56 protein-coding genes, 1 tRNA gene and 1 riboswitch (2 of these 58 only partly in view) are annotated in these 56,897 nt (G+C 58.2%); of the genes, 23 read left to right on the top strand and 34 right to left on the bottom strand.

Annotation, left to right across the window (positions count from 1 at the left end; genetic code table 11):
* Together AC2TDJ_RS02160 and AC2TDJ_RS02155 are read left to right on the top strand one after the other, a co-directional pair.
* Window positions 1–696: the 3' portion of a biotin carboxylase gene (locus tag AC2TDJ_RS02160; RefSeq protein ID WP_480838784.1), read on the top strand. The gene continues 756 nt to the left of window position 1, outside the view; 696 of the gene's 1,452 nt are visible here — the last part of the coding sequence; the start codon falls outside the window, past its left edge; its stop codon occupies window positions 694–696.
* Between the two features lie 5 nt (window positions 697–701).
* Window positions 702–1,670: a C45 family autoproteolytic acyltransferase/hydrolase gene (locus AC2TDJ_RS02155; RefSeq protein ID WP_480838782.1), complete on the top strand. Its 969-nt coding sequence runs from the start codon at window positions 702–704 to the stop codon at window positions 1,668–1,670.
* 621 nt (window positions 1,671–2,291) lie between these two features.
* Here the strand turns inward: AC2TDJ_RS02155 and AC2TDJ_RS02150 are convergent.
* A tRNA-Arg gene (locus tag AC2TDJ_RS02150) sits at window positions 2,292–2,368 on the bottom strand.
* Window positions 2,369–2,483: 115 nt separating this feature from the next.
* Here AC2TDJ_RS02150 and AC2TDJ_RS02145 point away from each other — a divergent pair.
* Complete coding sequence (locus tag AC2TDJ_RS02145; protein ID WP_480838780.1) at window positions 2,484–3,509, top strand: LacI family DNA-binding transcriptional regulator; 1,026 nt, start codon at window positions 2,484–2,486, stop codon at window positions 3,507–3,509.
* Window positions 3,510–3,513: 4 nt separating this feature from the next.
* A complete protein-coding gene (locus AC2TDJ_RS02140; RefSeq protein WP_480838778.1) occupies window positions 3,514–4,728 on the top strand; it encodes a winged helix-turn-helix domain-containing protein in 1,215 nt (404 codons plus the stop codon).
* Between the two features lie 3 nt (window positions 4,729–4,731).
* Here AC2TDJ_RS02140 and AC2TDJ_RS02135 read toward each other — a convergent pair whose 3' ends face one another.
* The 3 genes from AC2TDJ_RS02135 to AC2TDJ_RS02125 all read right to left on the bottom strand — a co-directional run bounded on the left by AC2TDJ_RS02135 (window position 4,732) and on the right by AC2TDJ_RS02125 (window position 7,414).
* Window positions 4,732–5,655, bottom strand: a complete 924-nt coding sequence (locus AC2TDJ_RS02135; protein WP_480838776.1) for a helix-turn-helix transcriptional regulator — start codon at window positions 5,653–5,655, stop codon at window positions 4,732–4,734.
* 105 nt (window positions 5,656–5,760) lie between these two features.
* Window positions 5,761–6,195, bottom strand: a complete 435-nt coding sequence (gene hpaR / locus AC2TDJ_RS02130; RefSeq protein WP_480838774.1) for a homoprotocatechuate degradation operon regulator HpaR — start codon at window positions 6,193–6,195, stop codon at window positions 5,761–5,763.
* 58 nt (window positions 6,196–6,253) lie between these two features.
* Window positions 6,254–7,414 (bottom strand): DUF3095 domain-containing protein, encoded by a 1,161-nt coding sequence (locus AC2TDJ_RS02125; RefSeq protein ID WP_480838772.1) that lies wholly within the window; start codon window positions 7,412–7,414, stop codon window positions 6,254–6,256.
* Between the two features lie 132 nt (window positions 7,415–7,546).
* Here AC2TDJ_RS02125 and AC2TDJ_RS02120 point away from each other — a divergent pair, with 132 nt between their 5' ends.
* From AC2TDJ_RS02120 to AC2TDJ_RS02105, 4 genes are all read left to right on the top strand, one after another.
* A complete protein-coding gene (locus tag AC2TDJ_RS02120) occupies window positions 7,547–8,719 on the top strand; it encodes an MFS transporter (RefSeq protein WP_480838770.1) in 1,173 nt (390 codons plus the stop codon).
* A gap of 32 nt (window positions 8,720–8,751) precedes the next feature.
* A complete protein-coding gene (locus AC2TDJ_RS02115; protein ID WP_480838768.1) occupies window positions 8,752–9,789 on the top strand; it encodes a glycosyltransferase family 4 protein in 1,038 nt (345 codons plus the stop codon).
* Between the two features lie 112 nt (window positions 9,790–9,901).
* The gene (locus AC2TDJ_RS02110) at window positions 9,902–10,924 is read left to right on the top strand and encodes an aspartate-semialdehyde dehydrogenase (protein ID WP_480838766.1); all 1,023 of its coding nucleotides are present in this window, start codon (window positions 9,902–9,904) and stop codon (window positions 10,922–10,924) included.
* Window positions 10,925–11,335: 411 nt separating this feature from the next.
* Entirely contained in the window at window positions 11,336–12,253 is a 918-nt protein-coding gene (locus tag AC2TDJ_RS02105) for an endonuclease/exonuclease/phosphatase family protein (RefSeq protein ID WP_480838764.1), read from the top strand.
* Between the two features lie 30 nt (window positions 12,254–12,283).
* Here AC2TDJ_RS02105 and AC2TDJ_RS02100 read toward each other — a convergent pair whose 3' ends face one another.
* Window positions 12,284–12,820 carry an SRPBCC family protein gene (locus tag AC2TDJ_RS02100; protein ID WP_480838762.1) on the bottom strand — a complete coding sequence of 179 codons (537 nt, stop codon included), beginning with the start codon at window positions 12,818–12,820 and terminating at the stop codon, window positions 12,284–12,286.
* An 81-nt stretch (window positions 12,821–12,901) separates the two neighbouring features.
* Window positions 12,902–13,552, bottom strand: a complete 651-nt coding sequence (locus AC2TDJ_RS02095) for a carbonic anhydrase (protein WP_480838760.1) — start codon at window positions 13,550–13,552, stop codon at window positions 12,902–12,904.
* Window positions 13,553–13,696: 144 nt separating this feature from the next.
* Here AC2TDJ_RS02095 and AC2TDJ_RS02090 point away from each other — a divergent pair, with 144 nt between their 5' ends.
* The 3 genes from AC2TDJ_RS02090 to AC2TDJ_RS02080 all read left to right on the top strand — a co-directional run bounded on the left by AC2TDJ_RS02090 (window position 13,697) and on the right by AC2TDJ_RS02080 (window position 16,265).
* Complete coding sequence (locus AC2TDJ_RS02090; protein ID WP_480838758.1) at window positions 13,697–14,086, top strand: hypothetical protein; 390 nt, start codon at window positions 13,697–13,699, stop codon at window positions 14,084–14,086.
* A 62-nt stretch (window positions 14,087–14,148) separates the two neighbouring features.
* Window positions 14,149–15,531 (top strand): leucyl aminopeptidase family protein, encoded by a 1,383-nt coding sequence (locus AC2TDJ_RS02085; RefSeq protein WP_480838756.1) that lies wholly within the window; start codon window positions 14,149–14,151, stop codon window positions 15,529–15,531.
* On the top strand, window positions 15,528–16,265 hold the full coding sequence (locus AC2TDJ_RS02080) for a C40 family peptidase (protein ID WP_480838754.1): 738 nt from the start codon (window positions 15,528–15,530) through the stop codon (window positions 16,263–16,265). Before AC2TDJ_RS02085 ends, AC2TDJ_RS02080 begins: the two co-directional genes overlap by 4 nt.
* Here AC2TDJ_RS02080 and AC2TDJ_RS02075 read toward each other — a convergent pair.
* The 3 genes from AC2TDJ_RS02075 to AC2TDJ_RS02065 form a co-directional block, all read right to left on the bottom strand.
* On the bottom strand, window positions 16,262–16,612 hold the full coding sequence (locus tag AC2TDJ_RS02075) for a DUF2794 domain-containing protein (RefSeq protein ID WP_480838752.1): 351 nt from the start codon (window positions 16,610–16,612) through the stop codon (window positions 16,262–16,264). The genes AC2TDJ_RS02080 and AC2TDJ_RS02075 overlap by 4 nt on opposite strands.
* A gap of 72 nt (window positions 16,613–16,684) precedes the next feature.
* Complete coding sequence (locus AC2TDJ_RS02070) at window positions 16,685–18,349, bottom strand: ABC transporter permease (protein ID WP_480838750.1); 1,665 nt, start codon at window positions 18,347–18,349, stop codon at window positions 16,685–16,687.
* 116 nt (window positions 18,350–18,465) lie between these two features.
* Complete coding sequence (locus AC2TDJ_RS02065; RefSeq protein WP_480838749.1) at window positions 18,466–19,686, bottom strand: phenylacetate--CoA ligase family protein; 1,221 nt, start codon at window positions 19,684–19,686, stop codon at window positions 18,466–18,468.
* A gap of 110 nt (window positions 19,687–19,796) precedes the next feature.
* On the opposite strand from AC2TDJ_RS02065, the gene AC2TDJ_RS02060 reads away from it, so the two are divergent.
* Window positions 19,797–20,645: a hypothetical protein gene (locus AC2TDJ_RS02060; RefSeq protein ID WP_480838747.1), complete on the top strand. Its 849-nt coding sequence runs from the start codon at window positions 19,797–19,799 to the stop codon at window positions 20,643–20,645.
* A gap of 4 nt (window positions 20,646–20,649) precedes the next feature.
* Here the strand turns inward: AC2TDJ_RS02060 and AC2TDJ_RS02055 are convergent, their stop codons facing one another.
* The 7 genes from AC2TDJ_RS02055 to AC2TDJ_RS02025 all read right to left on the bottom strand — a co-directional run bounded on the left by AC2TDJ_RS02055 (window position 20,650) and on the right by AC2TDJ_RS02025 (window position 28,160).
* Complete coding sequence (locus AC2TDJ_RS02055) at window positions 20,650–21,483, bottom strand: ABC transporter ATP-binding protein (protein ID WP_480838745.1); 834 nt, start codon at window positions 21,481–21,483, stop codon at window positions 20,650–20,652.
* A gap of 71 nt (window positions 21,484–21,554) precedes the next feature.
* Window positions 21,555–22,838, bottom strand: a complete 1,284-nt coding sequence (locus AC2TDJ_RS02050; RefSeq protein ID WP_480838743.1) for an ABC transporter substrate-binding protein — start codon at window positions 22,836–22,838, stop codon at window positions 21,555–21,557.
* Between the two features lie 74 nt (window positions 22,839–22,912).
* Window positions 22,913–23,989 carry a branched-chain amino acid ABC transporter permease gene (locus AC2TDJ_RS02045; protein ID WP_480838741.1) on the bottom strand — a complete coding sequence of 359 codons (1,077 nt, stop codon included), beginning with the start codon at window positions 23,987–23,989 and terminating at the stop codon, window positions 22,913–22,915.
* A gap of 4 nt (window positions 23,990–23,993) precedes the next feature.
* A complete protein-coding gene (locus AC2TDJ_RS02040) occupies window positions 23,994–24,251 on the bottom strand; it encodes a hypothetical protein (RefSeq protein ID WP_480838739.1) in 258 nt (85 codons plus the stop codon).
* Between the two features lie 4 nt (window positions 24,252–24,255).
* Window positions 24,256–25,242 carry a branched-chain amino acid ABC transporter permease gene (locus tag AC2TDJ_RS02035; RefSeq protein ID WP_480838737.1) on the bottom strand — a complete coding sequence of 329 codons (987 nt, stop codon included), beginning with the start codon at window positions 25,240–25,242 and terminating at the stop codon, window positions 24,256–24,258.
* 29 nt (window positions 25,243–25,271) lie between these two features.
* Complete coding sequence (locus tag AC2TDJ_RS02030) at window positions 25,272–26,090, bottom strand: ABC transporter ATP-binding protein (protein ID WP_480838735.1); 819 nt, start codon at window positions 26,088–26,090, stop codon at window positions 25,272–25,274.
* A gap of 78 nt (window positions 26,091–26,168) precedes the next feature.
* Window positions 26,169–28,160 (bottom strand): AMP-binding protein, encoded by a 1,992-nt coding sequence (locus tag AC2TDJ_RS02025; RefSeq protein ID WP_480838733.1) that lies wholly within the window; start codon window positions 28,158–28,160, stop codon window positions 26,169–26,171.
* 482 nt (window positions 28,161–28,642) lie between these two features.
* On the opposite strand from AC2TDJ_RS02025, the gene AC2TDJ_RS02020 reads away from it, so the two are divergent.
* The gene (locus AC2TDJ_RS02020) at window positions 28,643–29,425 is read left to right on the top strand and encodes an FkbM family methyltransferase (protein WP_480838731.1); all 783 of its coding nucleotides are present in this window, start codon (window positions 28,643–28,645) and stop codon (window positions 29,423–29,425) included.
* A gap of 208 nt (window positions 29,426–29,633) precedes the next feature.
* Here the strand turns inward: AC2TDJ_RS02020 and mutT are convergent, their stop codons facing one another.
* Genes mutT through AC2TDJ_RS02005 form a run of 3 tightly spaced genes read right to left on the bottom strand, consistent with a single transcriptional unit; the run spans window position 29,634 to window position 32,110 of the window.
* Window positions 29,634–30,032, bottom strand: a complete 399-nt coding sequence (gene mutT / locus AC2TDJ_RS02015; protein ID WP_480838729.1) for an 8-oxo-dGTP diphosphatase MutT — start codon at window positions 30,030–30,032, stop codon at window positions 29,634–29,636.
* Entirely contained in the window at window positions 30,029–31,255 is a 1,227-nt protein-coding gene (argJ, locus tag AC2TDJ_RS02010) for a bifunctional glutamate N-acetyltransferase/amino-acid acetyltransferase ArgJ (protein ID WP_480838727.1), read from the bottom strand. The genes mutT and argJ overlap by 4 nt, the downstream gene beginning before the upstream one ends.
* Before the next feature lie 6 nt (window positions 31,256–31,261).
* Window positions 31,262–32,110, bottom strand: a complete 849-nt coding sequence (locus AC2TDJ_RS02005) for a peptidylprolyl isomerase (RefSeq protein WP_480838725.1) — start codon at window positions 32,108–32,110, stop codon at window positions 31,262–31,264.
* 176 nt (window positions 32,111–32,286) lie between these two features.
* On the opposite strand from AC2TDJ_RS02005, the gene secA reads away from it, so the two are divergent.
* From secA to AC2TDJ_RS01990, 3 genes are all read left to right on the top strand, one after another.
* The gene (gene secA / locus AC2TDJ_RS02000) at window positions 32,287–35,004 is read left to right on the top strand and encodes a preprotein translocase subunit SecA (protein WP_480838723.1); all 2,718 of its coding nucleotides are present in this window, start codon (window positions 32,287–32,289) and stop codon (window positions 35,002–35,004) included.
* 100 nt (window positions 35,005–35,104) lie between these two features.
* Window positions 35,105–36,028, top strand: a complete 924-nt coding sequence (locus tag AC2TDJ_RS01995) for a hypothetical protein (protein WP_480838721.1) — start codon at window positions 35,105–35,107, stop codon at window positions 36,026–36,028.
* A 24-nt stretch (window positions 36,029–36,052) separates the two neighbouring features.
* Window positions 36,053–37,609, top strand: coding sequence for a substrate-binding domain-containing protein (locus AC2TDJ_RS01990; RefSeq protein WP_480838719.1), 1,557 nt, complete (start codon window positions 36,053–36,055; stop codon window positions 37,607–37,609).
* 3 nt (window positions 37,610–37,612) lie between these two features.
* On the opposite strand, the gene radC is transcribed toward AC2TDJ_RS01990, so the two are convergent.
* The 14 genes from radC to dnaK form a co-directional block, all read right to left on the bottom strand.
* Window positions 37,613–38,368 carry a RadC family protein gene (radC, locus tag AC2TDJ_RS01985; RefSeq protein ID WP_480838717.1) on the bottom strand — a complete coding sequence of 252 codons (756 nt, stop codon included), beginning with the start codon at window positions 38,366–38,368 and terminating at the stop codon, window positions 37,613–37,615.
* A gap of 35 nt (window positions 38,369–38,403) precedes the next feature.
* On the bottom strand, window positions 38,404–39,138 hold the full coding sequence (locus AC2TDJ_RS01980) for an ABC transporter permease (protein ID WP_480838715.1): 735 nt from the start codon (window positions 39,136–39,138) through the stop codon (window positions 38,404–38,406).
* Complete coding sequence (locus tag AC2TDJ_RS01975) at window positions 39,135–39,863, bottom strand: ABC transporter ATP-binding protein (protein WP_480838713.1); 729 nt, start codon at window positions 39,861–39,863, stop codon at window positions 39,135–39,137. Before AC2TDJ_RS01975 ends, AC2TDJ_RS01980 begins: the two co-directional genes overlap by 4 nt.
* The gene (gene tenA / locus AC2TDJ_RS01970) at window positions 39,860–40,534 is read right to left on the bottom strand and encodes a thiaminase II (RefSeq protein WP_480838711.1); all 675 of its coding nucleotides are present in this window, start codon (window positions 40,532–40,534) and stop codon (window positions 39,860–39,862) included. The genes AC2TDJ_RS01975 and tenA overlap by 4 nt, the downstream gene beginning before the upstream one ends.
* Entirely contained in the window at window positions 40,531–41,466 is a 936-nt protein-coding gene (locus tag AC2TDJ_RS01965; RefSeq protein WP_480838709.1) for an ABC transporter substrate-binding protein, read from the bottom strand. The genes tenA and AC2TDJ_RS01965 overlap by 4 nt, the downstream gene beginning before the upstream one ends.
* Before the next feature lie 19 nt (window positions 41,467–41,485).
* Window positions 41,486–42,451 (bottom strand): ThiF family adenylyltransferase, encoded by a 966-nt coding sequence (locus tag AC2TDJ_RS01960; RefSeq protein ID WP_480838707.1) that lies wholly within the window; start codon window positions 42,449–42,451, stop codon window positions 41,486–41,488.
* Window positions 42,448–43,044 carry a thiamine phosphate synthase gene (locus AC2TDJ_RS01955; protein WP_480838705.1) on the bottom strand — a complete coding sequence of 199 codons (597 nt, stop codon included), beginning with the start codon at window positions 43,042–43,044 and terminating at the stop codon, window positions 42,448–42,450. Before AC2TDJ_RS01955 ends, AC2TDJ_RS01960 begins: the two co-directional genes overlap by 4 nt.
* A complete protein-coding gene (locus tag AC2TDJ_RS01950; RefSeq protein WP_480838703.1) occupies window positions 43,041–43,805 on the bottom strand; it encodes a thiazole synthase in 765 nt (254 codons plus the stop codon). The genes AC2TDJ_RS01955 and AC2TDJ_RS01950 overlap by 4 nt, the downstream gene beginning before the upstream one ends.
* A gap of 2 nt (window positions 43,806–43,807) precedes the next feature.
* Complete coding sequence (gene thiS / locus AC2TDJ_RS01945) at window positions 43,808–44,002, bottom strand: sulfur carrier protein ThiS (RefSeq protein ID WP_480838701.1); 195 nt, start codon at window positions 44,000–44,002, stop codon at window positions 43,808–43,810.
* Window positions 43,986–44,963: an FAD-dependent oxidoreductase gene (locus AC2TDJ_RS01940; RefSeq protein WP_480840193.1), complete on the bottom strand. Its 978-nt coding sequence runs from the start codon at window positions 44,961–44,963 to the stop codon at window positions 43,986–43,988. Before AC2TDJ_RS01940 ends, thiS begins: the two co-directional genes overlap by 17 nt.
* Window positions 44,960–45,763, bottom strand: coding sequence for a bifunctional hydroxymethylpyrimidine kinase/phosphomethylpyrimidine kinase (gene thiD / locus AC2TDJ_RS01935; RefSeq protein WP_480838699.1), 804 nt, complete (start codon window positions 45,761–45,763; stop codon window positions 44,960–44,962). Before thiD ends, AC2TDJ_RS01940 begins: the two co-directional genes overlap by 4 nt.
* Before the next feature lie 56 nt (window positions 45,764–45,819).
* A riboswitch (TPP riboswitch) is annotated at window positions 45,820–45,925 on the bottom strand.
* A 127-nt stretch (window positions 45,926–46,052) separates the two neighbouring features.
* Complete coding sequence (gene dnaJ / locus AC2TDJ_RS01930) at window positions 46,053–47,201, bottom strand: molecular chaperone DnaJ (RefSeq protein ID WP_480838697.1); 1,149 nt, start codon at window positions 47,199–47,201, stop codon at window positions 46,053–46,055.
* A gap of 3 nt (window positions 47,202–47,204) precedes the next feature.
* Entirely contained in the window at window positions 47,205–47,930 is a 726-nt protein-coding gene (locus tag AC2TDJ_RS01925; RefSeq protein ID WP_480838695.1) for an FkbM family methyltransferase, read from the bottom strand.
* 180 nt (window positions 47,931–48,110) lie between these two features.
* A complete protein-coding gene (gene dnaK, locus AC2TDJ_RS01920) occupies window positions 48,111–50,018 on the bottom strand; it encodes a molecular chaperone DnaK (protein ID WP_480838694.1) in 1,908 nt (635 codons plus the stop codon).
* Between the two features lie 213 nt (window positions 50,019–50,231).
* On the opposite strand from dnaK, the gene AC2TDJ_RS01915 reads away from it, so the two are divergent.
* Window positions 50,232–50,834 carry an alpha-ketoglutarate-dependent dioxygenase AlkB family protein gene (locus AC2TDJ_RS01915; protein ID WP_480838692.1) on the top strand — a complete coding sequence of 201 codons (603 nt, stop codon included), beginning with the start codon at window positions 50,232–50,234 and terminating at the stop codon, window positions 50,832–50,834.
* Here the strand turns inward: AC2TDJ_RS01915 and AC2TDJ_RS01910 are convergent.
* Window positions 50,831–51,652 carry an ABC transporter permease gene (locus AC2TDJ_RS01910; protein WP_480838690.1) on the bottom strand — a complete coding sequence of 274 codons (822 nt, stop codon included), beginning with the start codon at window positions 51,650–51,652 and terminating at the stop codon, window positions 50,831–50,833. The two genes, AC2TDJ_RS01915 and AC2TDJ_RS01910, sit on opposite strands and share 4 nt — an antisense overlap.
* 121 nt (window positions 51,653–51,773) lie before the next feature.
* On the opposite strand from AC2TDJ_RS01910, the gene cysQ reads away from it, so the two are divergent.
* The 6 genes from cysQ to AC2TDJ_RS01880 all read left to right on the top strand — a co-directional run.
* A complete protein-coding gene (gene cysQ / locus AC2TDJ_RS01905; RefSeq protein ID WP_480840191.1) occupies window positions 51,774–52,571 on the top strand; it encodes a 3'(2'),5'-bisphosphate nucleotidase CysQ in 798 nt (265 codons plus the stop codon).
* Window positions 52,571–53,371 (top strand): 3-deoxy-manno-octulosonate cytidylyltransferase, encoded by an 801-nt coding sequence (locus tag AC2TDJ_RS01900; protein WP_480838688.1) that lies wholly within the window; start codon window positions 52,571–52,573, stop codon window positions 53,369–53,371. Before cysQ ends, AC2TDJ_RS01900 begins: the two co-directional genes overlap by 1 nt.
* Window positions 53,368–54,351 carry a UDP-glucose 4-epimerase GalE gene (gene galE, locus AC2TDJ_RS01895; protein WP_480838686.1) on the top strand — a complete coding sequence of 328 codons (984 nt, stop codon included), beginning with the start codon at window positions 53,368–53,370 and terminating at the stop codon, window positions 54,349–54,351. Before AC2TDJ_RS01900 ends, galE begins: the two co-directional genes overlap by 4 nt.
* A gap of 7 nt (window positions 54,352–54,358) precedes the next feature.
* Window positions 54,359–55,441, top strand: a complete 1,083-nt coding sequence (locus tag AC2TDJ_RS01890; protein WP_480838684.1) for a glycosyltransferase family 2 protein — start codon at window positions 54,359–54,361, stop codon at window positions 55,439–55,441.
* A gap of 144 nt (window positions 55,442–55,585) precedes the next feature.
* Entirely contained in the window at window positions 55,586–56,572 is a 987-nt protein-coding gene (locus tag AC2TDJ_RS01885) for a glycosyltransferase family 2 protein (RefSeq protein ID WP_480840189.1), read from the top strand.
* Window positions 56,569–56,897: the 5' end (the start) of a DUF5927 domain-containing protein gene (locus AC2TDJ_RS01880; RefSeq protein WP_480838682.1), read on the top strand. 1,372 nt of this gene lie beyond the right edge of the window; 329 of the gene's 1,701 nt are visible here — the first part of the coding sequence; it begins with the start codon at window positions 56,569–56,571; the stop codon falls past the right edge of the window. Before AC2TDJ_RS01885 ends, AC2TDJ_RS01880 begins: the two co-directional genes overlap by 4 nt.

The raw sequence follows: 56,897 nt of genomic DNA, 5'->3' as shown, positions 1-56,897 counted from the left end.
TGGTGCGGAAACGAGATATTCTCAACCGCCTTCCCGCCCAAGACCCGTGAAAAGGCCCGCGAACTGACCTTCAAATTCGGCGAGCAACTGCGCAAGGAAGGCTATCGCGGTTATTTCGAGTTGGATTTCCTGATCGACAAAAAGACCGGCGACATCTGGTTGGGTGAGCTCAACCCCCGGATCACCGGAGCGTCCTCGATGACCAACCACGCAGCCTTTGCCCACGCAGATGCGCCGCTGTTCCTGTTCCATCTGCTTGAGTTTTCGAAGAAGCCGTTCAATCTGGACGTCGAAGAGCTGAACGCCCGCTGGGCCGACCCGGACATGATCGACTCCTGGTCGCAGATGGTGATCAAGCACACTGAAGACAGCGTCGACATCATCACCAACGCTCCGGAATCCGGTATTTACCGGATGCTGCCGGATGGTCAGGTCGTCTTTGACCGGTTCGATTACCACCGTCGCGCGGTCGAAAGCGAAGACGAGGCCTTTTTCCTGCGCATCTCGAATGTCGGCGATTACCGTTATGAAGGCGCCGATCTGGGCATACTGGTGACGCGAGGACGGTCGATGACCAAGGGGTTTCAGTTGACAGCCAAGTCAAAGAACTGGATCGCAGGCATCAAGAGCGCCTTTTCTTCGCGCCCGCTGCCATCCGCCCAGGCATTTGAGGATCCTGCGTTTAAGATTATGTAGGGTGCATGAAACTTACCTTTCGCGCCGTCGAAGAAAAGAAACCCGGGCAGAAGCTGGCCGCGATTTTCTCCGAATACAGGAATGCCTACCTGAAGTGGTGGGCAAGCGAGGGGTTGTCATCGCGTCCGACATATTCCGAGTGCCGCCACGCGTTGAAAACGCATATGCCGGAAATGCTCGAGCCGTATGACATGTTGTGCGCTGCCTTTGGTGCAGGTGATCTGGAGGCCCGGTTTCTGAGTTTCTATTGCCCGCCGCGGTATCTGGCCGGGTGCAGCCAGGCGATTTGGCAGGGACCGGAACCACTGATGGTGCGGAATTACGACTATGACCCGTCGGCCTTTGACGGGGTATTCCTGAAGACTGAATGGAATGGGCGCCAGGTGATGGGCACGTCAGATGGCTTGTTTGGATTGCTGGACGGTATGAATGATGCAGGGCTGACGGTTTCCCTGACATTCGGCGGTCGCCGTGCGGTTGGCGAAGGCTTTGGGATTCCCCTGATCCTTAGATACCTGTTGCAGACCTGTTCGACGATCGAAGAGGCGAAGCAAGTTCTTTTGAGAGTCCCTTGTCACATGAGCTATAACGTTACGGTCCTGGACCGTGACCGGCAGTTCTTCACGGCATTTCTTGCACCGGACCGACCAACGCTCATAACCCGCGCTGCTGTTTCGACCAATCATCAGGAGCGTGTCGAATGGAGCAGCCACGCACGCCTTACCGCCACGGTCGAGCGTGAACGATTTCTTCTGCATCGCCTGACATTGCACCCCGAGAAGCAGGAGATCTTTGTCGGATCGTTCCTCAAACCCCCGCTTTATTCGCTCGCCTTTGATCGGGGTTTTGGCACTCTGTACACGGCAGCTTATCATCCTCGCGAATTGACAGCGGAACTGCTGTGGCCGGGCCGGAGCTGGCAGAAAAGCATAGATCAATTCAACGCGGATAATTTGCAGGTTGTTTATCCATGAGAGAGTGCTCGAACACACAATGGTCGCGTTCAGTGCAGAGGCCGCACCTTCACCACCCGGAGGTGTATTGGCCGAACTCTAAAATATCGATAAATCCAGTCCAGCCTAACTTGTGACATTGCCTACAACCTGACGTGGATTGAATTATGCGCTAGAGAAATCTGGCAGCCTTCGACAACTCTGAATTCTTGGCGCGAGCCTGTTCTGAACCGCTGCAGGCCCGTCCAGAGGCTAGACGGAGGTTGAATCGAAAGTCCTGCACGAGTTGTTGTCGCTTGAAGATACATTATCAAAAGTCACTCTTTCCGAGTGTTGTCGGTCATCAAAGGAAGGGCCGTGCGACAACAGACTTTCTTGCTATTTGGTTGCAGAAGATCCTGCACATCTTCTCTGATTGCGAACACCACTACTCAACCATAGATCGCAGTAAGAAAGCGGTTGCAACTTCATTGTAGAAAACTGAGTCGTTTCCGATAGTTAAGAAGCGCTAAAACTGGCTGCGACGCTTCGAATTGGAGGCACTAAACCACGCTTCGGCCTCTCACAAAACTCCACACAAAACAAAGAACATAGCTAAACGATTTCTGCACAAGCTGCTGTTTTTTATATATTTATCATGTGTGGCGACCCCGGCAGGATTCGAACCTGCAACCTGCCCCTTAGGAGGGGGCTGCTCTATCCAGTTGAGCCACGGGGCCGCGCGTCGCCTTCTGTAACCGGGTTTTTCAAGGTTGTCATCGCCTTTGCACAACAGTTGTAAAGATTGCCCTGTTCACGCTACCATCGGGCAAAACAACAACGCAGGTATTCCCGGTGACAACAGAAACAAAACGCCCGCTTACCCTTCGTGATGTTTCGGAAGCGTCCGGAGTGTCGGAAATGACCGTCAGCCGGGTCTTGCGAAACCGCGGCGATGTTTCGGACGCCACGCGAACCCGGGTCTTGGCCGCCGCAAAGGAACTTGGCTATGTGCCGAACAAGATCGCTGGCGCTCTGGCCTCAAGCAGAGTGAACCTGGTCGCGGTGATCATCCCTTCATTGTCCAACATGGTGTTTCCAGAGGTTTTGACCGGCGTCAATCAGGTACTGGAAGATACCGAGCTGCAGCCGGTGGTCGGCGTTACGGACTACCTGCCCGAGAAAGAGGAGAAAGTTCTGTACGAGATGCTTTCGTGGCGGCCCTCGGGTGTCATCATTGCCGGGCTTGAACATACCGACGCCGCACGGGCCATGCTGGATTCAGCGGGCATTCCGGTTGTCGAAATCATGGATACCGACGGCAAGCCCGTCGACGCGATGGTTGGTATTTCGCATCGGCGCGCCGGGCGTGAGATGGCGCAGGCTATACTGAAGGCCGGCTACGAACATATTGGTTTCATGGGCACCAAGATGCCCCTGGATCACCGCGCCCGCAAACGGTTCGAAGGCTTCACCGAAGTTCTGGGCAAGCACGGGATCGAGATCGAAGACCGCGAGTTCTATTCCGGCGGTTCGGCGCTGGCAAAGGGGCGCGAGATGACAAAGGCGATGCTGGATCGGTCACCCGATCTGGATTTCCTGTATTATTCCAATGATATGATTGGTGCGGGCGGTCTGCTGTATCTGCTGGACCAGGGCATTGATGTGCCCGGTCAGATCGGTCTAGCTGGTTTCAATAATGTCGAGCTTTTGCAAGGCTTGCCGCGAAAGCTGGCCACGATGGATGCCTGCCGGCTTGAGATCGGTCGCAAAGCCGCTGAGATCATCGCCGCCCAGCTGCAAAACCCGGAAGTCGAGATTGACACCCGTGTCACTCTGACCCCCAAGATCAGTTACGGCGATACACTGAAACGGCGCTGATGCCTTGGCGTTGCAACAGGTAAACAACCGCGCGGCGCGTGCCGTGTTCATGCAGCGTCACGCGTTGTTGGAGCCGCCTGCCGGTAAGGCAAAGGGCGCAGATCTTCTGGATCTGATCCATCGGCTGGGGTTTGTGCAACTGGACAGTATCAACACTGTTGCACGTGCCCATGACATGATCCTGTATTCGCGCAGGCCAACGTATCGCGCGAACAACCTGAAACGGCTTTATGAACGCGACCGCGCTTTGTTCGAACACTGGACGCACGATGCCGCAGTCATTCCAATGGAGTTCTATCCTCACTGGCACTTGCGGTTTCAGCGCGACGCAGACGAACTGAGGGCCAGGTGGAAGAACTGGCGGCGGGACGGTTACGAAAAGCAATTCGAAACGGTTCTGCAACACATTCGTGACCACGGACCGGTCTGTTCGTCCGACGTCGGCAAGGATGAGAAGAAAGGCTCGGGCGGGTGGTGGGACTGGCACCCCTCGAAGACAGCTCTGGAGTATCTTTGGCGTTCAGGTGCCTTGACCGTAATTGGGCGAGAAAGTTTCAAGAAACGCTACGATCTTACGGAACGGGTGATTGAGCATCACCTTTGTCCGGGAAACATGACGTGCGACCCGCAGGAAACGGTGGATTGGCTTTGCAATGCTGCTCTGGACCGTCTCGGGTTTGCCACCTCGGGCGAATTGGCTTCATTTTGGGACACGGTCAGCCCGGCAGAAGCGAAGACCTGGTGCACAAAGGCTCTAACAAGGGGCGAAGTCGAGGAAATCAACATCGAATGCGCCGATGGTCGGCTCCGACGTCTTTTCGCCCGCCCCGGATTGGCGACGGAGGTCGAAGCGCTGCCGCCCGCCCCCGGTCGTATCAGGGTGCTCAGCCCGTTTGATCCGATGCTGCGCGATCGGCAACGGGCCGAGCGGCTGTTTGGTTTTCACTACCGCATCGAGGTTTTTGTGCCCGCCCCAAAACGAACCTACGGGTACTATGTCTTTCCGCTGTTGGAAGGTGACCGCCTGATCGGTCGGATCGACATGAAGGCCCATCGCGATTGTGGGGAATTGCGTGTAAGGGCCCTGTGGCCCGAACGGTCCGTTCGATGGTCCGACGCCCGAACCGGACGATTGGAAGCAGAGTTGGACAGGCTTCGCAGGTTCACCGGGCTTGAACAGGTTGTTTTTGAGAATGACTGGCTGAAACCATCCAAATAGACTCTATTCTTGCGGCACCAGACATAGGTTTCTGATCAATTTGTGTGCTTGCAGCAGAGAAGTCTCGAGGGATTGACCGGAAGTGTCCAGCTGCGCCGTTGCGCGGCTGTACATTGCCTCGCGACTGGACAGAATGGATTTCAGCTGCTCCATTGCCGCCGGATTTCCAGCCATGGGTCGCTCATCTCCCTGCGCCCGGACCCGTTCCATATGCTCGACCGGGGAAGCACGCAGCCAAATTGTGTGAAACTGGCTGAGCAACATGTCAAACGTGGCAGGTTCGGCCACGATCCCCCCCGCAACCGCAAGAATCATCCGGCCATGTGACGCACTGACCCGATCCAGGGCCTGCGATTCCAACCTGCGATATCCTTCCTGCCCATAGAAAGCCATGATCTCTGACAGCGGCATGCCCGCCATGTCTTCGATCACGTCAGTCAATTCCACAAAGGGCAGATCAAGCTTCGCGCTCAGCAGCGCGCCCAGTGTCGATTTCCCGGCCCCGCGCAGACCGATCAAACAGACGCGACCGGCCCGGACGTCATTGACAGGATCCGGTTGCAAGATGTTGCGGACCGCTTGTTTCACATCGTCACTGGCACGGCGGTACAGTTCCACGGTTTGCAGAGTGTCGGAGTCCCAGGGATCGTCCTCACCGATCAGCCATTCAATCCGATGCTCCAATGCCCCAGCCACGCGTTGCAGCAATCCGATTGAGATATTGCCCTCGCCCGCCTCCAACTGCGCCAGATACCGGGGTGAGATTCCGGATTTCTCAGAAAGAATCCTGCGGGACATGCCGTGAAACTGCCGCGCCTTGCGCACGCGCGCGCCCACCCGCTGACTCAGACTCTGTGAAGGGCTTTCCGGGGAATTTGTCCCGTTCTGCTGCTGATCTGATCCGAGAGACCCAATAGGCGCAACCATGACACTCATTCCGGCTGTGTAATATAGTGCACAAATTACGTCACCGTATCGGCCCAGACAACATACATTGTCAGTGGCCTGCGTGACGGCGGATTTTTGAGCGACCTAAATGTCGAGATCATGCAGTTCGCCCAGCAGGTCGAGCAGCATCTCATGTTTCTCCGCCCCCATCTTTGCGCGAATGCGTTCGGCTTGCTGCATGCTGGTCGACAGGTTGGCCTCGATGACCTGAGCGCCCTTGTCGCTGATCTCGACAATCTGCCGCCGGCGATCCTCGGTATCCGGGCGCCGGGCGATCAGGTCTTTGTCCTCAAGCTTTTTCAGGATGCGCGTCAGGCTTGGCAACAAAAGGCAGGCACGCTCGGCAATGCGCGTGGGTTCCTGCGGACCTTCTTCTTTCAACACACGCAGAACGCGCCACTGCTGTTCGGTGACACCCGCATCAGCCAACATGGCCCGAATGGGTCCCATGACCTTCTCCCGAGCGCGTAGAAGAGCAATCGGCAAAGACCGGGACGTTAGGGGAAATTCGTCGGTCATACTGAATTTTCGCCGAAATCTCCGAGCCTTGCAACCAGTCGTTGATTCTGCCCTGTTTTTACGTGTCAGACGCTTTCCGCATTCGCATCGACGCTGCGGCCTGCGCGTAGCCCCCCGAGGCTCCATCAACGAAATGCACATGATCGTCCCGCATGGCCGAGGGAACAAAGCAGGTCATCATCGCCTCTTGCTGAGCATGCAGACCATATCGGATTTTCCCGCCAGCCTGCGCCTCATCCAGCATCCGGGTGATACGGGCAAGTGTCGCCGCATCGCAGTCCAGCGTCATCTTGAGCCCGTCATCGAACTTTCGGAAATCCGCGTTGCGGCTGACCATGTAACGATACCTTGCCGGCTCGAATTCCCCCAACCGGATGCCGGTTTTGAACAACAAAGCGATCATCAGGTTCCCGCCCAGCAAAATCAGTTTTTGCAGGAACAGATTGCTCCCGGCCCGGGAAACATGCGCATCAAGATCGATGCCGGGCGGCGGCCATTTCATCGGCGGGCCCTCAGCCGGAACCGGATGCCCGGCCCTTTCCAGCCCCTCGGACATCGACAGCACAGACCGGGTCAATGCAGCGAAATCGTGCTCGTTAGAGTCTGATGTAGACTGAATTACCAGTGAAACGATCTGACCATTCTGCGCCTGGCTGTTGGACCAGCGGCAGGACAAACCTGTAAGATCCGGCTGCGCTTTCGGATCGGCAGCAGCCACGACATAATTGCCGGCTTTCATCTGCTTTTCTGCCCAGGCAAGGCCGCCGCCGGAAAACATCGCATAGTCGACCCCGGACGATGGCGCATGACGGGCCACACGCAGATCGCGACCCGCTTTTCTGATTTCCGACACGTCAACGATGGCTGCACGCAGAGAGATGGCGAATTCCGTCTCCGCCCAACTGCGCAATCGCGCCAATGTTTCACGCGCGATGTCTTCATCCGCCTGTGGAACCGCAAACGCCGCTCCATCACCGCCAAAGACATAAGGAAAATCCCGACCGCCCAGCCCGTTGATCATTCCCGATATCACGGCCGCACCGACCATGTTCACGGTCTTGTAGCGTCCACGTTCGATTTCCCCCGTTGAATCGACGATATCGGCCACGCCGACGATCCAGTCGTCCGGCAGAGGCGTGAATTCCGCCGGGTCGCTGAGGCGAAGAAAGTTGTCCGAAATTGGAACAGAAGAATAAAAATCAGTGTCGGTGGTCGCCATTACCATCCTCAATACAAATAAACCTTCGGTAGAAATAGCCCATTTGCATTAGGTTTCCGCTGTTTGCAGCAGAGCGCGGGCCCTTGTGCAAGGCATCGGGACATGTCAAGCATCCCGCCGAGGAGGACAGGGATGCAGGCAGGGTTGGTGATTTTATGCCTGGCGTATGTCCTCAGCCAGTTCTTCCGCGCCTTTCTGGCCGTCCTCACGGCCGATCTGGGACGCGACATAGGTGCTACGCCCGAAGATCTGGCATTTGCCTCGGGCCTTTGGTTTCTTGTATTTGCGGCCATGCAGATTCCGGTCGGCTGGGCGCTGGATCAATTCGGACCCCGGCGCAGCTCGGCCGCCCTGCTGCTGATCGGAGGTGCCGGAGGTGCCGGCCTGTTCGCAGTGGCGACCAGCCCCGCCCATGTCAGCGTTGCCATGGCGCTTATCGGAATCGGGTGCTCGCCGGTTTTGATGGCCTCGTATTTTATCTTTGCGCGCGAGTATCCGCCGGCAAAATTCGCAACATTGGCTGCCGTGATGCTGGGCGTCGGCTCGGTCGGCAATCTGGTTGCGTCCTACCCCACCGCGCTAGCGGTTGAGTGGGTTGGCTGGCGGGCGACGTTGCTGGGGTTGGCGGTTACCTCGGCCATCATCGCTATCGGCATCTGGTTCACCGTCCATGACCCCAAGCGGATCGAGACCGAGCACAAAGGTTCTTTGTTCGATCTGCTGAAAGAGCCCGCCATGTGGACGATTCTACCCTTGATGCTGGTCGCGTATGCCCCGTCCGGCGCGCTGCGTGGATTGTGGGCGGGCCCATACCTGCGTGACGTCTTTGAACTTGATACATCGCAGGTCGGACAGGCGACACTTGTGATGGGTGCCGCGATGATTGCGGGAACCTTTGCCTATGGTCCGCTGGACCGCATCCTGAGGACGCGAAAATGGGTCGTCCTTGGTGGAAATGTTCTGAGTTTATTGGCGCTGGTGCTTATGTGTGTGTGGATCAGCAACGCGGCCTGGTTGTCGGTCCTGTTGCTGGCGGTAATCGGATTCACCGGGGCCGCTTTCCCGGTGATCATGGCCCACGGCCGGGCCTTCTTTCCGCCGCATCTGGTCGGGCGCGGCGTGACCCTGTTGAACCTGTTCGGTGTGGGCGGTGTCGGGCTGGCGCAATTCGCAACCGGGCGCATTCACGCGACGGCGATGGACATCAGCCCGACTGCGCCCTACACAGCGATTTTCGGCTTCTTTGCCGTCACCTTGAGTATTGGCTGCATCATCTATCTGTTCAGCCGCGACAGCATGGACTGACTTTGGCCAGGAACATCGGACAGGAGAGCGCAATGCAGGAAATCGAGGTTCTCGCGCCGAACCTGAAACACAGCCTCTCTGGCGTCACCACGACCGTTATCCGACTTCTTCCAATCCAGGCGAAAATGATCGGCATTCGCGCCACCGGTCCCGGCCTTCCGCGCGATATTCCGCATATCCGTTTGTGGAAGACGCTGTTTCTGCCGAACCGTAAGCCCATGGTCTGGCACGCCCGCCGGAACACGGAAATGCTGATGGGGCTTTTTCTGCGGACTGTACTGCGGCGGAACTACAGGCTGCTATTTACCTCGGCCGCCCAGCGCAATCATTCCGGTTTCACAAAAAGCCTTATCGCAAGAATGGACGCGGTGATCGCGACGACACCGCAGGCCGCATCATTCCTCGAACGGCCTTCCACGGTAATCATGCACGGCGTGAACACAGAGATCTTTCACCCAAGCGACGAAAAGGCAGCGCTGCGCGAGAAGCTTGGATTGCCATCGGGCGTTCTGATCGGTTGTTTCGGGCGTATTCGTCCGCAGAAAGGCGTCGACCTGCTGGTGGATGCCGCGATCAAGGTACTTCCTTCGTTTCCGGACGCGAGGATCATATTCACGGGCAACGCAACAAAAGAGTTCGAATCCTTTCAACACGAGCAGGAAGACAAGCTGAAACAGGCCGGGTTGGCCGATCGCGTCAGTTTTCTGGGCGAACGCCCGTGGGAAGAGATCGTCGAAATCTATCGGGCTCTGGACCTGTTCGTTGCGCCCGCGCGTCACGAGGGGTTCGGACTGACACCGCTTGAGGCGATGGCCTCTGGTGTTCCCGCCATTGCCTGCCACGGTGTCGGCGCGTTCAGCGCACAGATTCAGGACGGCGTTACCGGTCGTCTGGTGGAAAAAGACAACGCTGCCGCGCTGGCCGAGGCTCTGACAGAGATGCTGACAGATCCGGCGAACATGGCCACTGCCGGAATTGCCGCCCGTCGCCATGTTGAAGAAAACTTTCGAATCGAGCGCGAGGCCGAAGAGATCGTCAAAGTCTACCGTTCTCTGCTGGACGAAAGCTGAGCGAAGGAAATTGCCTCAATTCGCCGTCATCGCAATGTTATTGCCCAGAATCCCCTTTTTTCTTTGCTGCAACGCGGCTATGAACGCGCGTCCTTAACTTTGGAGACATGAAATGGGCTATCACGTCGTTGTCGCCGGCGCCACGGGTAACGTGGGCCGCGAAATGCTGAACATCCTGGCGGAACGCCAATTCCCTGTCGATGAAATTGCCGCACTGGCAAGCCGTCGTTCGCTGGGAACAGAAGTCAGCTTTGGCGACAAGACACTGACGACCCAGGACATCGACACCTTCGACTTCACCGGCTGGGACATGGCCCTGTTCGCCATCGGCTCGGACGCAACCAAGACCTATGGCCCCAAGGCGGCCGCGGCGGGTTGTGTGGTCATCGATAACTCGTCGCTCTATCGCTATGACCCGGACATTCCGCTGATTGTACCGGAATGCAACCCGCAGGCGATCCACGACTACAAGAACAAGAACATCATCGCCAACCCCAACTGCTCGACCGCGCAGATGGTTGTCGCGCTGAAGCCGCTGCATGACCGCGCCAAAATCAAGCGCGTTGTCGTGTCGACCTATCAGTCGGTCTCGGGCGCAGGCAAAGAAGGGATGGATGAGCTGTGGGATCAGACAAAGGCCATCTACAACCCGACGACCGAAGTTGAGCCGAAGAAGTTCCAGAAACAGATCGCCTTCAACGTCATTCCGCAGATCGACGTCTTCATGGAAGACGGCTCGACCAAGGAAGAGTGGAAGATGGTTGTCGAAACCAAGAAGATCGTCGATCCGTCGATCAAGGTCACAGCCACCTGCGTTCGCGTTCCGGTGTTCGTCGGTCATTCCGAGGCCGTGAATATCGAGTTCGAGGAATTCCTGGACGAAGACGAAGCCCGCGACATCCTGCGCGAGGCTCCGGGCATCATGGTGATCGACAAACGCGAGGCCGGTGGCTACGTCTCGCCTGTAGAATGTGCAGGCGATTTCGCCACCTTCATCAGCCGCATCCGTCAGGATTCGACGGTGGAAAACGGCATCAACCTGTGGTGCGTTTCCGATAACCTGCGCAAGGGTGCCGCCTTGAACGCGGTACAGATTGCCGAGCTGCTGGGCCGCGAGGTTCTGAAAAAGGGTTGAGTTTTTGCACAACGACCGCCCCGGACAACAGGCCCCGCCGTCTCAGGCGGGGTTTTTTGTGACAAACGCATTGTGCGGCAGTCGTTAAATAGCCCGATCGTAGAACCTCGAACCCATTGCGAAGCGACCTTTCGACAATTATCCGCGAGACGTTGCTGATACTGAATCCCATAGCATTGAAAATACAAGGCAGAGTCCGGATAGCCCGCCCTTCGCTCGGGGACGTTGGGCGCGTTGTTCAAGCCTTTGTGTTGCCCAAGCAACTAAACGCCGAAGAGAAACCAGGTCCCTCGGAATGAGGGCGCATGTTGACAAAGCCGGTTGGGCTTGCCACCTGACAAATGACTATTCCCAATGGCGCGACAGCGCTGGCCGCGCTCAGCCTTCCCGGCGCGGCAATCGAGGCAGAGTATGCAGGTTCTGACCAACAAAAGGCTGGGGCGAACCCTGATCCGAGGATGCGCGGCCATCCTGATCGGGCTGGTTGTTTTTGGGTTCACCGGACATTATTTTGCCGCCGGGGACTCGATTGCACTGTTGCGGCCGCAGGCCGGTGTCCTGCTTCTGGTCTTTGCGCTCATTCTCTTGCTCATGCGGTCCAAGTATCTTGCCCTGACTGCCCTGGCCTCTGCCACCATTGCCATCGGCTCAATCGCGGTGGGGTTTTCAGCGCCTGCGGACGATTGCAACGGAGCCTGCCTGACGCTGTATCAGAAGAACCTCATGAGCCGAGCCTGGCCCCGCAAGACGCTGGCTGACGACATCATCACATCAGATGCGGAAATCGTGACCTTGCAGGAAGTGTCCGCTCATAACCGCAAATTCATGAGCAACATGTACGACCACTATCCAACCAAGGTGTTCTGTACCTTTCGCCCGTATCAGGACGTGGCGGTCCTGACGCGATTGCCAATTGTCGAAGGGTCTGAATTCTGCATGCCCGGTTATGGGGTCACCGGTGTTCAGGTTGTCACGCCGGATGGTAACCCGGTCTGGGCCGTTTCGGTTCATTTGAATTGGCCATTCCCGTTCGATCAATCCGAACAAAGCAGCAAAATCGCTGCGCGTATTGCAGAACTCGACGGGCCGGTTCTGATCGGCGGCGATTTCAACATGGTACCGTGGGGTGCCAGCGTCAGCCGGATCGGCGCGGCAGCAGGTAACGAGGTGTTCGGGACCGCCGAGAACACGCATTCGCTGGGCAGCTGGACTTTGCCCTTGTCGATCGACAATCTCCTGTTTCCCAAAGATACGACGGGAACGGTCGAGCTGCGGCCCTATTTAGGGTCTGATCACTTGGGCAAACTCGCCCGTTTCCAACTTCAATAAACGGTTCCGAACCGCAACGTGCAATGACGACTAACTTGCGTTCTCGACCAGAGACTTCAGGTTGTCCAATCCCCGCTCATAGTCTCCGCCGACCCAATCATCCATCATCAACCCCATCCAGCGCGACATGGGGTTCAGGCCCAGATCGGATTCGAACCCCCAGGTGACCTTCGTTTCCGAACCCTCTGGTTGCAGAACAAATGACGCCGTCGCCGTACCCATGGGGCCGAAATCAAGCGCTGTTTTCACGATCTGGTTTTCGACGCTTTCGACGATTTCCTGCGACCCCGAACCAACTTGCGGATGCTCCGAACTCCAGTTCAGCGTGTTCCCGACCCCGGCCTCCGGGCCGCTATAGGCCAGTTTGGTTTCCGGATCGCGTGACAGCCAGGGCGACCACTTCTCGGTTTCCTGCATCGAGTTCACGTATGGGAAAACCGCCTCAGCCGGTGCATTGATCGTGATGCTGCGGGATACTTCTGCCTTGCCCGGCAGCAGGTAGGAAATGCCGACCAGCGCCACGATGACAATCAGTAACGCTACGAATATTCGTTTAATCAATCTCATGATACGCTCCGACTCCCGATTGGATGTCGTCAGCTTATCAAAAAATGGCGCGAAATCAGAGCACTGTTCCGCACCACATCATCAGATCGCGGTGAACACCTTATCCTTGGGGTCATAGCATTCCAGACCGCCTTCGCCGATATCGGTCCACAGGCCGTGCAGGCTTAGCGTACCGTCTTTGACCGCCGTCTCGATGAAAGGGAAAGTCATCAGGTTTTCCAACGAAGCCACAACAGCCTGCCGTTCAAACTGCCTTGCCTGTTCCGCGCTGTCGTCCACATCGGCGACCAGTTCGAATTTCGGCTTGAGGATACCCATCCATCGACCGACAAAGCTGTCCTTGGCTTCAAGCTGCGGCGCGTTGCCCTTGCACATGTCTATGCATCCCTGAACGCCGCCGCATTGGGAATGGCCCAGCACGATCAGATGCGCCACTTTCAATGCGGTGACGGCATATTCGATGGCTGCGCTGGTACCGTGAAGATCACCATCCGGCTGATACGGCGGCACGAGGTTGGCGATATTGCGATGAATAAAAAAATCGCCCTGATCCGCGCCAAACATCGAAGTCACGTGCACCCTGCTGTCGCAGCACGAAATGACCATTGCCCGCGGTCTCTGACCTTCTGTCGCCAGCCGCTTGTACCAAACCTGATTTTCGGCATAGGTTGTCGCTTTCCACCCGTGATACCGTTTGACCAGATAGGTCGGCAGAGGTTTGGCAAAGTCCATTCTTCAAGTCCCTGTCTTGTCGTTTGATGGATGCTGTAACCCGAATTCGCACAAAATTCGAGACATTATCCTGTTTGCGGGCAAGGATTTGCAAAGAGAATTCGCCTCAGTATTGGCCCACGCCGTGGGGGCGTACTGAATGGGGTGAATGTGGTGGATAAAATAATCACACTGGAACAAAAGGAATCCGTGCGCCTGGATCCGGACCGTCTGAGCGGTCTGTGCGGCCAGTTGGGCGATACCAATGCGATTGACGTGTTGTGCCGAACTGTCGAGGAACTGGCATTGCGACTGTCAAACTGCGAACGCTTCTGGCGGCAGCGCGACTGGGCGGGCCTTCGCAAATGTGCCAAATCCCTGGTGGCAATCTCGGATCAGGTCGGAATGACGGGATTGGCCCGCGTGGCCGATGATGTTGCGCAAACGGTCGATGCGGGAGATGCCGTGGCCACCAGTGCCACGCTCAGTCGACTGATCCGCGTCGGAGAACGGTCTTTGACCGCTGTCTGGGATCAGCAGGATCTTTCGGTTTGACGGGGGTTGCGGGCCGGGTGTGGGCGGATAGTCTGGGCGCAACAGAACCAGCCGAGACGTCCATGACCCTGTCCTTTGCTTCCCCCGCCGATCCGGCCCTTGCCCTTCACGTTGTTGCCCAACCGGATTTGGAGGGCTGGCTGCAAGATCAACCCGGGCAGGTACAATCCTGGGTCGTGTCCAACGGGTTTTCCGGTGCTCTGGGACAGGTTTTGCTGGTCCCCGGAGCGGACGGTTCGCCGGACTTCGCGCTGGCAGGATATGGCACCGAAGCGAAACGTGCGCGAAAGCGGTTTCCGCTGGCCGCGGCAGCCGAGGCGTTGCCAAAGGGCACCTTTCGCATTGCTTCAGGACTACCCGCCGCAGTCGCACAAATGGAATGCCTGGGCTGGCTTCTGACAGGCTATGCGTTTGACCGCTATGCCACGCAAAGCGCTGCCAAAGCGAGGCTGATCGCGCCGGATGGGGTCGATGCGGCACGCATCGAGGTCATGGCCAACGCCGAAACTCTGACCCGCGATCTGGTAAATACACCTGCGTCAGATATGGGGCCCGCTCAGCTACAGGCAGCGTCTGAGGCGCTGGCGCGCGCATTTGACGCCTCCTGCGATGTTATCAGCGGCGAGGCACTTTTGCAGAAGAATTTCCCCATGATTCACGCCGTTGGCCGGGCGGCGGAACAAACGCCACGCCTGATCGAAATGAACTGGGGCAGCGCCGGGCCAAAGCTGACTCTTGTCGGGAAAGGAGTTTGCTTCGACACAGGCGGATTGGATCTGAAACCGGCTTCGGCCATGGGGCTGATGAAAAAGGATATGGGCGGGGCTGCCAATGTTCTGGGTCTGGCCCGAATGATCATGGCTTTGCGCTTGCCGCTGCAACTGCGGGTGCTGATCCCGGCAGTCGAGAATTCGGTCGGGGGCAACGCATTCCGCCCGGGTGATATCCTGACCGCGCGCAACGGTCTGACGGTTGAGATCAACAACACCGATGCCGAAGGACGCCTGGTTCTGGCAGATGCGTTGGCCTTGGCGCATGAGGGCGATCCGGATCTGGTGGTCTCGATGGCGACGCTGACGGGTGCGGCGCGCGTTGCAGTGGGGGCCGATCTGGCACCTTACTTTACTGATGACGATCAGGCGGCGGCAGCTCTGGCAAGCGCGGCACGACAGGCTGCCGATCCCGTGTGGCGGATGCCGTTCCACGACCCTTACGAGGCACTGATCGAACCCGGGATCGCTGATCTGGACAATGCGCCTTCGGGCGGTTTTGCCGGATCGATCACCGCCGCGCTGTTCCTGCGTCGCTTTGTTGGCGACAGTCGCTATGTGCATTTCGATATCTATTCCTGGCAACGCAGCAAGGAGCCAGGGCGCAGCAAAGGCGGACTGGGACAAGGCCCACGCGCCCTGCTGACCGCCCTGCCGGAGATTTTGGACCTGTGACCCAGATGCGCGTGATCCAGCCTGTCGTCGACCTGTTACGCCACCCCGACGGCGCGCGGGATCGGCAATTGCTCTACGGAGATACGGTGGCCATTGCCGACACATTCGAAGGATACAGCAGGGTCACGGCAGACAAGGATGGATATACCGGATGGGTGGCCTCGGACCAGCTGGGACAGATTGAGCCGCAGACTCATTGGATCGTGGCCGCCGCAACACATGCCTACGCGCAGGCCGATATGAAAAGTGCGGATCAAACCTCGCTGAGTTTTGGCAGCAAAATACGCGCATTGTCGGAGAAGGACGGATTTCTGGAAACTTCCCTTGGGTTCATACCTGCCGTTCATGCGGTGCCTGCCTATTCCCGCCTGACCGATCCGGTCGCAGCCGCCGAGCTGTTTTTGGGCACGCCTTACCTATGGGGTGGCAACAGCCGGTTCGGGCTGGACTGTTCCGGGTTGGTGCAAACCTGCTTGCTGGCTTGCGGCATTCCCTGCCCGGGCGACAGCGGAGATCAGGAGCGAATGTTAGGCAAGCCGGTTCCAGAAGGGGCCCAAGTAAAACGTGGTGACCTGATATTCTGGAAAGGGCACGTCGCCTGGGTTGCGGCGGATAATCTGCTGTTGCACGCCAATGCCTACCATATGGCCGTGGCGCTGGAGCCAATGGATCAGGCCATCACCCGAATCGCCGATCAGGGCGGTGGACCGGTTACCGCCCGAAAAAGGCTCTAATCCGGGTCAACCGATCGAATAAGCTTGCGTTCCAGCACGCGAAGAACCGCACGCAGATCGTGCCCGCGTTTCAGGATGCGCCCATCCATGCCAACCACCGAATACATGCCCTGCCTCACACGCAGGCGCGGATGCTTTTCCACACGATAGATCGGGTGTTCCGCAGACCTTCGGAAAATTGAAAACACGGCTGTCTCTCGCAGGTTGGAAATACCGTAGTCTCGCCATTCTCCGGCGGCGACCATCCGGCCATAGACGGACAGGATCTGAGACATCTCTCGCCGGTCAAAGGCCACCGGCATCTGCGCCGATTGTGAGGGAAACCGGCTGGGAGGCTGCATGTTCATAAGACCAGCCTTGCCGGAAATCGCATGTGAATCAAGCCCGATGCAAACCGGTGTGGCACTTTTGAAGCACCTTTATCGGCGCCCAACCTGCCGGCAGATCAGAATAACCGGCAGCAAACCCACGGCCAGAATGACCAGCGAGGGGACTGCCGCGCCCTCAAGCCGTTCGTCCGAGGCCAACCGGAACGCCTGCACAGCCAGCGTGTCGAAATTGAAGGGCCGCATGATCAGGGTCGCGGGCAATTCCTTCATGACATCGACAAAAACGATCAGCAGTGCGGTCAGCAGGGATGGCGTCAAAATCGGCAAATGCACCCGGCGCAAAGTTCCCAACGGCGTCTGACCCAGGGACCGGGCTGCGGCATCCATATTGGCATGCACTGTGCTTTGCCCGCCTTCATATGCGCTCAGTGCGGCGGCCAGAAACCGGACCATATAGGCTGCAACCAGCAGCCAGATCGAACCGGTGACCAGCAGGCCGGTCGAGATGTCGAAATTATCCCGCATCCAGGCGTCCAGAGCATTGTCGAAGCCGGCAAACGGCACGATCAACCCCACTGCTATCACGCCGCCCGGTACGGCATATCCCAACCTGGCCAGATAAGCGGCAGTGGCAGAGACGCGCCCGGGTCTGAGGCGCTGATAGAAACCAACGGAAATGGCGGCGCAGACCGTCAACACGGCCGCTGTTCCGGCCAAAGTCAGCGAGTTTTGGATAAAACCGACATAGCGGCGCGACAGCAGGTTTTGCTCTGATTCCAGCCCCATCTGAACAAGGATCACCACTGGCAGCAGAAATCCGAACAGAACCGGAATTGCGCATAGCAGGAACGCGGCAAGGGATTGCCAGCCCTTCAGCTTGGCAGCGGGCATAACGGTATGCCGTTTCCCGGCCTGATAGTATTTTGCCTTACCGCGCTGCGTACGCTCACTCACGGCCATGACAAGGGCAAATGCCAGCAGGCACAGCGCAAGCTGTGCGGCGGCTGCCCTGTCGGCCATGGAAAACCAGCTAGTGTAGATCCCGGTGGCAAACGTCTGCACGCCAAAATAGGCGACGGTGCCAAAATCGGCGATCGTCTCCATCACCGCCAACAGTACACCGCCCGCAATTGCAGGCCGCGCCATTGGCAGCGAGACGCGCCAAAAGGCCGACCAAGGGCCGTTACCCAGCGCGCGCGCGGCCAAAAAGGCCGTAGCGCTTTGTTGCAGGAACGCGGCGCGGGCCAGAAGAAAGACGTAAGGATACAGAACAAGGACAAGCATCAATGCAGCGCCCTCGGTCGAGCGGATCTCGGGGAACCAGTAATCGCGCGGACCCCATCCGGTCACATCCCGCAGCGTTGATTGCACGATACCGGGATGATCCAGAATGAACGTATAGGCATAGGCCAGAACGTAGGCCGGAAAGGCCAGAGGCAGCACAAGAGCGATTTCCAGCACCCGAACACCGGGAAAACGGGTCATCGTGACCAGCCAGGCGGCCCCTACACCGATTGAGAATGTGCCGATCGACACCAGGATGACAAGGATGGCTGTTGTCACCATGTATCCGGGTAGAACAGTCTCTAACAAGTGGGATATTGTATCCGTCCCACCGGTTACCGCCGCCAAGATCACGGCCACCATCGGCAACAGACAAGCCGCCGCGACGGCATAGGCGATCCCGCCGACCAGCCGGGTGCCCAGCACGCCACGATTGCGCGTTCCGTGTTCTGAGTATTCGATTTCGGCCATGGCTTGTGACTGACAATCCCTAAGGTTCTGCCTTTAATCGACCAAATTGCTCGGAAACACCAGTGCGGAGGCTTACAAATCTGCGGCACAAACTGCCGCAGACGCCAATCGGCACGTTATTCGTAGACGCGCTGGTCCTCGATCACCAACCCGTCTTTGGGCAGGGATCCCGGGGCTACCACCTCAATAGCGCCCTTCAGCTTCAGAACTTCGACCACTGATTTAGCATATGCATCGCCGTTGCTGCAGGGGCTTTCGATCTGAACGGTCATTGTATCCATCTCACCCTGTCGTGCGGCGATGACCCGGGCCTTGACGATCTCGTCATGTCTTTCGACCAGCGCGGCCACCTGTTCGGGGCGGACGAACATGCCCTTGATCTTGGTGGTTTGGTCTGCGCGCCCCATCCAGCCCTTGATTCGCATATTGGTACGGCCACAGGGTGATACGCCGGGCATGATCGCAGACAGGTCGCCGGTGGCAAACCGGATCAGCGGATAATCGGGATTGAGGGTGGTTACCACGACCTCGCCCACCTCGCCCGGCGCCACCGGGGTGCCAGTACCGGGTGTGACAATTTCGACGATTACATGCTCGTCGATGATCATCCCCTCCATCGCCGGGCTTTCGTAGGCGATATTGCCCAGATCCGCGGTGGCGTAACATTGCAGACATGCGATTCCACGATCGGCATAGTCCTGACGCAGGCTGGGGAACAACGCCCCGCCGCCGACAACCGCCTTCGAGAAGTTCAGCGCGACGCCCATCTCCTCGGCCTTGTCCAGAATGACCTTCAGATAATCGGGTGTTCCGGCATAGGCCGTGCACCCGACGTCGCGTGCGGCGGTAACCTGCAATTCCGTCTGGCCCGTTCCGGCTGGCAAAACGGCAGCGCCGACAGCACGCGCGCCATTCTCAAAGATCATTCCAGCCGGTGTCAGATGGTAGCCAAAGCAGTTATGGACAATGTCACCGGGTCCGACCCCTGCTGCATGAATGAACCGACCCATGCGCCACCAGTCGTGATCGGTGCCGCCGGGTTCGTATATCGGTCCTGGCGATTGGAACACATGATGGAAATGTCGTGCTGGTTTTACCGTAAAACCGCCGAAAGGTGGTCGTGATGCCTGAGCCCGGGTCAGGTCGGATTTGCGCAGCACGGGCAGCATTGGCAGGTCGGCAATCGAGGTGACCGTATCCGTATCGACGCCAGTCAGATGTGCGACAAACCCGGGGGCGGATTTTGCCCGCTCGATCTGGATACGCAGCGCCTTGGCCTGGTCGGCAGCACGCTGGTCGGCCGAGCGCGTTTCAAGCGCATCAAAATGCTGTGTCATGGAACGGTCCTCCATGCGCCGCGCAAGGCGCGACAGCTTGACTGATTGAGATTGGACTCACAAACGGGCACAAGTCTGCATGCAATTGCATACCGAACGATGCTGCTGTCATGAGAAAGGATGCAACCGTGGCCGAATTCGAAACCGCTGAACTGGATCGCAGGATCACGTTTCACGATGAAATCCAGACGATGGAAGCCGATTTTTCCGGGTTTCATTTCGACGATACCGAAACGGTCAACCGGTTCTACGACAGGCTTGAGGAACGCATCGCGCAAACCGGTGAAGAAAAATGGTTTTTCCTTGTGAACCTGAACGGTACGCGCATCGACCCCGAGGCGTGGGTGGCCTATTCCCGGCGGGGCAAGGCACTGAACCTGTCCCATTCGATGGGATCGGTTCGCTTTGACGCCTCTGACGAGACCAAGGCCCAGATCAAACGCGCGGCCAACACCGAATCGTTCGACCCGAATCTGTTCGCCACCCGCGACGAAGCACTGAAGCGAATCGCCCAGTTGCCCAGCAAACGCCGCAAGCGTGTGCAATACGATCCGAACTATGTTCTGGCCGACTTTGTGCGCCGCATCCGCTTTGACGACGAATCCAAGGTCATGGAGGCGGATTTTTCGCATTTCGTGTTTTATAACTCGCGCGATGTGAATGAGTTTTACGACCATATCGAAGAACGGATCGAGGCGACCGGCCGCAAATGGTACTTTCTGGTCAACCTTAACAGTTGCCAGATTCTGCCAGCTGCGTGGGTGCAATACGCCGCGCGCGGCAAAAGGCTGAACAAGACGCATTCGCTGGGCTCGGTCCGTTACGCCGCCGGGTCCGAAACCGAAGCGGACATCCGCATGCGGGCCGAAACTCAGGGGTTTCGCCCCAATATCCGTAACACACGTGAAGAAGCGCTGGAGCGGATAGCCGAGATGAAAGCGAAAACCGAGCACGTCTGAGACCTCACAGCCACCTCTTGCGGCGGCGATAAGAGCGCACGTCGCGGAAACTCTTGCGGCCTTCTTCCGACATACCAAGGTAGAATTCCTTGACGTCCGGATTCTCGCGCAGGTCGGCGGCGGGGCCGTCCATCACCACCCGGCCCGATTCAAGGATATAGCCGTAATGTGCAAACCTTAGAGCCACATTTGTGTTTTGCTCGGCCAGCAGGAATGACACGCCTTCCTGTTCGTTCAGGTCCTTCACAATGCCGAATATCTCTTCCACCAGTTGCGGTGCCAGACCCATCGAAGGTTCGTCCAGCAAGATCGTTTCGGGCCGCGACATCAATGCGCGCCCCATTGCCACCATCTGCTGTTCACCGCCCGAAGTATAACCGGCCTGAGAACGGCGGCGTTCTTTCAGGCGGGGGAAATAGTTGTAAACCAGTTCAAGATCCTGCTGGATCGCGCCTTTGCCGTCCTTGCGGGTATAAGCGCCGGTCAGAAGGTTTTCCTCGACCGTCAGATGTTCGAAGCAATGGCGGCCTTCCATCACCTGGATGACGCCCTTTTCAACCAGATCGGCCGGATCGCGTTCATGCACGCTTTCGCCCCGGTACTTTATCGAGCCCTTGGTAACCTCTCCGCGTTCCGAATGAAGCAGGTTCGACACCGCCTTGAGCGTGGTCGTCTTGCCAGCGCCATTGCCGCCCAGCAACGCAGTGATCCCGCCTTTGGGCACGGTCAGGCTGACGCCTTTCAGCACGAGGATAACGTGATTGTAAATCACTTCGATATTATTGACCTCAAGCAGGGTTTCCGCCTGAACTTCAGTGGTTTGAGCCGCATCCAGCATCTGCGCGTGTCCTCGTGCGAGTGTGGGGTTCGGGACGGCGTCGGACCGCCGCCCCGGTGTGTCAAAGCGCCTTAGTTACAGCGCGGATCGATATTGTTTTCCGACGCGTAGGCGGTCGAGTCAGCTTCGATCAGCGGTCCGATCACATCGCCATCGGTGGGTTTGAATTCGGAAATCAGGCTCCAGGTCTTGCTTGCCGCATCCCACTGGGTCACACCCACCAGGGCGTCACCGCCATGGTTACCGCAGGAAACCGAGAAGGTCGGACCAAAGTTCGGAAGGCCCAGCGAGGCCATCTTTTCTTCTGTCATTTCAAGTGCTTCCATACCGTCGCGCATCATCGCGGGGGTGATATCGGCTGTGCCGTGGATTTCCTGTGCTGTCTTGATGGCTTCGGCTGCCAGAACCGCCGCATAGAGACCACGGTTGTACAGAACAGTACCAACCTGATCGCCTGCACCGGCGGCCTTACCTGCATCAACAACATACTTCTGAATGTCGTCGAAAACCGGGAAATCCGTGCCCACATTGTGGAAGGTCAGCGCCTTGTAACCGTTGGCAGCTTCGCCGGCGGGCATCACGTCATGCTCAGCGCCGGACCACCAGATCCCAATGAAGTTCTCCATCGGGAAGCGGATGTTGGCGGCCTCTTGCACCGCGACCTGGTTCATCACGCCCCAGCCCCACATCAGGACATAATCCGGGCGATCACGACGGATCTGCAGCCACTGCGACTTCTGCTCCTGTCCCGGGTGATCAACCGGCAGGGCGACCAGTTCGAAGCCGTGTTTCTTGGACAGTTCCTCCAGCGTGCGGATCGGTTCCTTACCATAGGCCGAGTTGTGATAGACCAGCGCGATTTTCTTGCCGCTCAGATCGCCGCCGTTTTCCTCAAGCAGATAGTTGATCGCACCCGAGGCACCATCCCAGTAGTTGGCTGGGTAGTTGAACGTATGGCTGAACACGTTGCCGTTTTTGGCCGAGGTCCGGCCATATCCCATCGTGTGCATGGGAATGTCGTCCGCGGTGGTTTTGGGAATCAGCTGATACGTGATGCCGGTTGACAGTGGCTGATAGACCAATGCGCCTTCGCCCTTGGTCGATTCATAGCATTCAACACCTTTCTCGGTGTTATAGCCGGTTTCGCATTCGACCATCCGGACAGGAACGCCACCGATACCACCGTCGCGCTCGTTCAGCAGTGTGAAATAGTCGTTATAGCCGTCCGAGAACGGGATTCCGCCAGCAGCATATGGCCCGGTACGATAGCTGAGATCGGGGATCACCAGATCCGCCAGTGCCGGTCCTGCGGCCATCAGGGCTCCCAGCGCCAGGGTTGCGATTTTCTTGTTCATCGGGTGTCTCCTCCCTTGATTGATCCGATGGTGAATTCGGGCTTTGCACCCGTCTTTTTGATTGGGCCTGCCCCTTAGTGCGGGAACGGCCAGAGTCTGAGTTTCTCCTTTGCCACGCGCCAAAGCTGCGCAAGGCCATGTGGTTCGAGGATCAGGAACATAATGATCAGCGCGCCCACGATCACCAACTGCAGATGCGCCACGATATCCGTGGGCCAGTCCAGCACATCAACGCCGACGACTTTCAGAACAACGGGCAGTAGGACAAGAAAAGCAGCACCGGCAAAGGAGCCAAAAATCGAGCCTAATCCGCCGATAATGACCATGAACAGCACCAGGAACGATTTTTGGATACCGAACACCTCGCCCACTTCAACCGCGCCCAGATAGACGGCAAAGAACAGCGCGCCGGCGATGCCGACAAAGAACGAGCTGACGGCAAACGCGGTCAGTTTCGCCTTGAGCGGGTTAACTCCTATGATCTCGGCTGCGATATCCATGTCACGGATCGCCATCCATGTTCGTCCGGTAGTGCCGCGCGTCAGGTTGCGCGCGATCAGCGCGCAAACCGTCAGGAAGATCAGGCAGAACAGGTAGGTCGCCCAGGCCGGCGCGTTCGGTCCGGTGATGATGATACCGAACACATCCCGCTCGGGCGCGTTGATCTGGCCCGAGGCCGAGTAGTTGTAGAACCACGGCACCCGGTTGAAGAGCCAGACCAGAAAGAACTGCGCCGCCAGTGTCGCCACCGCCAGATAAAAGCCTTTGATCCGAAGGGACGGCAGGCCGAACAGGACGCCGACAATAGCCGTAATCCCACCGGCCAGGATCACATGGATGAACATGCTGACATCGGGAAAGGCGGTCATCAGCTTGTAGCAGGCGTAGGCCCCTACGGCCATGAAGCCGCCGGTTCCCAAAGATACCTGACCGCAATAGCCGACCAGAATGTTCAGCCCGATTGCAGCAATTGCATAGATCAGGAACGGCAACAGCAGTGCGTTAGCCCAGTAGTCGTTGATGATGAACGGGATGATCCCGAACGCCACCAACAGAACGGCATAGTATCGATACCGGTCGAACTTGATCGGGAAAGTCTGGCTGTCATCCACGTAAGAGACTTTGAAATCTCCGGCCTCACGATAGAACATCGTCTTACCTTCCCCATTCTTCCTGTGCCCGGTTGCGGGTCGCCGCATCCAGTTGTTTCGACGATTTGGCGTAACCGCTTTGCTCGGTTACGCGCACCAGTTTCATGTAGGCCACAACCCCCGTCACCAGCCCGGCAAATGCCAGGATCGCAGCGATCGTCAATTGGCCTTTGGTCAAACCTTCGGCCGTCAGCGCGAGATAGCCAAAAGCCCAGAACCCGGCCCACGCGATCACGTTGATGATGGCGATCAGCTTGGTCATCGGGCTACACCCTCTCGATGATCTTCTCACCGAACAGGCCCTGCGGCCGGAACACGAGGAAGATCAGCGCCAGCACATAGGCGAACCAGTTTTCGGTCGCGCCGCCGACCAGTGGACCGATGGCAAACTCGAACAGTTTCTCACCGACGCCGATGATCAACCCGCCTACGATGGCGCCCGGGATCGAGGTGAACCCTCCCAGCATCAGCACCGGCAGAGCCTTGAGCGCGATCAGCGACAGCGAGAACTGCACACCCGACTTGGTGCCCCACATGATGCCGGCGACCAGCGCCACGAAGCCTGCAACCGACCAGACCATGATCCAGATGAAGTTCAGCGAGATACCAACAGACAGCGCGGCCTGATGGTCATCCGCCACGGCCCGCATGGCGCGACCTTGCTTGGTGTACTGGCTGAACGCGACCAGAGCCGCCACCAACAGCGCCGCGATAATTGTCGCCACGATGTCAAGGTTGTCGATAAAGAAGCCGTAGTCGAAAATCTTGAACGTCGCCTCATCAATCCACAGGTTGATGCCCTGCGGCAGGCCCACGTCCAATGTCTTGATCTCGGACCCCCACATCAGGTCCGCCACGCCTTCAAGGAAATAGGCCAGACCGATGGTGGCCATGAACAGGATGATCGGCTCCTGCCCCACCAGATGCCGCATAACAAAGCGCTGCACCGCCCAGGCCAGCAAGACCATCACACCCATAGTCAGAATGATCGCCAGCAGGGCGGGGACATTCCAACCGAAATAGTGCACATGAGTTCCGAAAGTCGCGTTTATCAGATGTGCAAACGGCACCTGCCCGTTCATGATCCCGACCAGCGTCATCGCCGCGAACAGCGCCATAACCCCTTGTGCGTAGTTGAAAATACCAGACGCCTTGTAGATCAGCACAAAGCCCAGCGCGACAAGTGCATAAAGCACCCCGGCCATCAGACCGTTGAGGATGACCTCCATCGCAAATACGAGTTGTTCCGGCATGTCAGCCCCTCCCCAGTTCGACCAAAGGCTCAGTCATGGCTGACCCCCAGATAGGCGTCGATGACCTCCTGATTGCTGCGCACCTCGTCCGGAGTGCCGTCACCGATCTTCTTGCCGTAATCCATCACGACCACCCGGTCGCTCAGATCCATCACCACGCCCATATCGTGCTCGATCAGCGCGATGGTGGTTCCGAATTCGTCATTCACGTCGAGGATAAAGCGGCTCATGTCCTCTTTCTCTTCGACATTCATGCCCGCCATTGGTTCATCCAGCAGCAGCAGCTTGGGTTCCGCCGCCAGTGCGCGGGCCAATTCGACCCGCTTCTTCAACCCGTAAGGCAGACGAGACACAGGTGTCTTGCGGATGTGCTGAATTTCAAGGAAATCGATGATCTTTTCCACGGCCTCGCGGTTTTCAACCTCTTCAGCTTCGGCCTTGCCCTTCCAAATCGCCTGCTGCAGGATGTTGGTTTTCATGAAACTCAACCGCCCGGTCATGACGTTGTCGAGCACACTCATCCCCTCGAACAGCGCGATATTCTGGAACGTCCGGGCTATTCCCTGCTGCGCCACCTCAAAGGGACGCATCGGCGGGCGCTTGGCGCCATGGAACCAGACCTCGCCCTCCTGCGGGACATAGAAGCCCGAGATCACGTTCAGCATCGAGGATTTGCCTGCCCCGTTCGGGCCAATGATCGCGCGTATCTCACCTTCGCGAATATCGAACGAGATATCCTTGATAGCCACCACACCGCCAAAGCGCAGGGTGATGTTCTTCATCTCCATCACCACGCCGCCGATCTTGCGACCGTCTTCGGTGACATATCCTTCGGAACTATCCAGCATCAGTCACTCCCTGACTTGCGCAAATACGGGACGGCGGGCGGGGCGATGACCGCAGGTCGAGCGGCGCACGACCGGCCCTCATTCCGCTGCCACCTTGTGCTGCGCGACCGGCACAACCGGAGCATCCACAATCTCAAGCGTCGCCGAAATCGAACCCTTGCGACCATCCTCGTAGGTCACTTCGGTCGTGGTCGAAACGGTTTTGGACCCGTCATAAAGCGCTGCGATGATGTCGTGGAACTTCTCCTCGACAAACCCGCGTCGCACCTTGCGTGTCCGGGTCATTTCGCCGTCATCGGCATCCAGTTCCTTATGCAGAACGATAAAACGGTGCACCTGGCAACCTGACAGCATCTCATCTGCGGCCACCGACTTGTTCACCTCTTCCACATGACCACGAATCGTCTCTAACACACGCGGATGACCCGCCAGTTCCTGATAAGACGCATAGGCCACATTGTTGCGTTCCGCCCAATTTCCCACCGCGGTCAGGTCGATATTGATGAAGGCCACGCAGCGGTCCTTGCCGTTGCCGAACAGCACGACCTCAAGAATATCCGGATAGAACTTCAGCTTGTTCTCGACATATTTCGGCGCAAACATCGACCCGTCGGCCATCTTGCCCACATCCTTGGCGCGGTCGATGATCCGCAGATGGCCCGAGCTTTCCTCGATGAATCCGGCATCCCCCGTGGCCACCCAACCCTCGGCGTCCTTGGTCGAGGCGGTCGAGTCAGGGTTGTTGTAATACTCGACGAACACGCCAGGCGAGCGGTAGTGAATCTCGCCTTTGTCGTCAATTTTCAGCTCAACATCCGGGGCAGGCACGCCGACGGTATCGGCGCGCACCTCGCCATCCGGCTGCACGGTGATGAAAACGGTTGCTTCGGTCTGACCATAGAGTTGCTTCAGGTTGATACCCAAAGAGCGATAAAAATCGAAAATTTCCGGTCCGATGGCCTCGCCTGCCGTATAGCCAACGCGGAACCGGCCATAACCCAGCGTGTCCTTTAGCGGCCCGTAGACCAGCAAATTACCCAGCGCGTATTTCAGCCGATCACCCAAACCAACGGGCTTGCCATCCAGCAGCAGGCCGCCGACTTTTTTGGCGTGCGCCATGAAGTGATGGAACATGCGCTGCTTCAGTTTGCCTGCATCCTCCATCCGGATCATCACATTGGTCAGCTGCGTCTCGAACACGCGCGGGGGGGCAAAGAAATAGGTCGGCCCGATCTCGCGCAGGTCGGTCATCATCGTGTCGGCGCTTTCGGGGCAGTTCACGCAGAAGCCGCACCAATAGGCCTGACCGATGGAAAATATGAAATCGCCCACCCAGGCCATCGGCAGATAGGACAGGATGTCCTCATTCCGGGTCAGATGGTCGAACTCTGCCGAGTTCTTGGCGCTTTCGATGACATTCCGGTTCGAAAGCACCACGCCCTTGGGCTTTCCCGTGGTGCCCGATGTGTAGAGCATCACGCAAGTGTCGTCATAAGTGATATCCGCGATACGACGATCCAGCTCGGCATCAAAGCGGGCGTGGCCGGCGCTGCCCTCGGCCATCAGGTCTGCCAACGCGTTCATCTGTGAATGGTCGTATTTCCGCATCCCCCGCTTGTCGGTGTAGAGGATGTGTTTGACCTGATGCAGGTTCTCCTGAATCTCGATGACCTTGTCGACCTGTTCCTGATCGCCGCAGACCACGTATTTCGCGCCGCAGTGCTCCAGAACGTAGGCCATCTCTTCGGCGACCGAATCCTGATAGAGCGGGACAGGAACCGCGCCTACCATCTGCGCCGCCACCATCGACCAGTAATGTGCCGGACGGTTACGCCCGATCACCGCGATGTGATCGCCCTTCTCAACACCAAGCTCCAGAAAACCCAGCGCGATGGCGCGGATTTCCCTGGCCGCCTCGGCCCAGGTCCAGCATTGCCAGATGCCGAATTCCTTTTCCCGATACGCCGGAGCATCCCCGAACTGTGCGACATTGCGGTGTAGCAGCGCCGGAAGGGAATGTAACCCTTCGGCGCCCGACTGCGTCTGAGCCAATCTTTTTCTCCTCCCCATCCGACCCCTCCTTCGGGTCGGAAATGGCGGGTCCGGGATGGTACCCGGACGCCCATGCCCCGATTAGGGGCAGGACAACGATCAGCGTCAACTTTTTCCTGATGTTTTCTAAATTCTTACGAATTGTAACAGGGGTGGAGGAGTGGTCTTGCGACTTGCAAAATATGTTTGTGCCGCGAATTGGGACGGTTCAGTTGTGCATCAGACCGCACTGCCTTTGACTTCACTGATCCATCGCGGAGTTATGGAAATGTAACGACTGGCGATAATACGAAGCCTTGAGGGTGGCAGCATTTGAGCCCCGAACTGACGCTAGGATGTCCTCCTGTAGCCTTGGTACAGGCTTGAGAACGAGCACAACTCGGAGTACGGCTTTGTTCAGTGATTGGTTCGTTCGAAGCTAGCTGCAAAACTGCGTTCTTTTCTATGTCAGCCGATTGAGTGCATGTTTTTGATGCGCTTTTTTGCGAGGAAACTGGAATATGAATGACGACATCGTAGATACGGTGAAACTTGCAAGACCCTGGAAGGCCCAACCTGCACTACGCTCGTTTTTTTTGTCAGCGGTGGATCAATCAGCAGGCGAAACAGTGCGCTTCGCGCAAGTCGGGGCGAATGATGGCAAACTCGCTGATCCAATTCGTCACTTCATCGAACTAGGGCATTGGCAGGGCATAATGGTTGAGCCTCATCCGTCATACTTCGCGGAGCTGGAGGCGCTGCATGGTAGCCGGAACAACATCCGTCTAATCAATTGCGCTGTGGCAGAAAGTCCTGGGGCAATGTTGTTGCATCATCTTGCGGAAGAAGAACGAACAAACTTCCCCCCTTGGGCCAGAGGGTGTGCATCCCTAAAGAAGGAACGTTTGGAACATGTCCTGTCCGGAAGACGTCGCGATAACAAACCGTTCGACTCGCATCGAGACATATCCTCGGTCTCGGTGGAAGTGAGACGCCTTGATGGTATTCTCGAGGAAGAAGGTTTTGGCTCACTGGACATTCTGGTGGCCGACGTGGAGGGTTTTGAGATGCAAGTACTGAATTCCGTAGACATTTCTGCCTTGAACCTTCGCGCTGCGATGGTCGAGTGCAACGGCCTCGACAGAAAGGCGGAAGGTGCTTTGGCCGCACGATTGAGAGAAGCTGAATTGGTCACGTTTCGCCTTCGTGACGACCTATGTGCAATACACCCGGAGCGCTGTAACATTGGACTTTCACAAGTATTTTCATTTCTCGGGATTTCCCCAATTCGCTTGTCAGACTAGCAGGTAATGCAGGCTCCAAATCGTTCCGTACGTTGATGTCGATCAGGCAACCAATCTGAGTTGGCCCAACGACATACTTGAGATACGGGAGACTAACAGTGGCGGCTTTGATCGTTTTGCACCGGTCATCAGCCACCTGACAAACGACTGCTTCGTCCGCCTAGCCGCCGTCCAAACGGATTGCTGAAATGTCAGTAGTGTTCTTGACCTAAAGCCAATCCCTGAGAATCGGGATCAAGGGCACATCCGCCGCGGGCATGGGATAATTCCGCAGATCGTTCGCCCTCACCCATTTCAGCGCCTGCCCTTCTTTCGAATGCGGAATGCCCTCCCACTTGCGACAGGCAAACAGCGGCATCAGCAGGTGAAAGTCGTCATAGTTGTGGCTGGCAAATGTCAGCGGCGCGAGGCACGAGGCCCAGGTGTCAATGCCCAGTTCCTCGTGCAACTCGCGGATAAGGGCGGCCTCTGGGGTCTCGCCGGGCTCGATTTTGCCGCCCGGAAACTCCCACAGCCCGGCCATGGATTTGCCCTCGGGGCGTTGGGCCAGCAGCACCCGGCCCTCGATGTCGATCAGGGCTACCGCAGAGACTAATATGGTCTTCACGAGCGATAATCCGCGTTGATCTCGATATAGCCATGGGTCAGGTCGCAGGTCCAAACGGTGGATTTACCCTCACCCAGACCCAGATCGACCGAGATCACCAAATCCTGCCCTTTCATGTAAGCAGCGGCGCTATCTTCATTGTAGGCGGGGCTGACCCAGCCCTTTTCAGCAACCAGAATATCTCCGAATGAAATGCTCAGCAGATCGCGATCTGCGGCTGCACCAGATTTGCCAATGGCCATCACCACGCGGCCCCAGTTCGGGTCCTCACCCGCAATGGCAGTCTTCACCAGCGGCGAGTTGGCGATGGCCAGCCCGTGCACTTTGGCATCCGTATCCGAGGCAGCCCCGGTCACTCGGATTTCCACGAATTTCGTCGCACCCTCGCCATCGCGCACCACTTGTTGCGCCAGGTCCAGCATGACACCTTCCAACGCTTCGGCAAAGGTGGCGTCGCCCGTTGCATCGACACCCGAAGCACCGGTTGCGCATAACAGCAGGCTGTCCGAGGTTGAGGTATCGCTGTCCACCGTGATGCAGTTGAACGTCCGATCCGTCTGCGCACCCAGCATCGCCTGCAACGCCGATTGCTCGACCTTTGCGTCAGTGAAGATGTAAACCAGCATCGTCGCCATATCCGGCGCGATCATGCCAGATCCCTTCGCGATACCCGCAATAGAGACTGTTTTGCCTGAGATTTCGACCTGCGCCGAAGCGCCTTTCGGGAACGTGTCCGTCGTCATGATGGCACACGCAGCGTCTTCGATGGCATGGCGGCTGAGACCCGCCTTCAAAGTCTCAAGCTGGGCGACGATGCGTTCATGAGGCAGCGGCTCGCCAATCACTCCGGTCGATGAGGTAAAGACCCGCTCGACCGGCACTCCGGTCGCTGCAGAAACGGCACGTGTGACCTCGGCGACCGAGGTTTGCCCGTAATGGCCGGTGAATGCATTGGCATTGCCCGAGTTCACCAGAATGGCCGCCGGCCCGTCGCTGGGCCCGCCGATCTTGTCCTGACAGTCCAGAACCGGTGCGGCGCGTGTGGCCGATCGGGTAAAGACTCCGGCCACGGATGTGCCCGGATCCAGCACGGCCAGCATGACGTCGGTCCGGCCCTGATAACGCACGCCCGCCTCGACCGTAGCAAATCGCACCCCGTCAATTGCAGGCAATTCGGGAAAGGCCGCCGGGGCCAACGGGGAAACCTTGGTGATCTTCGCCACGGGCGGTTACTCCTGAATCAGGTCCAGCTGGCGCATGACTTCAGGCCCGACACCGTCCAGCGACGGGCGATCAATCTGGGCCTGCTGAGTCAGTTCGTCAATGCGCGCCTGAACGGCCTCCTGTTGAAGGGTCTGGGCCAGTTCGCCTCGCACGGCCTCCAGTTCAGGGGCTTCGGTTTTGCGCTTGTCGTTCAGAATGACGACATGCCAGCCGAATTGAGTCTGAACCGGGTCGGAAACCTGCTCTTTTTCCAGCCCGACAACGGCCTCTTCGAATTCCGGCACCATTCGGCCCTTGCCGAACCAGCCCAGGGCACCGCCATTTGGGCCCGAGGGGCCGGTGGATTTCTCTTTTGCCAGCTCGGCAAAATCGGCTCCGTCGTCTAGCTGGGATTTTATGGCCTTGGCCTCATCTTCGGTCTCGACCAGAATGTGGCTGGCGTTGTACTCGTCTTCACCTTCGAAATCGGCGAACTGCGCATCATAAGCCGCCTGGATCGCGTCATCGGTAACCTGCGCCTCTGAAACGGCATTGATCGTCTGCACCGCAAGCAGCGACCGCGTTTCATTTTCTAGCGTCAGTTCATTCTGCGCGGACAGACCATCTTGCTGCTGGCTCAGCAACTGCTGTTGCACCAACTGTTCCACGATGAAGTCATAAAGCACTTCATCTTCCAGTTGCTGATACTGCGCCGGCAGGGTCGCAACAGTGGCGATAACGTGACCCAAAGTGATTTCATCCCCGTTCACGCGCGCGACAACCGTAGCGGCATCCGGTTCGGTTTCGGCGGCCAGTGGCAGCGCCATCACGGCAGCAAGCGCCAGCGATGGCAGAAAAGTGAGGCCTTTGGGCATGGAATCATCCTATTTCTTTGCCGCGACAGGGCGCAGCGTTGACACTTCAGAACCTGCCGCTTACATCGCTTTGAAGCCTTGGACAGGGCCGCCTTTCACCCCCCGTATCTATGGGTTGCGCGCAAGGTGGGCAAGCCTGTCGCAACCAAGACAAGAACAGATCCGCTGGAGTGAACATGCTGGGACTCGGAACGCTCGCCAAAAAGGTGTTCGGAACACCGAACGACCGCAAGATCAAGGCGACCCGCCCCCTGATCGACAAGATCAACGCGCTTGAGCCAGAGTTCGAAAAACTGTCGGATGAGGGTCTGATTGAGAAGACTGCCGAACTGCGCAAACGCGCGCTGGACGGTGAAAGCCTGGATGACCTGCTGATTGAGGCCTTTGCCAATGTCCGCGAAGGCGCCAAACGCGCGCTGGGTCTGCGCGCCTTTGACGTTCAGTTGATGGGCGGCGCTTTTCTGCATCAGGGCAACATCTCGGAAATGAAAACGGGCGAGGGCAAGACGCTGGTCGCGACCCTCCCCGCCTATCTGAATGCGCTGACGGGCAAGGGCGTTCACGTGGTGACCGTGAACGAATATCTGGCCAAGCGCGATGCGGAATGGATGGGCAAAGTGTTCAGCGCCGTGGGCATGACCACGGGCGTGATCTGGTCGGGCCAGCCGGATGCCGAGAAAAAGGCCGCCTACGCGTGTGACATTACTTATGCGACCAATAACGAGCTAGGATTCGACTATCTGCGCGACAATATGAAGGCGGATCTGAACGAGGTTTATCAGAAATACCACAACTACGCGATTGTCGATGAGGTCGACTCGATCCTGATCGACGAGGCGCGGACACCGCTTATCATCTCGGGTCCGTCGCAGGACCGGTCCGAGTTGTACACGACCATCGATGCGCTGATCCCCTCGTTGGGCGAGGATCACTACACGCTGGACGAAAAATCCCGCAACGTGACCTTCACGGATGAGGGAAACGAATTTCTGGAAGCTCAGTTGCTGGATGCCGGTCTGATCCCCGAGGGCCATTCGCTCTATGACCCGGAAAGCACTACCGTTGTGCACCACGTCAACCAGGGCCTGCGCGCGCATAAACTGTTTCAGCGCGACAAGGATTACATCGTCCGCGACGGCAACGTGGTTCTGATCGACGAATTCACCGGCCGCATGATGCCCGGCCGTCGCCTGTCCGAAGGTCTGCATCAGGCCATCGAAGCCAAGGAAGGCGTGCAGATCCAGCCCGAGAACGTAACTCTGGCCAGTGTGACCTTCCAGAATTACTTCCGCCTGTACGACAAGCTGGGCGGCATGACCGGCACGGCCCTGACCGAGGCCGAGGAATTTCAGGAAATCTACGGTCTGGGCGTCGTCGAGGTGCCGACCAACAAGCCGATTGCCCGTATCGACGAGGATGATCAGGTCTATCGCACGGCCATCGAGAAATACGGCGCGATGATCAAAGAGACCAAGAAGGCGCAGGACAAGGGCCAGCCGGTTCTGATGGGAACCACCTCGATCGAGAAGTCTGAACTGCTCAGCCAGTTGCTGACCAAAGAAGGCATCCAACACAACGTTCTGAACGCGCGTCAACATGAACAAGAGGCGCAGATCGTTGCCGATGCGGGCCGGTTTGGCGCGGTGACCATCGCCACCAACATGGCAGGTCGCGGCACTGACATTCAACTGGGCGGCAATGTCGAGATGAAGGTTCTGAAGGCACTGGCCGAAAACCCCGAAGCCGATCCGGCTCAGCTGCGCGCCGAAGAGGAAGCCCGCCACGCCGAGGAGAAGCAGAAAGTGCTTGAGGCCGGTGGTCTTTATGTGATGGCCTCGGAACGCCATGAAAGCCGCCGCATCGACAACCAGCTGCGCGGCCGTTCCGGCCGTCAGGGTGACCCGGGTCGCACTGTATTCTACCTAAGTCTCGAAGACGACCTGATGCGCATCTTCGGCTCGGAACGACTGGACAAGGTGCTGACCACGCTTGGCATGAAAGAGGGCGAAGCGATCATCCACCCCTGGGTGAACAAGTCGCTGGAACGGGCACAATCCAAGGTCGAAGGCCGCAACTTCGACATGCGCAAGAACGTTCTGAAATTCGACGACGTCATGAACGATCAGCGTCGGGTAATCTTCAGCCAGCGACGCGAGATCATGTCGGCAGACGATCTGTCCGAGATCGTTTCGGACATGCGCGAACAGGTGATCGACGATCTGATCGACGAATACATGCCTCCGAAATCCTACGCCGATCAGTGGGATACGGACGGTCTGCACGAAGCGGTCAAAGACAAGCTGTCCATCGACGTTCCCGTTCAGGACTGGGCTGCCGAAGAAGGCGTGGACGACGAACAGATCCGAGAGCGTCTGGTCAAGGCAGCGGACGAAATGATGGCCCAGAAGGCTGTCGCCTTTGGTCCTGAAAACATGCGCAACATCGAAAAACAGGTACTGCTGCAAACCATCGACAGCAAATGGCGCGAGCATCTTCTGACGTTGGAACACCTGCGTTCGGTTGTTGGATTTCGTGGCTACGCCCAGCGCGACCCATTGAACGAATACAAGAACGAAAGTTTCCAATTGTTCGAAAGCATGCTGGACAGCCTGCGCGAGACCGTCACGCAGCAGCTGTCACGCGTGCGCCCTCTGACAGAGGACGAACAGAAGGAGATGCTGGCGCAGATGGCAGCGCAGCAGGCTCAGGCACAACAGGCTGTTGATCAGGCGACAAACCGCGCCGAAGCCATGGCCGAGGCCGACGCTTCGGGCGATCCGCTGCCCGGATTTGTCGAGGACGATCCTTTGACCTGGGGAAACCCGTCACGCAATGACAAATGCCCCTGCGGGTCCGGAAAGAAATTCAAGCATTGTCATGGCCGCCTGACCTGAGGCGGCCTGCATTGGAACACAATGACTCCGCCTGTCTGCCACAATTAAGCCGCGATTGTTAACGAAAGTCCGACTCGCTCCTTCAACTGGGGAGGGTGTCTTGTTTGTCGTAAGAAACTACGTGACCATGGGCGGTACCGTTGCCTGCGCCCTGGCCATCGGATATTTGATGCAATACGGCCCGGCGGCGCAGCGGAATGCTGCTCAGGGGTCCGAACAGGTGGCCAATGTCACCGGGCAAGCGTCGACCCTGGGCGCGATCGAAGCTATCGTGCTGACCTCTTCCCCCAGTCCGGGCAAAACCGCCACTGATTTTCCGAGGACGTCTTTCATACCATCCCGCGTAGAACCGCAGGCCCGGAGGAGTTGCCAGGTCAGCGCGCGGGCGTCCGCTGCGCCCGATGCCAACGCGCGGCTGAAAATCAAGGCCCCCTGCCACGAAAACTCGGCGATCGAAATCCATCACAGCGGTCTGACCTTTACTGCCATAACCGACGCACGCGGCGCCGTTGACCTGACTGTTCCCGCACTATCCGAATACGCCATTTTTCTGATTTCTCTTGAAGACAAGAACGGCACGGTCGCCACCACTCACGTCCCTGATATCAGGGAATTCGACCGGGTCGCCTTGCAATGGCAAGGCCAGACCGACCTTCAGCTGCATGCGTTGGAGTTTGGCGCAAGCTATGGGCAGACCGGGCATGTCTGGGCGAACTCCGACGCCGATGGTGCCGGAACAATGGTTCAACTGGGTCAGGCGGAAATTGCCACGGCCCGCAACGTGCAGGTCTATTCCTTCCCCAAAACATCCTCGGAAGATGCCGGCACAATCGAACTGAGCGTCGAGGCCGAAGTGACCGAGGCCAATTGCGGTCGCAATCTGAGCGTACAGGCGCTGGAGCTGCGCGGCGACGCCGCACTCAAGTCGCGTGACCTGTCGCTGACACTCCCGGACTGTTCCCGCGCCGGTGAGTTTCTGGTGTTGAATAATCTGCTGGAAGACCTGACAATCGCGGCCAAATAAACGGCAGGCAGGCTCGGCTTTCGAATGACATTTTCCCGATTGGCGGCGACCGCGCTGTTTTGCGCGGCCTTTGCAGGCAGCGCACAGGCGCAGGATATCACCCTGACCTCGCATGACGGCAAGGTCGAGATCACCGGAAATCTCCTTGGATATGATGGCGAATTCTACCGTGTCGACACGCAATTCGGAGAGCTGACTGTCGATGGCTCGGGCGTTACATGCGATGGTCTCGCCTGTCCGAACCTTATTGATTTCGTGGCCGAGGTCACATTCTCAGGATCATCGGTCATGGCCGAAACCATTCTGCCCGCGTTGGTCGTTGGCTTTGCGCGACAGGAAGGTCTGACCGCGACTCCGATCCACGAACCGCCGGCAGGATTCGTGTATGAGTTGCACCAGCCCGACCGAAAAGCCCCATTGGCGCGCCTGCGGTTTCGTGTCGGCAACACGGATCAGGGCTTTGCCGAACTGATTGCAAATGAGGCCGACATCGTCATGGCTTTGCGCGAGATCCGGCAGGAAGAGAGCGAGGCAGCGCATGCAGCCGGCCATGGCGATCTGAGGCAGGTGCGCCGGTCGCGCGTCGTCGCCCTGGACGCCATGGTACCGATTGTGGCTGCGGACAATCCTGTCCGGCAGATTTCGCTGGTCGATCTGGCACGCGTTCTGTCGGGTGAGATCAGCAACTGGTCTGAACTGGGTGGACCGGATGCGCCGATTACCCTGCATGTGCCGAATGCCGGGTCAGGGTTGGCACAGGGGATCGAGGCGCAGCTACTGGCGCAGGCGGATGTTCCCCTGGCCGAAGCCGCAACGCGACACGAACGATACGGGGCGCTGGTGCGCAATGTCGCTGACGATCCCTTCGGCATCGGTATCGCCAGCCGGGCCGATATTGGCGGCGGGCGAGCATTACCTCTGACCGGCGGATGCGGACACGCAATGGCAGCGACACGACAGTCGATCAAGACCGAGGATTACCCGCTGACATCACCGATGTTTCTGTATCTGCCTGCGCGCCGGTTGCCGAAGATTGCGCGCCAGTTTCTGGCCTATGCCCAGAGTTCTCCGGCGCAATCGGTTATTCGCCAGGCCGGATTCGTGGATCAGGCACCGGAAACCGAGGGCCTTGGCGTGCAGGGGAATCGTCTGGCCAACGCCATCGCGTCGGGCGGGTCCGAGGTTGGCCTTGACGAGTTGCAGCGCATGATCGAAACGCTGCGGCCCATGGCGCGCCTGTCCTTGTCTTTCCGGTTCGAACCTGGCTCATCAAGACCGGACGCGCAGTCGCGGTCGAATATCCTGCAACTGGCGCAGGCGCTGGAATCCGGTGCCTTCGACGCGCGCAAGTTGACCTTTGTTGGCTTTAGCGATGGTCATGGTGCAGCCGCCGCAAACCAGCGGATTTCCCAACTCCGCGCGAAAACGGTGCGAAATGCAGTTCTTGCGGCAATTGAAACCTCTGTTCCCGATACGGTCGAGATCGCTGTCGACGGGTTTGGTGAAGCCATGCCGATGGCCTGCGATGACACGGAATGGGGTCGGAAGGCCAATCGCAGGGTCGAAGTCTGGGTTCAATAGCCGTCAGAGATACCCCTGCGATCGGAAGCTGAGCTCGGTCGATTTCCCGATGATCAGGTGATCGTGCAACGTCAATCCCAATGCCGTGCAGGCATCCTGAATGCGGTTGGTCATATCGATATCCGATTGCGACGGCGTCGGATCACCTGATGGGTGGTTATGCACCAGAATCAGGGCAGACGCGTTCAGCTCAAGCGCGCGTTTTGCAACTTCGCGCGGGTAGACGGGAACGTGATCCACTGTGCCCTTGGCCTGTTCCTCATCCGCAATCAGCACGTTCTTACGGTCCAGGTAAAAGACCCGGAACTGCTCAATCTCTCGATGTGCCATCGTCGTGTGGCAATAATCCAGAAGGGCAACCCAGCCCGAGATCACATGCCGCTGCATCACCCGCGCGCGCGCCATCCGATGCGCGCAGGCCTCGAGAATCTTTAGGTCGGTGATCACAGTGTCTCCAACGCCCTTGATCTGCCGCAACCGTTCCTCGGGCGCAGTCAGAACACGGTTGAAATCGCCGAACGCATCCATCAATGCCCGCGCCAGCGGTTTCACATCCTGACGCGGGATCGAGCGGAACAGGACAAGCTCCAGCAATTCGTAATCCGGCATCGCCGCAGAACCGCCCGCCATGAACCGTTCGCGCAGCCGCCGCCGGTGGTCTTTGATGTAGGAGGGTAACCGACCCGACGGCAGCGGCTGCGCCGGAGCTTCGTCCGTGTCAAACAGCATGGGGGCTTCGGCAAAGGCATCCTGTGTCATGGCCATATCCTGACGCAGAATCGGTTTCTGAATGGTTAACGGTTTTCGCCCGCCATCCCCGCCGTCGCGCGCCGAACGATCATGTGCAGCAAGATGGAAAATACACCCAGCGTCAGCATCGCGGCAAACATCAGATCGGTCTTGGCGCGACCATTTGCCAGCAGCATCAGATAACCCAAACCCTGTGAGGACCCGACCCATTCGCCGATCACCGCCCCAATCGGCGCGTATACCGCCGCAAGCCGCATCCCCGAAGCCAGCGAAGGCAAGGCGGCGGGAATGCGGATGTGCCACAGAACCGTGCGGCGGCTGGCCTGCATCGTGCGTGCCAGATCCAGATAGCCCGGCGGCGTTCGCATCAGCCCGTCAAAGAAGGACGAGGTGATCGGGAAGTAGATTATCAGGACAGCCATCGCAACCTTGGACCACAGCCCGTAACCCAGCCAAAGCGTCAACAACGGCGCAAGAGCAAACACAGGAAGGGCTTGCGTGAACACCAGCATCGGTTGAACCAGCACTCGCGCGGCCCGCGAACTGGCCAGCTGCAGGGCTGTGATCACGCCCAGAACAGTACCGCAGGCCAGACCGATCACCACTTCGACCGCGGTGATCCATGTATGTTCGGCAACGACCCAGCGGTTCTGCCACCAGGTCTCGGCCACAACCCCCGGTCCCGGGAGGATGAATTTGGGCAGGCCGGTCAGGGTGACGACGCCCTGCCAGATGGCGAGCGCGAAGAGCGTCGCGGCAAGACCGGACAAGTGCCTCATTCCGCAGTCGCCCGCAGTAGTCGCAAAAGCGATCCCTGTGTTTCCAACGTTTCAAGGTCGTCAACCTTGCGCGGCGCAGGTGCGCGCGGAGACCGACAGGACGTCAGCCCGCCCGGTGTCATGACAACGATGGTCTGGCCCAGACGCGCGGCCTCGCCGGGATCATGCGTCACCAGCAAAACGGTGCGGCCCCGCAGGAGCTCGGCCGCCAGATCCTGCATGTCCGCGCGGGTACGTGCATCGAGGGCCGAGAATGGTTCGTCCAGCAAAACGATCGGGCGGTCTTCCATCAGAGTACGGGCCAGGGCCACGCGCTGTCGCTGACCACCTGAAAGCTCGGCCGGTTTCTTGTTCATGTGGTCGCGCAATCGCATCCGCCCGATCAGAAGATCGCGCCGTTCAAGATCAATCGGTTCGCCTCGCAGTCTCGCCCCCAGCGAAATATTCTGCGCCACAGTCGCCCATGGCAGCAGCAGATCGTCCTGCGCCATATAAGCGACGCGTTTCGCAATCGGTTGCCGGTCATTCGCGGCAATGGTTCCGGTGAATCGCGCACCGGTTTCCAACCCGGCGATCAATCGTAAAACAGTGGTTTTCCCGACGCCCGAACCACCCAGCAAGCATGTCCACTGCCCTGCGCCGATCGTCAGGGTCAACGGCGCGAACAATGGCGCGCATTCGATTTTGGCCTGGCCGCTGATCGTCAGTTCGGGCGCCGTGGTCAAGGTGTCAGACCCATTTGCCAGAAATTGACCTCGAGCTCTGTTGCAGTGCGAAAGGTCTGGCACAGGCGGTCCCAACGCGGCGCCGTCCGGAAATCCGCCCCAATCCGCCGCGATAGAGCCGAATCCAGCAAGCGCCCCACGGAACGACACGCGTCCTGATAGTCTTTGCTGGCATAGGCGTCGATCCAGTCGCGATAGGTCTCGGACGTAGATTCAGCAGACAGACGCTTTCCGATTTCTCCATATCCCATGACGCAGGGGACAAGGGCCGCCAGCAGGTTCAGCAAATCACCGCTATAGCCTGCTTCGAGCACATATCGCGTATAGGCCAGATTCTCAGCCCGTTCCGGGGTGGCGAACAATTGTTCCTGTGCGATACCCTCTGCCTCGCAAATACCGATATGCAGCTTCATCTCTTCGCTGATCAGCCCGTTCACCGTGCGCGAGGCAGCCAACATCTCTTCATGCGTTTCCGATTTCACCACAGCGAGCGCCCAGGCACGTGAAAAGTGGATCAGGAACACATAGTCTTGTCGCAGATAGTGCAGAAACGCCGCGCGCGGCAACGAGCCATCCTTCATACCTTCGACAAAAGCGTGGCGGGTATACTCCCGCCACGGGCCCTGCGCCGCATCGCGCATCAGCGCGAAGGCTTTGCCGTATTCACTCATTGCGCGGTCACGTCTAATGTAATGGCGCTGACCGGGTTGATGCTGTCGATCATGCCGCTGTCCTTGAGGAATTCTTCGAACCGCGCATATCGACCTGCATCAAACCCCGCCGGACGCAACGCAAAACGCGGCAAAGTGTCGACCCAGGCGCGCGCGTTCAGCTCATCCTGCAGTTCCGGAGAGGTGGCCGAGAAGATCTCCCAGCTTTTTTCCGGGTTGTTTACCATGAATTGGGTGGCTTTCTCGGTCGCGGCCAGAAATCTTGCGATCTTGTCCGTGTCCATTCTGTCGGAATTGGCGACATAGATCAGTTCGTCATAGGGCGGCACGCCTTCTTCCTCGACATAGAAACAACGACCCGCAACACCTTCAATATCCATCTGGTTCAGTTCGAAATTGCGAAATGCTCCGATCACGGCATCCACCTGACCGGTCATCAGCGACGGCGACAACGAGAAGTTGACGTTGATCATCTCGATATCGTCCAGCGCCACGTCATGCGTGTTCAGCATTGCGGTCAGGACGGCCTCTTCAACACCCGCAACCGAAAAGCCTACTTTTTTACTCTTGAGATCCGCCAATGTTTGGATCGGCCCATCTTCCAGCACCAGCAGGCAATTCAAAGGCGTGGCCACCAGCGTGCCCACACGTTTCAATGGCAAGCCTTCGTGGATTTGCAGGTGCAACTGCGGCTGGTAGGAAACCGCCAGATCAGCCTGTCCCGCAGCAACCAGGCGCGGTGGCGCGGACGGATCGGCGGGCGGGACGATTTCCACCTCCAACCCTGCATCCGCGAAGTACCCGTTTTCCTGCGCGATGATGATCGGACCATGATCGGGATTGACGAACCAGTCCAGAAGCACGGTCATCTTGTCGTCGGCCGAGGCCGGCACGGCGGCCAGCAAGGCAAGGGTTGTGATCAGTTTTCTCATTGCTCGCGTTTCCTTCTGTTCACGAGGTTGAAGCCGCAACGAGGACGATCTCGCCCGGCCAATCCGGTTGAATGCGTTCGGCCGCGCGCCACGCGCGCAGACCCGTGGCGCAGCACAGCACCAGTCTTTCGCCCTGATTAGGGTCCAGTTCTTTGAGGTGTTCCTGCGATACCCGTTTGGCATCCGGATGGGCCGGGATTGGCGCCTCGTCTGTGCCGCGCAACTCGATAATCTGGTCCGTTTCGGTCAGTTGGTTGGCAGACAGGAAGCGAAAACAACTGTCCGGTTCTGGTGCGTTGTCAAACCGGAATCCATTACTACGCAGGGTGAGGGCATCATATTGAATCAACTGGCCCAGTGGTGATGGCTCCACCTTAAGGATAAGGTTCAAAGCCATCTGTGCCTGCGTCGCGCCAATCACGGCCACGACGGGGCCAAGCACACCTGCGGAAGCGCAGCTGGTATTGTTGTCCGGCGCGTCCGGAAACAAGGCCCGCAACGAAGGGGCGCTGCCGCAGAAGCCGCCCGCATAACCCGATAACCCAAGAACCGACGCGCTGATCAGCGGTTTGTCCTGTTCCAGGCACGTGTCCGAGAGGATGTAACTGACGGCATAGCTGTCCGCGCAGTCAAGGATCACGTCCGACCATGTGACCAATGTGCGGGCATTTCCACTCGTTAGAGCCTGATTTCGGTCAACAACCTCGATCTCGCCATTCAGCGCACGGCAACGATCAGCGGCAACTTCGGCCTTGAAGCGACCACAATCCGCCTCGGTAAACAACGTCTGGCGGTGCAGGTTCGACGCATCGACAGTATCATTGTCCACAATCGTGATCCGACCAATACCGGCACCGGCTAGCAATGGCAGAACCGACGAGGCCAGCCCCCCTGCACCAACCACCAGGACGCAGGCGGAAGACAGTCGCGCCTGTCCCGCGACCCCCACCTCGGGCAGCAATAACTGACGAGCGTAACGGCTCATCGCGTTACCTCGATCCATTGCCGCACTCGGGCTTCTGGCTCCGGGCTTAGCGTGATGTCGGTCACGACCGATACGATGTCCGCCCCGGCGGCAAGCACATCCGCAACGCGTTCAACACTCATACCGCCGATTCCGACCAGTGGGATATCGCCGATACGCGCCTTCCACTCCGTCACGCGTGGCAAGCCTTGTTCGTGCCATTTCATCTTTTTCAGGATCGTCGGATAGACCGGTCCCAAGGCGACATAATCCGGATCCAAGGAAAGCGCGCGCTCAAGCTCTTCGTTGTCGTGAGTGGAAACGCCCATATTTAGACCCGCTTTTCGAATGGCTTTCAGGTCGGCGTCGTCCAGATCCTCCTGCCCCAGGTGGATCCAGTCGCACCCCAGATCAATGGCTAGTTGCCAGTGGTCGTTCACCACCAGAACGGCGCCGTGCCAGCGACACAGATCGCGTGAAATGGCGATTTGTTCGCGTACCAAGTCCTCGGGCTGGTCCTTTACACGCAACTGCACAAGTTTGATGCCCAGGGGCAACATCCGCCGCAGCCAGTCGGCGTGATCGAAGATCGGATAAAACCGGTCAAGGATCATGACAGGAACGCCTTCCCGATGACCGGAGTGGATGCCACAGCCATATCGCGCTGTTGGATCGGGTCGGCGCGATAGGCCAGTTTCCCGGCTTCAATAGCCTTGACCATCGCCTGAGCCATAACCACCGGATCACCGGCCCGTGCGACCGCTGTGTTCAGAAGAACTGCGTCAAATCCCAGCTCCATCGCGTGGGCAGCGTGACTCGGCAGACCGATCCCCGCGTCGATGACCAGAGGTGTATCGGGGAATTCCGCCCTCATCGCGCGCAGTGCATATTCGTTGCTCAGACCGCGCCCCGACCCGATTGGCGCGCCCCAGGGCATCAGAACCTCGCATCCGGCCTCAAGCAGGCGTTCGCCAACGATCAGGTCATCGGTTGTGTAGGGAAACACCTGAAACCCATCCTCGGTCAGGATGTGTGCGGCCTCGACCAGTTGAAACACGTCCGGTTGCAGGCTGTCGGAGTGGCCGATCAGTTCGAGTTTTATCCACGGCGTTTCAAAAACCTCACGCGCCATTTGGGCTGTGGTGACAGCTTCCTTCACCGTGTGGCACCCGGCCGTGTTTGGCAGAATGCGGACACCCAAGTCGCGGATCATGCGCCAGAAAGTCTGGCCTCCGCCTGATTCCCGGCGCAGGGACACGGTCGCAACAGCGGCCCCGCTTTCGCGAAACGCGCGCTCAAGGATGGCCGGGCTCGGGTATTGCGCGGTGCCCAGCATCAACGGGTTGGGCAGTTCGACACCATAAAAGGGTTTCATCCTCACCCCCCCTGCATCGGCGCGACAATCTCGACCCGATCCCCTTCGGCAAGCTTTTGAGCGATGCGCAGACTGGACGGCACGAATTCCTTGTTCACAGCTGTCGCCACGCGGCCAGAGAACCCGCATTCCGTAAGCAGATCCGAAAGAGTCCCGGCCTGAACATCCCTGGGTTCTCCGTTAAGCACGATCTTCATCGACAAACTCCGAATAATTGTTTTCCAGTGCCAGATCGGCCACACCCTGAGCCAACGCCGGGGCAAGCAGGTAGCCATGGCGATAAAGCCCGTTTGCGTAGATTGTTCGCCCCAACCGCCGGATGCGCGGCAGGTTATCGGGGAATGCAGGGCGCAGATCGACGCCGATTTCCAGCACTTCGGCCTCTCCGAAAGCGGGATTGAGCGCATAGGCCGCGCTGAGTAGCTCCAGCATGGAGCGGGCTGTGATACGGCTGCTGTCCTCGGCTTCGACCATCGTCGCGCCCAGCATGAAGACGCCGTCCGCGCGCGGTACGACATAAAGAGGTATGCGCGGATGCAGCAGTCGCACCGGCCTGTTCAAGGTCACATCCTTGCAACGGATCACCAGCATCTCGCCCTTTACGCCGCGCAGATCGTGCAGCGTGTCCCGCGCGTGCAGACCGCGGCAATCAATTGCGTTCTCCAACCGAGCCGGGGCAGGTTTACGGTGAAAACTAACACCCAGAGTCTCGAGCCGTCGATAGACATCCAAAAGGGCCCGCCGGGGATTCAGGTGCGCTTCACCATCGAAAAACAGACCTTTGTTGAATCCATGTAAATCAGGCTCTAACAGGGCAAGTTTTTCTCGATCGATCTCGGAGTACCCTTCCGTACGGCGTGCAAATCGACGCAAATCGGGCAGGTCACGGGCATTGGCCACAACCAACGTGCCGCGCCGCTGAACCTGCGTGCGCGCGGCCCACCAGCCGATTGCAGCCTGACCCAGCCGCAGAACGGGTTCCTCGGCGGTCTCGTTTTCGCACCACGGCGCCAACATCCCTCCGGCCCACCAGGAACAGCCGTGCGCCGCCGGAGGTCCTGCGGGGTCAAACACCTGAACCTTGGCGCCGCGCGAGACCAGCTCGGATGCGACCGCAAGACCGGCGACACCGGACCCTATAACCGACCAGACCGTCACGCGGACCATACCTGATGAAAGTGGTGAACCGGCCCCTGACCCTGACCCACCTGCAACTCGTCCGCACGCACAATGGCCGTCTGCAAATAGGCATGAGCATCCGCAACTGCATCGGTCACGCAGTGCCCCTTAGCGAGACCTGCGGCAATGGAGGACGACAAAGTGCAGCCCGTGCCGTGCGTGTTTTTGGTGACGTGACGCGGCGCCCGGTATTCCGTCACCGAGCCCGACTGGTCGACGAGAAGATCGTGGCAAACATCACCCGCCCCGTGCCCGCCTTTCATAAGAACGGACCGAGGCCCCATCCCGCACAGCGCCTTACCTTGATCGATCATCTCGGCGACGGACTCAGCTGGGTGACTGTCCAGCAAGCGGGCGGCCTCTGGCAGGTTGGGCGTCAGAACCGTGGCCATCGACAGCAGCACGTCCCGAAGCGTTGAAACAGCGGCGTCCGCCAGCAGTGCATCGCCGGATTTGGCAACCATTACGGGGTCGATCACGACCGGTCCCGGGAAACTGGCCAAAGACGCTGCCACAGTTTGGATGATTTCGGGTGTGGCAAGCATCCCGATCTTGACCGTGCGCACGTCCAAATCGCTCAGTACGGCCGCGATCTGATCTGCGACCATATCCAGCGGTATGCTGTGCACAGCGGTCACTGCCTGCGTGTTCTGAGCCGTTACGGCGGTGATGACGCTAGCGCCGTAAACGCCCAGTGCAGACATCGCCTTGAGATCGGCCTGTATGCCGGCCCCTCCGCCGCTGTCCGATCCTGCAATTGTCAGCGCGATTGGCACCATGTCGTTGCTCCAACATCTTTTGGGCAACGGGCATGGAAAACGTCGGTATGCCGTCAGCATACTGTAAGACCGTTCCCTACGCCGGTATTGCCCGGATCAGGTTCGATGGGTTAGCGCATTCGCGCCTCTCAGCCCCCAGGCGGGGCACCCCAACGGTTCACGTGCAAAATTTCAGGGGTCTCATCCGGATTCAAGGGCCAATTTGGCGCAGCCGACAAAAAACTGGACTTATGAAATGAAAAGAGCCGGTCCACGGGACCGGCTCTTTGTTGTGCAATTGAGTGCTGGGTCAGCCTTTCATACCGTCCCAAAAAGACTTGACGGACGAGAAAAAGCTTTTGGATTCCGGATGGTTATCTTCGCCCAGATCGTCAAACTCGCGAAGCAACTCTTTCTGACGGCTCGTCAGATTGACCGGAGTTTCCACCGCCAATTCGATGAACATGTCCCCGACACCACCACCGCGCAGGGCAGGCATGCCCTTTCCGCGCAGCCGCATTTGGCGCCCGGACTGGCTGCCTGCCGGGATTTGAACACGGCCTCGGCCGCCATCAATGGTCGGCACCTCGATCGACCCGCCCAGCGCGGCCTTGGCCATGCTGACCGGCACGCGGCAATAGAGGTTTACACTGTCACGTTCGAACAGCTTGTGCTCGGACACCTCGACAAAGATGTACAGATCACCCGGAGGGCCACCGCGCATCCCGGCCTCGCCCTCGCCCGCAAGGCGAATGCGGGTACCGGTTTCGACACCGGCGGGAATGTTCACGGACAGCGCACGCTCTTTCTCGACACGGCCTGCACCCTTGCAGGATTTGCACGGATTCTTGATGATCTGCCCCAGGCCCGAACAGGTTGGGCAGGTGCGTTCCACGGTGAAAAAGCCCTGTTGCGCCCGGACCTTACCCATGCCCGAACAGGTTGGACAAGCCGTGGGTTCCACGCCGCCTTCAGCCCCGGTTCCTTCGCACGAGGAACAGGCCACAGCCGTAGGAACATTTATGGTCTTTTGAAGGCCGGCATATGCCTCTTCCAGTGTCACCCGCAGGTTATAGCGCAGGTCGGACCCACGCGCGGCCCGGCGTCCGCCACCGCCGCGCTGACCGCCCATGAAGTCGCCGAACAGGTCGTCAAACACATCCGAAAACGCGCTGGAGAAGTCACCGTGACCGAATCCGCCGCCCGGCCGTCCTCCACTTCCGCCCATGCCGTTCTCGAACGCGGCATGGCCGAAGCGGTCATAGGCAGCCTTCTTGTCCGCGTCGCGCAGCACGTCATAGGCTTCGTTCGCTTCCTTGAACTGAGCCTCTGCATCCGGGTTGTCCTTGTTGCGGTCCGGATGCAATTCCTTGGCCTTCCTGCGAAAGCCCTTTTTTATTTCATCCGACGAAGCGCCCTTGGACACGCCGAGCACTTCGTAATAGTCGCGCTTTGACATTTGTTATTCCTTCGTGCCGCCGGGTGCGTTGCTTTCACTGAGCCTGTACACGCCATTGGTGTTGTTTGCAAAGCTGGCCACGTAACCCGCCTTATTCAAGACCTGGGCAAGCCCATCATCCGAGTGCTTGATTTCAACCAGCAGCAGATCTGGCCAGATCCCGCCCGGTGCGTCTTCGAAAAAGGCCTGTAAAACGCGGGTTTCCTGACCCTCAATATCCATCTTCATTGCATCGACTCTGGTCAAACCCGCGTCGTGCATTGCGTCCAGCAATGGGACAGCATTCACGCTCAGGTCCCCGGCATCGGTAACTTTGGCATGTCCTCTGTCCCCCAGGTTCGAGGACTCGAACCAAACCTCACCCGGTTTGTCAGACAAGGCCTGATCGCAATGGGTCACCTCGGTGGCAGCGTTTGCAGCCAGATTGGTCGCAAGCCTTGCCTTGTTGACCGGGTCCGGTTCCACGGCCAAAGCTCTGAGATTGCGCCCCAACCCTTGCACGACCGATCTGACCCATAGCGTATAAAGACCGACATTCGCTCCGGCATCGACAAAGACATAGTCGCCCGAGCTTTGCGATACATGATCAGCCAGCAGTCGTCGTTCATCGGGATCGAAGAACTGAGTGCCCGTGATAACGCGCCTCTCTGCCCAGTTGTCCGAAGGGTACAGGCGGCATTTCTGCCCTCCGAACACTTCGACGTCGTAAGGCTCGTTCCGACTCGCCATTATGAGCCTGCGAATCCCGGACGACATCCATTGACGCGGCATGACTTCTGACCACCGGCGCAATGTTTCCATCCGATGTGAAAGAGCGTAAGTGCCAAAGGGAGGTTCAAGGACCGCGGACTGCATGGTGAATGCTGTCCCGGCGGGACCTGTCTGGACCCGCCGGAAACCGTGTTCGCGTTAGGCGCGCTTGTCGTCGTCGAGGTCTTCGAACTCGGCGTCGACAATGTCGTCATCACCAGGTGCTGCATCCGCCGCTGCCGGCTCATCTTCGGCCTCTTCGGCTTGCGCCTTATAGATGGCCTCGCCCAGCTTCATCGCGGCTTCGGTGACGTTCTGGATGCCCGACTTGATCTTGTCGGCATTCTCGGTTTCCAGCTCGTCCTTCAGCGCGGCAATCGCCAGCTCGATAGCTTCGATGGTGGTCGGGTCGACCTTGTCGGCATGCTCTTCCATCGACTTTTCGGTCGAATGGATGAGGCTTTCCGCCTGGTTCTTGGCTTCGACCAGCTCTTTGCGCTGCTTGTCGGCCTCGGCGTTTTCCTCGGCGTCCTTGACCATCTTTTCGATGTCTTCGTCCGACAAACCGCCCGATGCCTGGATGGTGATCTTCTGCTCTTTGCCGGTGCCTTTGTCTTTGGCCGAAACCGAGACAATGCCATTGGCGTCGATGTCGAAGGTCACCTCGATCTGAGGCATACCGCGCGGTGCCGGCGGAATGTCCTCGAGGTTGAACTGACCCAGGATCTTGTTGTCCGAGGCCATTTCACGCTCACCCTGGAACACGCGGATGGTCACGGCGTTCTGGTTGTCCTCGGCGGTCGAGAAGACCTGAGACTTCTTGGTCGGGATCGTGGTGTTGCGGTCGATCAGACGGGTGAACACGCCACCCAGTGTCTCGATGCCCAACGACAGCGGGGTCACGTCCAGCAGAACCACGTCCTTGACGTCGCCCTGCAGAACACCGGCCTGAATCGCGGCGCCCATGGCAACCACTTCGTCCGGGTTCACGCCTTTGTGCGGCTCTTTGCCGAAGAACTTGGTGACCTCTTCGATCACTTTCGGCATCCGGGTCATACCACCGACTAGAACAACCTCATCCACGTCCGAAGGCGACAGACCAGCGTCTTTCAAAGCGGCCTGGCACGGCTTCATCGATTTCTTGATCAGGTCACCAACCAGCGATTCCAGCTTGGCACGGGTCAACTTCATGACCATGTGCAGCGGCTGACCGTTGGCACCCATCGAGATGAACGGCTGGTTGATTTCGGTCTGCGAGGTCGAGGACAGCTCGATCTTGGCTTTCTCAGCGGCTTCTTTCAGACGCTGCAGGGCCATCTTGTCCTGGGACAGGTCGACACCGTGTTCCTTTTTGAACTCTTCCGCCAGGTAGTTGACGATGCGCATGTCAAAGTCTTCACCACCCAGGAAGGTGTCACCATTGGTCGACTTAACCTCGAATAGGCCGTCGTCGATTTCCAGAATGGTCACGTCGAAGGTACCACCACCAAGGTCATAAACCGCGATGGTTTGGGTGTCTTCCTTGTCCAGACCATATGCCAGCGCAGCAGCTGTCGGTTCGTTGATGATCCGCAGCACTTCCAAACCGGCGATTTTACCGGCGTCTTTAGTGGCCTGACGCTGAGCGTCGTTGAAGTATGCCGGAACGGTGATGACCGCCTGCGTGACTTCCTCACCCAGATAGCTCTCGGCGGTTTCCTTCATCTTGCCCAGAGTGAAGGCCGAGATCTGGCTTGGGGAGTATTTTTCACCGCGGGCTTCGACCCACGCGTCGCCATTTCCGCCATCGACAATGGCATACGGCACCATTTTCTTGTCTTTTTCGACTTCTGCATCATCCACGCGACGACCGATCAGGCGCTTGACGCCAAAGATGGTGTTGTCGGGGTTGGTGACCGCCTGACGTTTTGCAGGCTGACCGACCAGTCGCTCATCTTCGGTGAAGGCGACGATCGAGGGCGTTGTCCGCGCCCCTTCGGCGTTTTCGATGACCTTCGGCTGCGAGCCGTCCATGATGGCCACACACGAGTTGGTGGTTCCGAGGTCAATCCCGATTACTTTTCCCATTTTTGCAATCCCTTTCTCTTCAAGGCGATGTCCCGAGGCCGGGACCCGTTATGGCATCCATGCCCCGATCTGATGTGCGCGACGGCACTACACCATCGCGCGTCCCGGCGTATATAAGGGCGGGACCAGAAGCCTGCAAGCGTTCAGAAACGCAGGTTTTCGGGAATCTGAAGCCTTTTTTGCAAGGATTTGGCAAGGAATGGGGAATCCGGAATGGCGCGGCTGATTTTGCGGGGGTTCGACATCAGGAAAGGATACCTGAACGTTGCCGCTCAGACGGCGCTGATCGAAGAGCTGCGCCCGATTCTGAGGGCCGCACCTTTGTTCCGGCCTACAACGTCGACTGGCAAGACGATGTCCGTCCGCATGACATCGGCCGGAGAACTGGGCTGGGTGTCGGACAGCGCGGGCTACAGGTATCAGACCAATCATCCCAAGGGCATGACGTGGCCAGAAATTCCCCGCGTTATCCTGAACATCTGGCAGGACGTGACCGAAGCGAACCGGCTGCCGGATTGTTGCCTGATCAATTATTACGGTGAAGGAGCCCGGATGGGGATGCATCAGGACAAGGATGAAGAGGATTTTTCCTGGCCCGTTGTCTCGGTTTCGCTGGGCGACGATGCGCTGTTCCGCATCGGAAACACAACTCGGGGCGGAAAGACCGAGTCAGTCTGGCTGAACTCGGGGGATGTGGTGATCATGGGCGGCCCCGCGCGGCTGACGTATCACGGGGTGGATCGCATCCGATTCGGATCATCCCGGCTGTTGCCCAAGGGGGGTCGGATCAACCTCACCCTGCGCGTGGCGACCTAACGGCGCGCGTCCCAGCTTTGCGAGACCTGTTTGCGCGTATAGAACTCGGCCAGCAATCCGATCATCAGCAACACAATCCCGACCCAAAGCGCGTATTCCCAGTTCGAATTGCGGGGAAAGTAGTTCCGAAAGACAAAACCGCGGCACTGATCAATCAGGTGAAACAAAGGATTCCAAGCGAACATGCCCAGCATGAAGCCGCCCAGCGCGTTGCCGACAAACATCTTGCCCGAAAACACCATGTTCATGCGGCGGTATATGTTTGTGAGGATGGTTACTGCTTTGGGAAACCAGGGCTTCAGCGCCAGAAAAATCACTCCGACCGCGCAACCTGTGAACCAGGCCAACACCAGCATCGCAAAGGCCCCCCCGGGTTCCTGAATTTCAAGCGGGGCGACAGCGACGCTGTAGATGAACAGGATCACCAGGATCGAGACAAGTTGCGTGTACAGAGTTCCAAATGCCGCGGCCAGCAACGTAACCGCCATATTCATCGGTGAATGCAACATCATCGGGTTGTTTCCGCTGCCGACCCCGGACATGGCGCTGACCGATTTGACGTGGGTCATGTAGAGGAAAACACCCGAAAGGATGAAAAGTATGAACTCGCCCCTGATCTTGGCGATCCGTGCGCCCATGAAAGACATGATCAGGTAAAAGACCGAGGCCACAAGAACGATCTGAACGATGTTCAGCAATATCGCCAGAACCGCATTCGAATGCTGTGCGCGAATGCTGCGCACCACCGCATGGAATACCAGCTCTGCCGTGGTAAATGCGCCGCCCAACAGCGTCTGATTGCGCTTGTAGTGAAACACTCGACCGCTCTTTCCTGCTTTGTGACCTTCAAACTGGCACGAAATTCTTGCTGTTCCGTATCCATCACAGCATAAGTCCGTCAGGATTTCGGATCAACAAACCATGAAAACGGAGCATTTTGTGACCTACGACGCCCTTATCCCTGTCATCCGCCGCCTCGCCCTGGAGGCCGGGGACAAGATCATGCAGATCTATGAGGCAGACGATTTCGACGTAAAGGTCAAATCCGATTCAAGCCCGGTGACCGAAGCGGACGAAGCGGCAGATGCCCTGATCTCGGCCGGGTTGCGTGCAGCCTTCCCTGACATTCTTCTGGTGACCGAAGAACAGGCAGCATCGCATTCCGAAAAAGGCGACACGTTTTTGATCGTGGACCCTTTGGACGGCACGAAAGAATTCATCAACCGGCGCGGTGATTTCACAGTGAATATTGCATTGGTCGAAAACGGCGTTCCGACCCGAGGTGTGGTTTACGCCCCCGCCCGCGGGCGCATGTTCTATACGCAACCCGATGGCAAATCGGTGGAAGAAACTGGCACATTGGATAAAGACACGCCCGGTGTTCTGACGCCGATATCAGTCTCTAACCCGGACAATTCCGCACTTATGATCGTTGCGTCCAAGTCCCATCGGGACCAGGCGACCGAGGATTATATTAACAAATACAGCATTCGCGACAGCAAGAGCGCAGGCTCGTCGCTCAAGTTCTGCCTTGTCGCCACGGGAGAGGCTGACCTCTACCCCCGCGTCGGCCGCACGATGGAGTGGGACACGGCCGCGGGCCATGCCGTTCTGGCCGGCGCAGGCGGCCATGTGGTGCGGTTCGACGATCACAGCCCGCTGACATATGGCAAAGACGGTTACGCCAACCCGTTCTTCATCGCCTATGCTCCCGGTGTTGGATTGAAGGAGGCCTGATGTCTGTTCTGATCGCCATTCCTGCCCGATACGCCTCGACCCGCTATCCCGGCAAACCGCTGGTGCCGCTGACCGGTGCCAGGGGAACCTCGATGACCCTGATCGAACGCAGTTGGCGCGCCGCAATGTCAGTCGCCGGTGTTGATCGGGTCGTTGTGGCCACAGACGACGACCGAATCCGCGACGTGTGCGAAGAATTCGGGGCCGAGGTCGTCATGACCTCGGAAACCTGTGCGAACGGTACAGAGCGCTGCGCCGAGGCGCACGCAGCCCTTGGCGGCGCTTACGACATCGTGGTGAACCTGCAGGGCGATGCTCCTTTGACGCCGCATTGGTTTGTCGAGGACCTTATCAAAGGCCTGCACAAGGCACCGGGGGCCGAGATCGCCACACCCGTCTTGCGCTGTGACGGGTATGCGCTGAACGGGCTTTTGAACGATCGGCGCCACGGTCGTGTTGGTGGAACAACTGCGGTATTCGGGGCGGACAACAGCGCGCTTTATTTCTCGAAAGAAGTGATTCCATTCACGTCCGAAACTTATTCCAGCGCCGATCAAACGCCTGTTTTTCATCATGTCGGCGTCTATGCCTACCGTCCCGACGCCCTTGCCGCCTATCCTGGCTGGCCAACTGGGCCATTGGAGACGCTCGAAGGCTTGGAGCAATTGCGCTTCATGGAAAACGGTCGCAAGGTTCTTTGCGTCGAGGTTGAGGCCAAGGGACGCCAGTTCTGGGAGCTCAACAACCCGCAGGACGTGGCAAAGATCGAAGAGATGATGACCGCGATGGGGTTGGAATGACGAACATACTTGTTACGGGCGGGGCCGGTTATATCGGATCGCACGCCTGCAAGGCCTTGGCGCGCGCAGGCTATGTACCGATCACTTTCGACAACCTGAACACAGGTTGGCAGGACGCGGTGAAATTCGGCCCGTTCGAACGGGGCGACCTTCTGGACCGGGAACGCCTGAATGAGGTTTTTGCCAAGTACCAACCGGCCGCCGTGATGCATTTCGCCGCGCTCAGCCAAGTGGGCGAGGCCATGGCCGAGCCGGGCAGATACTGGTCGAACAATGTTTCAGGTTCCTTGAACCTGATCGAAGCGACCGTGGCATCCGGGTGCCGGAACTTCGTGTTCTCATCCACATGCGCCACCTATGGCGATCAGGACAACGTGGTTCTGAACGAAGAGTCCCTGCAACTGCCGCTGAACGCCTATGGTGCCTCGAAACGCGCGATCGAGGACATCCTGCGCGACTTTGAGGCGGCGCACGATCTCAATCACGTGATTTTCCGCTACTTCAACGTCGCAGGTGCCGATCCCGAAGGAGAAATCGGTGAGTTTCATCGCCCCGAAACGCATCTTGTTCCGCTGATGCTGGATGCGATAGACGGCAAGCGCGACGGCTTGACGGTATTCGGAACCGATTACGACACGCCGGACGGAACCTGCATTCGCGACTACGTGCATGTCTGCGATCTGGTGGACGCGCATGTTCTGGGCCTCGAATGGTTGAAAAGCGGAAAGGAAAGCCGGGTCTTCAATCTGGGCACAGGTTCTGGGTTTTCGGTGATGGAAGTAATCGAACATTCCAAATCCGTGACAAACCGCCCCGTCCCTTACACCATAGGTCCGCGCCGCGCGGGTGACTGCACCAAATTGGTATCGGGGTCGGACCGCGCCGAATCCGAACTGGGTTGGAAGGCGAAACGGTCAACGTTAGAGACGATGATCGCCGATGCCTGGCGCTGGCATCAAAACGGCCACTACGAGAAATGAATAGCCGATGACGGCAGGCGGTGAACAGGCGCGACCGGGTCTTGGCTGGTTGCAAAAATACCGCCTGCGTCTGAAACGCAAACATTTGCTGTGGCGTTCATTCCGCAGTCGGCATGATCTGATCGGCTTGTCGGACAAGACCCGACTGATCGCACCGGGTTGCATTCTGGCCTTCACCACGGTGCGAAATGAAATCACGCGATTGCCCTGGTTCTTTCGGCATTACCGCGCCATGGGTGTCGATCATTTTCTGATGGTTGACAATGACAGTGACGATGGCACGGCCGAATTCCTTCTGAACCAGCCTGATGTGTCACTTTGGCAAACCCGGTCCAGTTACCGCTCCTCAAGGTTTGGAGTGGATTGGTTGACCTGGCTGCAAATGCGGTACGGGCACGGGCATTGGACCCTCACTGTGGATGCGGACGAGCTGTTGATCTATGCCCATCACGACACCCGATCCCTGCATGATCTGACCATGTGGCTGGACAATCAGGACCGCCGGGTTTTTGGCGCGCTGATGCTGGACCTCTATCCAAAAGGACCATTGGGTGACCTGACGTATGACCCGGGATCGGATCCCTGCGACAAGCTGCGCTGGTTTGATCGCGGCCCTTACCGTGCCCAGCGTCAGAACCCGATGGGCAATCTGTGGGTTCAGGGCGGCGTGCGCGAGAGAGTTTTCTTTTCCGACAGGCCGCATCGGTCGCCGACTTTGAACAAGATGCCCCTGATACGATGGTCCCGTCGCTATACCTATGTAAACTCAAGTCATTCTGCTCTGCCGAGGCAGCTTAACTTTGGCTATGACGGACCTGGAACCGATGCTCCGTCAGGTGTTTTGCTGCATACGAAATTTCTGCCTGAAGTCGTTGAAAAATCACTTATCGAGAAACAGCGGGGACAGCATTTTCACGACCCGGCCGAGTTTGGGAGCTATTACGATAGAGTCGCGAGCAACCCGAACCTGTGGACAGGTCAGTCAGAACAGTTTGAAGGCTGGATGCAACTCGAACGTCTCGGGCTGATGAATTCCGACGGATTTGGCGGCAGGGGGAAAACGCCCCAAGGAAAAACCGTGTCACCATAACGACATATAAATACGTTGCCTGACAAAGTTCTAAAATGTCATAATGCGGCAATTGCCCGGCTCCACTCTGGCTCAGGCCGCCCCGGGCATGCTCGCGTACAAAAAAGGTTGGGCAGTCGCGTGAGCCTGTTGGATTCCTATCGCATGAGATTGCGGCGCAAGCGCCGCCTGTTGCGGTGTCTGCGAAAGCGGCACGAGTTGAAACCCGTCCGCGACAACACCTCGGCCATCCGGCCCGACGATGTGCTGTTGGTCAGTGTCGTGCGGAACGAAAAGATCCGGTTACCCTATTTCCTGAGCTATTACAGAACGTTAGGCGTCAACCATTTTCTGTTTGTTGAAAACAGAAGCGACGATGGCACGCGAGAGTATCTGTGCGACCAACCCGATGTCTCGGTCTGGCGTGCCAATGCAAGCTATAAGAAAGCAACATTCGGGGTGGACTGGTCCAACTATCTGCTGCGTACCTACGCGCACGGGCACTGGGTCCTGACGGTCGATCCGGACGAGTTCTTCATCTACCCGTTCTGCGACACCAGACCGATCAGGGCGCTGACTGACTGGTTGGACGGCTCGTGCATTCGCAGTTTCGGGACAATGCTGATCGATATGTATCCCGAAGGCCCGATCGAGGACGCGAAGTACCAATCCGGGCAGAACCCGTTCGAAATCGCACCCTGGTTTGACCCCGGAAACTATATGATCACGCGCAACCCGACCTATGGCAATCTGTGGATACAGGGCGGTCCGCGCGCGCGGGTGTTCTTCTGGGACAACCCTTCGAAGGCGCCGGCGCTGAACAAAATCCCACTGGTCAAGTGGAACAGACGTTATGTCTATGTCAGTTCGACCCACTCGCTGCTGCCACGCGGGTTGAATCAGGTCTACGATGAACAAGGCGGTGAAAAAGCCAGCGGTGCCCTGCTGCATGCCAAACTCATTGACACGTTGGGCGAAAAAGCCCGCGAGGAACTGAACCGCGGTGAACATTATCGCGCATCTGGAGAATATCGGGCATACGCGGAACAACTGGAAGAAAAGCCCGTTTTCCGGAATGCATGGTCCGAGAAATACCTGAACTGGCGACAGCTTGAGATTCTGGGCCTGATGTCCAAGGGAAACTGGGCATGAGTAGCCTTGGCATCGTCATGCTGGTCCATACCGCGCTGGACCGGGCAGAACAGGTTGCCCGCCACTGGACCGCCGCGGGATGCCCGGTTGTCATTCATGTCGACAGCAAGATCAGCAACCCCGTTTATTCGGAATTCGTCTCAGCCTGCGCCGATGATCCGCTGATCCTGTTTTCCGACCGTCACGTGTGCGAATGGGGCGGATGGGGTATTGTTGCGGCGTCGCAATCCGCTTCTACCCTGTTGCTGGAACGATTTGCGGACGTCCGGCACGTATTCCTGTCCTCGGGCGCCTGCCTGCCATTACGCCCGGTCGAGGAACTGAT

Source organism: Ruegeria sp. HKCCD6647-2 (assembly GCF_057221075.1).
This window is presented reverse-complemented; position numbering and strand designations above follow the sequence as displayed.

Coding starts and splice junctions, on each gene's coding strand:
- AC2TDJ_RS02155 (WP_480838782.1), top strand. CDS start 702: ATGAAACTTACCTTTCGCGCCGTCGAAGAAAAGAAACCCGGGCAGAAG.
- AC2TDJ_RS02135 (WP_480838776.1), bottom strand. CDS start 5,655: ATGGTTGCGCCTATTGGGTCTCTCGGATCAGATCAGCAGCAGAACGGG.
- hpaR (WP_480838774.1), bottom strand. CDS start 6,195: ATGACCGACGAATTTCCCCTAACGTCCCGGTCTTTGCCGATTGCTCTT.
- AC2TDJ_RS02125 (WP_480838772.1), bottom strand. CDS start 7,414: ATGGCGACCACCGACACTGATTTTTATTCTTCTGTTCCAATTTCGGAC.
- AC2TDJ_RS02120 (WP_480838770.1), top strand. CDS start 7,547: ATGCAGGCAGGGTTGGTGATTTTATGCCTGGCGTATGTCCTCAGCCAG.
- AC2TDJ_RS02115 (WP_480838768.1), top strand. CDS start 8,752: ATGCAGGAAATCGAGGTTCTCGCGCCGAACCTGAAACACAGCCTCTCT.
- AC2TDJ_RS02110 (WP_480838766.1), top strand. CDS start 9,902: ATGGGCTATCACGTCGTTGTCGCCGGCGCCACGGGTAACGTGGGCCGC.
- AC2TDJ_RS02105 (WP_480838764.1), top strand. CDS start 11,336: ATGCAGGTTCTGACCAACAAAAGGCTGGGGCGAACCCTGATCCGAGGA.
- AC2TDJ_RS02100 (WP_480838762.1), bottom strand. CDS start 12,820: ATGAGATTGATTAAACGAATATTCGTAGCGTTACTGATTGTCATCGTG.
- AC2TDJ_RS02095 (WP_480838760.1), bottom strand. CDS start 13,552: ATGGACTTTGCCAAACCTCTGCCGACCTATCTGGTCAAACGGTATCAC.
- AC2TDJ_RS02085 (WP_480838756.1), top strand. CDS start 14,149: ATGACCCTGTCCTTTGCTTCCCCCGCCGATCCGGCCCTTGCCCTTCAC.
- AC2TDJ_RS02075 (WP_480838752.1), bottom strand. CDS start 16,612: ATGAACATGCAGCCTCCCAGCCGGTTTCCCTCACAATCGGCGCAGATG.
- AC2TDJ_RS02070 (WP_480838750.1), bottom strand. CDS start 18,349: ATGGCCGAAATCGAATACTCAGAACACGGAACGCGCAATCGTGGCGTG.
- AC2TDJ_RS02065 (WP_480838749.1), bottom strand. CDS start 19,686: ATGACACAGCATTTTGATGCGCTTGAAACGCGCTCGGCCGACCAGCGT.
- AC2TDJ_RS02060 (WP_480838747.1), top strand. CDS start 19,797: ATGAGAAAGGATGCAACCGTGGCCGAATTCGAAACCGCTGAACTGGAT.
- AC2TDJ_RS02055 (WP_480838745.1), bottom strand. CDS start 21,483: ATGCTGGATGCGGCTCAAACCACTGAAGTTCAGGCGGAAACCCTGCTT.
- AC2TDJ_RS02050 (WP_480838743.1), bottom strand. CDS start 22,838: ATGAACAAGAAAATCGCAACCCTGGCGCTGGGAGCCCTGATGGCCGCA.
- AC2TDJ_RS02045 (WP_480838741.1), bottom strand. CDS start 23,989: ATGTTCTATCGTGAGGCCGGAGATTTCAAAGTCTCTTACGTGGATGAC.
- AC2TDJ_RS02040 (WP_480838739.1), bottom strand. CDS start 24,251: ATGACCAAGCTGATCGCCATCATCAACGTGATCGCGTGGGCCGGGTTC.
- AC2TDJ_RS02035 (WP_480838737.1), bottom strand. CDS start 25,242: ATGCCGGAACAACTCGTATTTGCGATGGAGGTCATCCTCAACGGTCTG.
- AC2TDJ_RS02030 (WP_480838735.1), bottom strand. CDS start 26,090: ATGCTGGATAGTTCCGAAGGATATGTCACCGAAGACGGTCGCAAGATC.
- AC2TDJ_RS02025 (WP_480838733.1), bottom strand. CDS start 28,160: ATGGGGAGGAGAAAAAGATTGGCTCAGACGCAGTCGGGCGCCGAAGGG.
- AC2TDJ_RS02020 (WP_480838731.1), top strand. CDS start 28,643: ATGAATGACGACATCGTAGATACGGTGAAACTTGCAAGACCCTGGAAG.
- AC2TDJ_RS02005 (WP_480838725.1), bottom strand. CDS start 32,110: ATGCCCAAAGGCCTCACTTTTCTGCCATCGCTGGCGCTTGCTGCCGTG.
- secA (WP_480838723.1), top strand. CDS start 32,287: ATGCTGGGACTCGGAACGCTCGCCAAAAAGGTGTTCGGAACACCGAAC.
- AC2TDJ_RS01990 (WP_480838719.1), top strand. CDS start 36,053: ATGACATTTTCCCGATTGGCGGCGACCGCGCTGTTTTGCGCGGCCTTT.
- radC (WP_480838717.1), bottom strand. CDS start 38,368: ATGACACAGGATGCCTTTGCCGAAGCCCCCATGCTGTTTGACACGGAC.
- AC2TDJ_RS01980 (WP_480838715.1), bottom strand. CDS start 39,138: ATGAGGCACTTGTCCGGTCTTGCCGCGACGCTCTTCGCGCTCGCCATC.
- tenA (WP_480838711.1), bottom strand. CDS start 40,534: ATGAGTGAATACGGCAAAGCCTTCGCGCTGATGCGCGATGCGGCGCAG.
- AC2TDJ_RS01965 (WP_480838709.1), bottom strand. CDS start 41,466: ATGAGAAAACTGATCACAACCCTTGCCTTGCTGGCCGCCGTGCCGGCC.
- AC2TDJ_RS01960 (WP_480838707.1), bottom strand. CDS start 42,451: ATGAGCCGTTACGCTCGTCAGTTATTGCTGCCCGAGGTGGGGGTCGCG.
- AC2TDJ_RS01955 (WP_480838705.1), bottom strand. CDS start 43,044: ATGATCCTTGACCGGTTTTATCCGATCTTCGATCACGCCGACTGGCTG.
- AC2TDJ_RS01950 (WP_480838703.1), bottom strand. CDS start 43,805: ATGAAACCCTTTTATGGTGTCGAACTGCCCAACCCGTTGATGCTGGGC.
- thiS (WP_480838701.1), bottom strand. CDS start 44,002: ATGAAGATCGTGCTTAACGGAGAACCCAGGGATGTTCAGGCCGGGACT.
- thiD (WP_480838699.1), bottom strand. CDS start 45,763: ATGGTGCCAATCGCGCTGACAATTGCAGGATCGGACAGCGGCGGAGGG.
- dnaJ (WP_480838697.1), bottom strand. CDS start 47,201: ATGTCAAAGCGCGACTATTACGAAGTGCTCGGCGTGTCCAAGGGCGCT.
- AC2TDJ_RS01925 (WP_480838695.1), bottom strand. CDS start 47,930: ATGGCGAGTCGGAACGAGCCTTACGACGTCGAAGTGTTCGGAGGGCAG.
- dnaK (WP_480838694.1), bottom strand. CDS start 50,018: ATGGGAAAAGTAATCGGGATTGACCTCGGAACCACCAACTCGTGTGTG.
- AC2TDJ_RS01915 (WP_480838692.1), top strand. CDS start 50,232: ATGGCGCGGCTGATTTTGCGGGGGTTCGACATCAGGAAAGGATACCTG.
- AC2TDJ_RS01900 (WP_480838688.1), top strand. CDS start 52,571: ATGTCTGTTCTGATCGCCATTCCTGCCCGATACGCCTCGACCCGCTAT.
- galE (WP_480838686.1), top strand. CDS start 53,368: ATGACGAACATACTTGTTACGGGCGGGGCCGGTTATATCGGATCGCAC.
- AC2TDJ_RS01890 (WP_480838684.1), top strand. CDS start 54,359: ATGACGGCAGGCGGTGAACAGGCGCGACCGGGTCTTGGCTGGTTGCAA.
- AC2TDJ_RS01885 (WP_480840189.1), top strand. CDS start 55,586: ATGAGATTGCGGCGCAAGCGCCGCCTGTTGCGGTGTCTGCGAAAGCGG.